Genomic DNA, 57,671 nt, shown 5'->3' on the forward strand with positions numbered 1-57,671 from the left:
TAAACGGACGACGGAAATCTACAATCTGACGCCCGCCATGCTATTTTCACTCGACAAGGCAGACCGTATCTCGGCAGTCAGTGACTACTGGAGCCAGAGAACCGGTTACGACCGTGAAAACATCATCGGCACGCATTTTTCCGATCTTGTTGCCGATGAGGACCGCAAGACCTTCATCCTGCGCAAATTCTCTGGTTCAAGCACTGAGAGCGCCTCCGACATTACCATCCGCTTCAAATGTGCGGATGGAAAAACGATGGACGTGCTCATTCAGGAAAAGGCACTCAGCTCCATTGAGGCTGGCCGTCACACGGCATCGCTCAGCGTTATGACCGATGTGACCGAACTGCGCCAATCAGAAAAGCGCAACAAACATCAGGCTATTTCCGACCACCTTACCGGCCTTCTCAATCGCCAGGGCTTTGAAGCCATGCTCGATGAAAAAATCCGCGAAGCCGATGAAAATCGGACGGAACTCGCCTGCCTGTTCATCGACCTTGATCGCTTCAAGACCATTAATGACAGTCTGGGCCACGCCGCTGGCGACGAGGTGCTGCAGGAGTTTGTGGACCGCATCAAGCCGCTGCTGGAAGGCAGCGACAGTGCTTCGCGTCTTGGCGGCGACGAGTTTGCCATCCTGCTGGCCGGCGACAACACCGAACACCGTGCGACAGTGTTCTGTGAAAAGATCAGTGACATCTTCAATCAGCCATTTGTCACCCACGGCAATATCGTGCGCCTCAGCGCCAGCATCGGCCTTGCGCTATATCCAACCCATGCCTCGAATGCGGCAGAGCTGCTGCAAAACTCGGACATGGCGATGTATACGCGCAAGCGTGGCGGCAAAAACGGCGCACAGATGTTTGACCCTTCCATCACCGACAAGGCACGCGAACGCGCCGAGACGGAAAGTGATATCGAACAGGCAATCGCCAATGACTGGTTCGATGCCTATCTGCAGCCAATCGTTCGGCTGGAAAGCGGCGAGACCATCGGCTTTGAAGCGTTGATGCGCCTCAACCACCCGACAAAGGGCATTCTTCCTCCCGCCAATATCATCAATGTGGCAGAGGAAACCGGCACCATAAATCGGATTGGCAACCTGATCTTGGAGCACTCACTTGCCAATCTGGCAGAGATTTCCGCGCTTCCGCATCTGTCGGATTGTTATGTCGCGGTGAACTTCTCGGCCCAGCAGTTTGAGCCCGGCTTGCCGACGCGGATTGCCGGCCTTCTCTACCGTTACAATATTCAGGCCAGCCGTCTGGTGATTGAAATCACCGAGGCCGTGTTAATGAATGACGACCCGCAGATCAGAACCATTCTCAACACCATCCACGACTTCGGCTGCCGTATTGCGCTCGACGACTTTGGAACCGGTTACTCGTCGCTAAGCTACCTGAACCGCTTCCCGGTAGACATCGTCAAGATCGACCAGTCGTTTACCAAGTCGATCATGGATCCGGTGTCCGACATCAGCCAGAAGAGCCACATGCTGATCGAGGGCATCAGTGCAATCTCACATAAGATGAGCTGTTCTGTCATCGCCGAGGGCATTGAGACACTGGAACAGCAGGAGTTATTGATGGAAATCGGCGTGGATTGCGGACAGGGTTACCTGTTTGCCAAACCGCAGCCAATTGCCCAGTTGATGCCGATGTTCGCAGCGCAGAACGCGTTTATGAAGCCAGCAATTGGTGCTGAGGCCTGAAAATCAGCATGGGGGAAACGGTGTGAAACATATCCTTGTCAGTTTGTTTTTAATCGTCTCTTCCACGTACGCCCACGCACATACCCTCACCTTTTCCACCGAAGACTATCCGCCTTACAGCTTTACCGACGCCAATGGCAACGCCAGAGGCGTATATATGGAACAGCTGGAAATCATGATGGAAAAGGAAAAACTGGATTACAAGGTTACGGTCATGCCATGGGCGCGGGCCTTGGCCCTTGCGGAAACCCAGTCCATGCACTGCGTGTTCGCCACGGCCAGAACCGCAGAACGTGAGCACAAGTTTAAATGGGTCGTGCCTCTACACACCGACCGCAATGTGTTGATTGCCCTAAAAGCCAAAAAAATCCGTATCGGAAAAATCACTGACAGTTTCGGATACACCATCGGTACGCAACGCAACGATTACACCGAAACCGTTCTTCGCCAGATCGGTTTTCCCAATATCGAACTGAGCGCCGATTTCAATCTAACGCTCAACAAGCTGTTTGCCGGACGCATCGACATGATGCCCATGTCGGAAAGCACATTCATCAAAATCGCCAAGGGCACGACAAATTTCGAAAAAGTCTTCACGCTGTCTGACCAGATCCTCGGCGTAGCCTGCAACAAATCAGTACCTGATAGTATCATCGCCCGCATGCAAAAACGGCTGGATGATCTGATCGCCGATGGGACGCAGCGCAAGATATTTGAAAAATATGGCCTGATTATTCATAACGATCTTCATCTTCCTGCGCATACGCCCTAAGACGTTGCGCAGCGCGTTAATTTCTCAGGCCACAAATGTCGCCTGTGATCATCGGAATATGAGACGACAATGATTATCATCGCTGGCCTTGGTAACCCCGGCAGCCAATATGCTGGAAACCGGCACAATATCGGCTTCATGGCTGTCGACGCATTACAGCGCCTGCCCTCCTTTTCGCCCTGGTCCAGAAAATTCAAATCGGAAATTTCCGAAGGTGAAATTGCCGGCGAAAAAGTCCTGCTGATGAAGCCGCTGACCTATATGAACCTGTCGGGCGAAGCAGTTGGCGAAGCCATGCGCTTTTACAAGCTTGGCCCATCCAACATCATCGCCATTCATGATGAACTCGATCTGCCTGCTGGTCGCGTGCGCATCAAAACTGCGGGCGGCCACGGCGGCCACAACGGCCTGAAGTCACTTGATGCCCATTGCGGCAAGGATTACCGACGCCTGCGGCTTGGCATTGGTCATCCCGGCGACAAGGACCGTGTGCATGGTCACGTGCTGGGGGATTTTGCCAAGACTGACAAGGTTTGGCTCGAGCCCCTCATCGACGCCATTGCCGACAATGCCAGCATGCTGATCAAAGGCGAAGATTCGCAGTTGATGAACAAGCTGGCCTTGGCAACCGGAGCCAAGGCAGAACCAGAGAAACAAGTTAAACCGGCAAAGCCTGCCGCCAAATCGCACATTCATCAGGCGCGCAACCACGCCCAACCGATGAAGCTGCCGGAAACCGGCCCCATGGCGGAAATGCTGAAAAAGATGTTCGGCGGCAAGAAAGACTAACTTGCCGACATATGATGCGGCAGTGATGCTCAACCTCTGCTAACGCAACCTAATTCAGCGCCCTTTCACCTGTTTGCGGCAACAAGGCTTGACCTTGCGCTGTCGTTTCAGCAAAAGGCTGACAACGGAATTCTTAAAGAGACAGGTTCAAGCCATGGGCTTTAAATGCGGTATTGTTGGATTGCCAAATGTCGGTAAGTCCACCCTCTTCAATGCTCTGACAAAAACAGCCGCCGCTCAGGCAGCCAACTATCCTTTCTGCACCATCGAGCCGAACACCGGTGAAGTTGCTGTACCGGATGCACGCATGAAGGTACTGGCTGATATTGCCGGCTCCAAGGAAATCATCCCCACCCGTATCTCTTTCGTAGACATTGCCGGTCTGGTACGTGGCGCCTCGAAGGGCGAAGGCCTTGGCAACAAGTTCCTGGCCAACATCCGCGAAGTGGATGCTGTGGTGCATGTTCTGCGTTGTTTCGAAGACGACGACATCACCCACGTTGAAGGCCGTATCAATCCGGTTGGCGATGCCGACACGATTGAAACCGAACTCATGCTGGCTGACCTTGAAAGCCTTGAGCGCCGCGTTGAGCAGACACGCAAACGCGCCACGCTGAAGGACAAGGATTCGCTGGCGCAGCTGCCGGTCATGGAAGCTGTCATCAAGCTTTTGACCGACGGCAAGCCTGCCCGTCTGCTGCTCAAGACACTGGCGGCTGATGAAATCGAAGTGTTGAAGAGCCTCAACCTTCTGACCTCGCATCCGGTTCTCTACGTCTGCAACGTCGCTGAATCCGACGCGGTTGACGGCAACGAGCACACCAAGGCCGTTGCCGAAATGGCAAAGGCACAGGGCGCAGAATGCGTCATCATTTCCGCCGCCATCGAATCCGAAGTCGCGCAGCTTCCAGAAGAAGAAGCCAACGAATTCCTCTCGGCACTTGGTCTTGAAGAAGCCGGCCTCGACCGCCTAATCCGCGCCGGTTACCACCTGCTCGACCTGATCACCTACTTCACCGTTGGTCCGAAGGAATGCCGCGCCTGGACAATCGTTCGTGGCACCAAGGCTCCACAGGCAGCGGGCGTCATTCACACGGATTTCGAACGTGGCTTTATCCGCGCCTTCACCATTGCTTATGACGACTATGTCGCATTCAAGGGCGAAGTCGGCGCCAAGGAAGCTGGCAAGGGCCGTGACGAAGGCAAGGAATATGTCGTCAACGACGGCGACGTGATTCACTTCCGCTTCAACACCTGAGGCAACACAGAATTCGGTCCCATAAATAAAAAAGCCCGGTACCTCACAGGTCCGGGCTTTTTTTTTCGCTGATATTGGATCAGATGACCGGCGGCAATTTTTCCTGCAGGCCCACTGGCAACTGCGCGACGACGACACGTCGCAACGAAGACCAGCCAATACCGATGATCAGGACAAAGACACCAACGGCCAACATTGCGACAAACACAGCATTACCGCCACTGATCTCACCCTGCCGCAACACAGCCACCACAGTGGCAATCAGCGACACAAGACCCGAGGTAACGAAGGCTCTGCGATCAATAATGATGCCGATCAACATCAGCATCACCACAACGCAGATGACCAGAACGGCGTTGCCGTAGAGCCCGGTTTCCTCTGCACTGAATACACTGCCGCCGGCGCCGATGAACACGAATGCCAGCAGCGCATAGAGCAAGGCAGGCGCCGTCGCCAGGTGAAGCCAAAAGGCGATGTCTGAGCGCCGCGTCACGCGGTAGCGATCCGACAGGTCGTAGCGCATTGCAAGAGCAAACAGGCTGAGCGCCGCAATCAGGAAAATCATTAGCGACAGCAGGCGATATTCAATCAACACATCTGCCGAGCCTGTAATCTGCTCCATCACCACAAAGATGCCCGTCAAAGCAAGCAGCGCCGCAGCAACAAACAGACCAGCCAGTGCCAGCGGCACCCTGTATCGCCAGTAGAATATCGCCATGACCGGTGGCAGCAGAAACACCATCAGAAAGACTTGCGCAGCCTCTCCAGGAATATTGGCCACGAAGGCATTGTAGATATACTCATTCACGCCACCCATGGCGATCGCTGTCGCTATGGTCAGAGTCACGGCCGGCAGGGCAAGCCGCTGGCGACGCACGAGAATTTCGGCAAGCACAATGATCGCAGGCAACACCGCAAAGACCGTTGCCACGCCCCACAGACCAGCCAGAACAACCACAACACCGATTGTAATCAGGATATCGTGGAAACCACGCACGAACCGTGGTGTTTCCGTATCCGAATGTGCTGGACTATCAGCCCCGCCACCATCACGGAAGACCGTACTGACATCCGGTTTTGCCACGAGATATGGCAAAAGCTTATCGGCCTGTGCGTCCGAGATAATGCCATCGCTTGCGGCCTGCTTGAGACCTGAGAGAACTTGCTCGTTCACTGTACACCCTGAATGTTTGTATATCGAATGGGATCGAACAATGAGCATCAGCCTTCAAGGCTGCTACCCATTTTACCCTTCCCCAGTGTTGCAAGCTCTATTGCATTCGCTTGTGACAATCCAGAGCATCCCGCCCCATCTCCAAAGGCGACAAATTCACCTTTACGTAAACGGAAAAATATCTTTATGATCGTCGCGAGAATGGGAGGTTTTAAAGGTGATCTACACTTACGAAGATTTTACACCGGAGCGCGTTTTCCCCTTTGCCCCGGTTACGGTGACTGCCGAGGACATTATCGAATTTGCGTCAGAGTTTGATCCACAGCCCATGCATCTATCGGAAGAAGCCGGGCGCGCCAGCATTCTTGGCGGGCTTGCCGCCTCCGGATGGCATACGTGCGCCTTGTCGATGCGAATGATGTGCGACAGCTATATTTCCAACTCCACATCACAGGGTTCACCCGGCATCGAGTTTCTGGACTGGAAGCGTCCGGTTCTGGCGGGAGATACCCTGTCTGGCCATTCCAAGGTGGTTGAAAACCGACCGCTGGCATCTCGCCCGGGTATTGGTCTTGTCAAATTCCGCAATGAACTGACCAACCAGCGTGGCGAAATCGTCTGCCAGGGTGAACATGTCGTGATGTTTGCCACGCGCAATCAAGGGAGCACTGTGGCATGAGGCTGGCTGAACTTTCCCCCATCGGCACGCGTATCACCCTTGAAACGTTACACTTTTCCGCCGACGATATTATTCGCTTTGCATCGAAATTCGATCCGCAGCCGTTTCATCTGGATGCGGAAGCCGCACGCCACTCCGTGCTTGGAGGTCTTTGTGCATCGGGTTGGCACACCGGCTCAAGCTGGATGAAGTCATTCCTGTCATTCTGGATGAAGGAAACCATTCGCCTTAAGTCAGAGGGAATAGAACCCCCAAAACTCGGCCCCTCACCGGGCTTCCGAAAGCTGAAATGGATACGCCCGGTCTATGCTGGCGACGACATAACCTATTATGTCACGCTGCTGGAAACCCGCCCCCTCGCCTCGCGACCCGGACTTTTGCTCAACACCACCTTCAACGAAGGCGTGAACCAGAAGGGCGAAACAGTCATATCGTTTGAGAGCAATGTACTGGAGTTCGAATAGCGGCAGGTTTATTGGACAGAAGAACTACCGCGCCGGGCAACATCAGCGACATGGACAGATGAACGACATTTTGGAAGGTTATGCAAAGTCCGCGACGCCGGAGTTCATCGCACGTTACAATGAGCTGGATTGTGCGGAGGTCTATGCACCCGTGCTTGACCTTCTGCCGCAAACGCCTGTCCGTATTGCAGATATTGGTGCAGGCACAGGACGAGACGCCGCATGGTTTGCGGCGGCAGGACATAGAGTGCTTGCCGTCGAGCCCGTGAAAGAACTGCGCGAGCCCGGTATGCGCGGACACATTTCACCCAACATAGAGTGGCTTGACGATAAAATGCCAACGCTGAAAAAGGCGCAGAACTATGGGCGTTTTGACCTGATAACTCTATGTGGCGTCTGGCAGCATATTGAAGACCGCGATCGTCAGCTTGCCATGCAAAGCCTTGGCAGGATGGCCGCCTCAGGTGGCAAGATGGTCATGTCACTTCGCCATGGACCAGCGCCTCTAGATCGGCCGGTGTTTTCTATCTGCCCGGATGAAACGATTGAGCGAGCCAAGCAGTGCGGGTTCAGCCTGTTGAGGCGTGTTGAGACGGGGTCCATTCAGGTCGGCAACAGGGCGCTCGGTGTAAACTGGACATGGCTCGCCTTCCAAATGACTGACCCATCGATATAATGGGTCAGTCGCAGCAAAAGTATCAGTGCCCGGAAAACTCGACCAGTGTGCGAACATCAACGCCGAGGTCTTCAAGTTTCTTGCGACCACCGAGATCCGGCAGGTCGATCACGAAGCAGGCCGAGACAATTTCAGCACCCATCTGGCGCAGCAGCTTGACCGCGCCTTCAGCGGTACCGCCTGTGGCAATCAGATCATCCACCAGAATGACCTTTTCGCCGGGCTGCACTGCATCCACGTGCATTTCCATTTCATCGACACCGTATTCCAGGCTGTAGGCCACACGGACAGTCGTATGCGGCAGCTTACCCTTTTTACGGATCGGTACGAACCCGGCAGACAGTTGGTGGGCAACGGCACCACCCAGAATAAAACCGCGTGCTTCCATGCCGGCAATCTTGTCGATCTTTGTGCCGGCATAGGGCTGAACCAGCTCGTCTACAGCACGACGGAAAGCCCGCGGATTGCCCAAGAGCGTGGTAATGTCACGGAAAATGATGCCCGGCTTCGGATAGTCGGGAATGGAACGAATGGCAGCGGAAAGCTCCGAAGCGATAGCAGTCATGATATGTCCAATTGAATGGGAGATTGATCGAAAAGCTTTTCGTACATTATCAAGTCAGAACGGCTGAACCAACTAAAAAGGGTTGCAACAGCAGCGGTACCGTGCAGACGGTTCATTCAGCAGCCATGCCCTGCACCTTGGCCCAAGCAGGACAAAGATCTTCAAAGGAATGTGCAGTCGGCTGCAAGACAGGATCGCTCTTGTCATCGAAGACGCCGAACACCAGTGCCACGGTCGGCGCATCATCAATGGCACCAAGAGTGCTGCCACATTGGCCGCAAAATGCACGGGAAGAATAATCCGAAGAACGGTAAAGGACTGGCTCACCCGCCTCACCTGTCCAACGGACATCGCTCTTGGCAAACTCCACCCATGTCAGGCTGGTTGCACCGGATTGACGCTGGCACCACTCGCAGGAGCACGTGTGCGGGTTTTGTGGTTCTCCTTGCGCTTCAAACCGAACCGCACCACAAAGACAACCGCCAAGAAACGTTTTTGCCATGTTGAACCTCCTCAAAAATCTTGCCGCAAAGCCCTGCCCGATTCCTGATGAAAATCCAATGAACTAACGGTGAATAAAAAAGCCCCCACAGTCTGTGTGACCGTGGGGGCTTTGATTTCCAAACCTCAGCTATTGCAGCTTAGTGTTCTTTGCGTGCGTAAACCGACTTCTTCGTCAGGTAAATCAGCGCGGTAAATATCGCCAGGAACACCATGACCATAAAGCCGGTGCGCTTGCGTTCTTCCAGATGCGGCTCTGCAGCCCACATCAGGAATGCCGAAACGTCCTTGGAATACTGATCGAGCGTCTGCGGCGAACCATCATCATAGGTCACCTGATCGTCAGAGATCGGTGGTGCCATGGCAAGGGCAGCAGCATTGGCAAAGTATGGGTTGTAGTGGGTGCCTTCAGCCACTTCCACGCCTTCTGGCGGATCAACATATCCAGTCAGCAGCGAGTAGATATAATCCGGACCACCTTCCTGATACTGCGTGAAAATGTCGAACACGAACAGCGGAAAGCCACGAGTTATACCGCGTGCCTTGGCAAGCAACGACATATCAGGCGGTGCGGCACCATTGTTCGATGCAGCAGCAGCTTCGTGGTTCGGGTATGGCGATGGGAAGTGGTCGGATGGAACAGCCTTGCGGGTGAACATTTCACCGTCCCCGTTAGGTCCGTCCTGCACCTCATACTCGGCAGCAAATGCCTTGATCTGATCATCCGAGTAGCCCAGATCTTCCAGTGTGCGGAAGGAAACGAGGCTCATCGAATGACAGGCCGAACAGACTTCCTTGTAAACCTTGAGGCCACGCTGAAGCTGTCCCTTGTCGTATTTGCCGAATGGACCGGCAAAGCTCCACTCGAGATTCTTCGGCTTATGGATCGGGTAATGCGGTGTACCACCCTCTTCATGGCCTTCTTCTGCAGCGAATGCTGCACCGACGCCAAGTCCGATAGCCAAGGTCAACGACAGAACGCTTGATACAAGCTTTTTCATAATTTCAATTCCTCTCTGTCGCCACCGTTACGCCTGGGCAGACGCTGGAGCGGAAGCGGTTTTACCACTCTTTTCCAACACTGCTTCCGTAATCGAATTCGGAATACGCCGTGGTTTTTCCACGAGGCCCAGAACCGGCATGATCACCAGGAAGAAACCGAAATAATAAAGGGTACCCAGCTGAGAGAAGCCAACATAGTTGCCCTTCAGATCGCCACCGAAGATCAGACCGATCAAGCCGCTGCCTTCAGCAGGCTGCGAACCGAGCCAGCCAAGGAAGATGGCGTTTACGACGAAGACCCAGAACAGCATCTTGTACCATGGACGGTACACAGCCGAACGAACCTTCGATGTATCCAACCAAGGCAGGAAGAACAGAACGATGATCGCACCGAACATCACCAGAACGCCACCGAGCTTGGAATCGATCGGGCCGACATTGAAGGTGATCGCACGCAGCATGGCGTAGAACGGTAGGTAGTACCATTCTGGAACGATGTGTGCCGGTGTCTTCAGGGCATCAGCGGGAATGTAGTTGTCCGGATGGCCGAGATAGTTCGGCATGTAGAAGATGAACCAGGCATAGACGATCAGGAAGACGGAAACGCCGAATGCATCCTTGAGCGTTGCATAAGGTGTAAACGGAACCGTATCGGTCTTGCTCTTGACTTCAACACCGGTCGGGTTGGTCTGGCCGGTGACGTGCAGTGCCCATACGTGCAGGATGACAACGCCTGCAATCATGAATGGCAGCAGGTAGTGCAGCGCAAAGAAGCGGTTCAGCGTTGGCTGGTCAACGGCAAAGCCGCCAAGCAGGAACTGCTGCAACCATTCACCGATCAGCGGGAAGGCTGTGAAGAAGCCGGTGATAACCGTAGCGCCCCAGAAGGACATCTGACCCCAAGGCAGAACGTAACCCATGAAGCCGGTTGCCATCATCAGGAGGTAGATGACACAGCCGAGGATCCAGAGGATTTCGCGTGGCGCCTTGTAGGAGCCGTAATAGAGACCACGGGCAATATGGAGATAAACGGCAATGAAGAAGAACGACGCGCCGTTGGCGTGCATGTAACGCAACAGCCAACCGTGATTGACGTCACGCATGATCTTCTCGACGGAGTTAAAGGCAACCGTTGTTTCGGCGGCATAATGCATGGCCAGCACAACGCCGGTCAGGATCTGCACGATCAGCATAACCGAAAGCATAGCACCGAAAGTGTAGGCATAGTTCAGGTTGCGCGGAACCGGATAGGCGACAAAGCTGTCATAGATCAAGCGCGGCAGCGGCAGCCGGGAATCGATCCATCTTTCTAAGCCGGTGGACGGCTGATAACTGGAATGACCACTCATAATATTCTGTCCCTTTATCCGATCTTGATGACGGTATCGGATGCAAAAGCAAACGTCGGAATATGCAGGTTCTCAGGCGCTGGGCCTTTACGAATACGGCCCGCCGTATCGTAATGAGAACCATGGCAGGGACAGAACCACCCGCCGAAATCGCCGGCCTGACCGAGCGGAACGCAACCAAGATGGGTACAGGAACCGATCATCACGATCCAGTTTTCCTTGCCTTCACCAGCAGAGCGGTCAACATCCGTTGCCTGCGCGTCGGCAGCAACGTTGGCATTGCGCGCAACAGGATCCTTGAGGTCAGCAAGCGCAACGGCCTTTGCCTCTTCGATTTCCTTTTCTGTACGGTTACGGATGAACACAGGCTTGCCACGCCACTTCACAGTGAGCGACATGCCGGGTTCGAGGCTGGAAACATCAACATCAATAGAAGCAAGAGCCAACGTCGATGCATCTGGACGCATCTGGTCGATGAACGGCCATGCAACAGCCGCAGCCCCGACAACACCCGCCATACCAGTTGCTAGATAAAGAAAATCGCGACGAGTGGGTTCACCCGACGCATGATTATTTGTTACGTGTTCGCTCACCGCTACACCATCCTCTGCGCTAAATGTGCCGAAAATCGCATGATTCCTCCCACTGCTATTTGATCCAAGACAACTCCATCCCAAAAAGCCCTGGCCAATATGCGCCAATCGAATTCACGCATAATTGTTTGATCGCAAAATATCCCAACCTTTGGCAAGAGGGAACACCACAATACGGCCGTAATTCCACCCTCACAGAGCATTATTTAGGCCACTGTCGTTCTCATGCCATGACATCGGGTCTTCTGCTGACGAATCAGACGCTTCACTTCCTCCGCCCGTGATTGTGCCCATGCATACCCCATGTTAACAACAGTCGCTTGTCGCTGCGGCTCGGAATGATTGATGAAAACACGGCTAACCTGCATTTTTTCTGTTTTACTGACCCTATTTCTTTTCGCCGGAAGTCTTCGTTACGTCAGGGATCACTGGCTTTTTTCATTCACCTACAGCTTCCAGCTTCACATCGGCATCGTCGGCGCACTCGCAGCCATTGTGCTATTTGTCGCTTTGAGAAGCCGTTACCTGTTGTTTCTTTTTGTCTGGGCCATCGCCATCACCGCGCATGCCGCGGTTCTACGGTATGAATTCGTTGCGCCAGCCGGCGAAAACGTTGCTGGCCAACCCTTCAAGCTGATTTCTTTCAATGTCTTGGGCGAAAATTACCGCAATGGCAAAAGCATCGCGGAATTTCTCTCCAATTCCGGCGCCGATGTCATATACGTCATGGAAGGCAGACCACTTGCACCTTATCTGTCTCGAATTGCGAAAACCTATCCCTATCGAATGGGGTGCAGGGTCGACACGGAAACATGCGATCTTCTGGTGTTTTCAAAATATCCGCTGGAAGGCGCAAAATTCATTACCTTGAGCGATTTACGCCGCGATCGCATGGCGGTCGCAAGGGTTACGGTCCAAGACACAACCATCAATCTGGCCGCCTTGCACGTCACGAAGCCATATTATGACGATTATCACGAGGAAGAACTGTTTGCCGCCTCAAGAATCATAAGGGCTTTAAAAGGTCCTTTGATTGTTGGAGGAGACTTCAACTCATCCAGCATCGCGCCGGATATGCGTCGTTTCCAGCAAGCCAACAATCTGCGCATCTCCAACTTCGAACCGGCAACATGGCCGATCGAGGCCGGTAAATTCGGCATTCCGATCGACCATATCTACGCCCGCGCTCCAGCAACAATGACCAGTCTGAAGCGTCTGGCGGATGCAATGGGATCCAACCATTTTGGCCTCGAGGCAGAATTCATCATTCAAAAACAATAATAGGCGCTAGGTGTCGTCAACCGACATCGGCGGCAAGAAAGCCACCGGACTGCCGCTGCCAGAGTGTCGCGTAAAGCCCGCCTTGGCCGATAAGCTGATTATGTGTGCCCTGCTCCACGATGCGGCCATTGTCCATGACAATCAGCCGGTCGAGCGCCGCAATTGTCGACAGTCGATGGGCGATCGCAAGAACGGTCTTGCCCTGCATCAAATCATCGAGATTGCTCTGGATTGCCGCCTCCACCTCGGAATCCAGGGCAGAGGTTGCTTCATCCAGCACAAGGATCGGTGCATCCTTCAGCATTACCCGCGCAATGGCGATACGCTGACGCTGGCCACCCGACAATTTCACGCCACGTTCACCGACATGCGCATCAAACCCGCGCCGTCCACGCTGATCTTCCAACCGTGCGACAAAATCATCAGATTTTGCGCGCCGCACCGCCTCAACCAATTGCGCCTCGGTCGCGTCGGTGCGGCCAAACATGATGTTTTCCCTGATAGAACGGTGCAGCAGTGACGTGTCCTGCGTCACCATGCCGATATGGGCACGCAGGCTTTCCTGTGTCACCTCGGAAATGTCCTGCCCATCAATAAGAATGCGGCCGCTTTCGATGTCGTAGAAACGTAAGAGAAGATTGACGAGTGTCGATTTACCGGCACCCGAGCGACCCACAATGCCAACCTTCTCACCGGCTGCAACCGAAAGGTTGAGCTTGTCGATCACCGATTTTCCGTTTCCATAATGGAAGGAGACGTTGTCAAAGCGGATGTCAGGACGACGCACCACAAGCTCGGTTGCATTTGGCGCATCGACGAGATCGATCGGTTTGGAAATCAGTTCCGCAGCATTCTGCACGGTGCCGAAGTTGCGCATGATGCCGTTAAACTGCGTCATCAAACGACCAAGCAGAAAGTTGAGGCGCAGCACCAGCGCCAGCGTGAACGCAACCGCACCAGAACTGATCCGCCCATCCAGCCACAGGTCTATACACAGAGCCGCCATGGAGGTGATCATCACACCGGAAAGCAAAGCCATCGACGCTCTGACACCGGTGATGAAGCGTGTGAACATCAGCGTTGTCTGCTGAAAAATATCAAAACCTTGCCGCATGTAACGGTCATTGGCATCGTCGCGGCCAAACAGGCGCAGCGTCTGGATGTTGCTATAGGCGTCAACCATGCGACCACTCAGCATCGAGGCCGCTTCGGCCGTTTCCTTGGAATGGTAGCGGATACGCGGCACGAAATAACGCGCCAGTAGCGAAAACACACCAACCCAGACAAAGATTACCGCCGCCAGACGCCAGTCCAGCCCACCAATAAGGACGAGGGTCGAAACGGAATAAATGCCAACGAACCACACGCTTTCCATCAGCGACGTCACGAGGTCACCCGTCGCCTGCCCGCCCGACCAGACCTTGGTGACGATTCGTCCGGAAAAGTCATTCTGGAAAAAGCTCAGCGATTGCCGTGCGACATGCATGTAGGATTGCCAACGCACCAGATTGTAGAAACCTGGCGTGATAATCTGCTGGTCGGTCAGCGCAGTCAGCAAAGCAACAACAAACCGCACCACGGCGATCAACACCAGCATGCCGACAAGTTCGGGGCCATGCTGGCTTAATAATCCCGCCCAGCCGTCGCCGGGTTTGACACTGGCAAGCACATCCACCAGCCGCCCGACGAACCAGAATAACGCAGCCTCGATGGCCGCAGTCATTCCGCCCAGGATCAGCATGGCAATGAAGGGTGCCTTGGCCTGCGAAATATAAAACCAGATAAAACCGGATGTGGTTTCAGGTGGCCTCAGATCATCCTTTCGGGCGAAAGGTTGGATCCAGTTCTCGAAAAAGTTGAAAAGCTTCGAAATCACCATGTCACGGATATAGGCCTTTTCCACGAAGACGCAAAGCAGCCTGCCACCTTATATTTTGGTAATGATCAAATACAAAAGGGCGGGGAATGCCCCGCCCTTTTGTTCGTTATTCCGCAGCAACGTCGTCATCGTTGTCCTGGATGAAGCCGCCGGACTGGCGTTGCCAAAGGTCGGCATAAATGCCGCCTTTTTCAACCAATTCGCCATGCGATCCAGCCTCAACGATATGGCCGCGATCCAGAATGATCAGCCGGTCCATTTCTGTCAGTGTCGAAAGCCGGTGAGCAATCGCAATAACCGTCTTGCCCTGCATCAAGGCAAACAGGTTTTCCTGAATGGCAGCTTCCACCTCGGAATCGAGTGCCGATGTCGCCTCGTCCAGAATGAGGATCGGAGCATCCTTCAGGAACACACGGGCAATAGCGATACGCTGCCGCTGACCGCCCGAAAGCTTGACACCACGTTCACCCACCTGCGCATCGAGACCGGTGCGACCATGCATGTCCTCCAGCGTTTCGATGAAGTCCCACGCATTGGCGCGTTTTGCCGCCTCGATGATCTGCGCATCCGTTGCCCCCGGATGACCGTAGGCAATGTTGTCACGGATCGAACGGTGAAGAAGCGAGGTATCCTGCGTCACCACACCGATTAACGAACGCAGACTGTCCTGCGAGACGGTGGAGATATCCTGTCCGTCAATGGTGATGCGTCCGTCTTCAAGATCATAGAAGCGCAGAAGCAGGTTCATCAACGTGGTTTTACCGGCGCCGGAACGACCGACAAGACCAACCTTTTCACCAGCACGAATATCCAGCGTCAGGTTGTCGATAACACCCTTTGTCCCTTCAGCCCGTGCCTTGCCGTAATGGAACTGCACATGCTCATAGCTGATGGCACCTCTTGGTGCTGCCAATGCAGGCGCATCTGCCTTGTCGACGATGTCATGCGCCTTGGTCATCATGCCCATGCCGTCATAGACAGTACCTATGTTTTCAAACAGCGATGTCACTTCCCACATGATCCATTGCGACATGCCATTGACGCGCATGGAAAGACCGATCGCCACGGCAACAGCACCTGTCGTCACCGAACCGTTCAGCCAGAAATAAAGGCCGAGGCTGGCAGTCGAAAACAACACAAAGGCATTGTTGAGATCGATGAGAATGTTGAAGCCGGAAATCTTGCGCATCTGGCGATGCACGGTTTCCAGAAACATGTTCATGCCATCACGTGCATAAACCTCTTCACGCCCAGCATGTGAAAACAGCTTGATCGTCGAAATATTGGTGTAGCTGTCGACGATACGCCCGGTCATCAACGAACGCGCATCAGCCTGCTCCTTGGCCAAACGCCCCAGTTTTGGAACGAAATACACCAGAATAAGAATGTAGAAACAAAGCCATGCAAGCAGCGGCAGCACCAGACGAATGTCTGCGGCTGCAACAAGAAACAGCATCGAAACAACGAAGCTGATCGCATACACGAACACATCGATGACCTTGAGTGCCACTTCGCGGATCGCAAGCGCCGTCTGCATGACCTTGGTCGACACACGTCCTGCAAACTCGTTTGCAAAGAAAGTCATGGAATGGCGCAGCAGGAACCGATGCATCTGCCAGCGGGCGATCATGCCAAAGTTACCGGCCAAGGTCTGGTGCATGGTCATGGTGTGCAAGGCACCCATCAGCGGCAGGGCAATCAACACAAGTGCGGCCATGCCGATCAGATGCCAGCCTTCATCCTGCAGGAATGTTTCGCGGTTCGCCGTTGCCAGCCAGTCAACAATGTTACCCAAAAATTGGTAGAGCATGACCTCGGCAATGGCGATGCCCATCGACATCAAGCCAAGCAACAACAGCCACGGTGCGGCGGGTTTTGTGTAATGCCACAGAAAGGGCAGCAACTTCGGAGCCGGAGCAACCGGCGTCGAAGAGGGAAATGGATCAAGACGTTTTTCAAACCAGCCGAACATGGCCAAGCTCCGAAGAAAATGCGCCCGAAATGCGAACACACGGAAAAAACCGGGACCGCGAACGGGAAAATCATGGAATGCGGCCACGACAGCCACATGACGATACTGAAAAGAGTGAGAAACCGCGTAAGTTCCGCGTTAACGCCTAGGCTCGAAGAAAGCCCACGGGAAACGGAAGGTGACGGCGAACAGATATATTCATGGTGAACCTCCCTTTTTGGCGTTGAAGATGCCACCTTTTAGATCAAAAAACGTTGTCTGCCTAGGGGCCACGAGACACGCTCCTTCAATATGACACTGCCCCACTGAATGGTTGTGGCTTTTCAGGCACAATCTGCCGTGGTAACCGCCTCGCAAGTCTTGAAATTGGAAAACACATGCCCGACATCAGGATCGCCCTCTATCAACCCGATATTCCCGGCAACACAGGAACGATCCTGAGACTTTCCGCCTGTCTTGGCATTGCCGTTGACATCATTGAACCAGCCGGTTTTGATATTTCCGACCGCAACCTCAAACGTGCCGGCATGGACTATCTGGCCGTTGCTGCTTTGACGCGCCATATCAGCTGGACACATTTTGAAGAGTGGCGGGCAACCACTGGACGCCGTCTGGTTCTCGCCTCCACCAAGGCTGCCCTTCCCTATACAGACATCCAATACAAGCCAGACGATATTCTGTTGTTTGGCCGCGAAAGTGCGGGGGTGCCTGATCATGTGCATGACAAGGCTGATGAACGCATCATCATTCCCATGATCGAAGGTCAACGTTCCATCAACGTTGCCATGTCGGCCGCCATGATAACTGGCGAAGTGTTGCGTCAGGTCGGGTTTTAAGTCTGATTTTGACGGTCAGTCGGCAGACGGCAGGCGACGCATGGTAAATTCGATGCGATCCCCTTCCAGCTGACGCCAGCTTTCCACCTCTGTCCAGTAGGCGGCCTTGGGAAAGGCGTCGAACCATTCACGCGCCTTGGCGCGAGCATCCTCGCGGGTGAGACAAAATGTCTGGCGCACGAACATGCCGTGTTTTTTTGCGCCCTCCCCGACAAGGGCTTGTTCCCTGCGATGGGCGTTAATACGCCGTTTCAGGCCGTCCAGCGGTGGCGGTCCGGTAAATTTCGTCATGACATTCACCTCTGCCAATAGGATATTCTGGCGAAGGGCGATTGGCGAGTCGAAATTGTGCGCAAGCCTCGCGCCTGATAAAGCGGCGACAATAAAGGCGAATCAACGTCAGGCGTTCGCGCGCAAAACATGCAGGAGAGCGGACATGGACCGGCCGCAAATGCCCAAGGGCTTGCCAGAAGACATTGAGGACAAGAAGGAAGCGGCACGCGCCTGGTTTGAAAGCCTGCGCGACACCATCTGCGCATCCTTTGAAAACCTGGAACGCGAACTTCAGGGACCGCTTTCTGACCAGGAACCGGGTTATTTCGTCGCCAAGGACTGGCAACGCGAAGGCGGGGCTGGCGGCGGTGGCCGCATGTCGATGATGGAAGGCCGCGTGTTTGAAAAGGTCGGCGTCCACACCTCAACGGTGCACGGCGAATTTTCGCCAGATTTCCGTTCGCAGATCCCAGGCGCCGAGGAAGATCCAACCTTCTGGGCCTCCGGCATTTCGCTAATCGCCCACCCGGTCAATCCCAACGTACCGACTGTCCATATGAACACACGCATGGTGGTCACATCCAGTCATTGGTTCGGTGGTGGTGCAGACTTGACGCCTATGCTGGCACGCCGCCGCACGCAGGAAGATGGCGATAGCCAGCTTTTCCACAAAGCCATGGAAATCACCTGTCGCCGCCATCCGGTTGCAGATTACCCACATTATAAGAAGTGGTGCGAAGACTATTTCTTCGTCAAACATCGCAATGAAGCGCGCGGTATCGGCGGCATTTTTTTCGACTGGCTGCACCCCGATGAAGAAAAGGGGGACTGGAATGCCAATTTCGCCTTCGTTCAGGATGTCGGTCGCGCCTTCAATCTGGTTTACCCGAAGATTGTACGCAGCAATTTCAATACGCCATGGACGGAAAATGATCGTGACGAGCAGCTGATCCAGCGTGGCCGTTATGTGGAGTTCAATCTGCTCTACGACCGCGGCACACTTTTTGGACTAAAAACCGGTGGCAATGTGGAATCCATCCTGTCGTCCCTACCACCGGTCGTCCGCTGGCCATAAAATCTTCGCTGAAACGACCGGCGTGTCGGCGAAAAAACCACGATAACAATGACCTGAAACGGGTAGCAAAAACAGGCTCGTCAATCGACCCTTTATGAGTGCTCCAGAGCTGTATGGAGCACCAAAATGGCGCACGCTGGTTTGGTGGCAGTCGTAATATTAATCTTCACGAATATTTCACCGAAACCCCTATAATTAGGGGTTAATGAAATGCATGAGTGGTGTTAGTCTCCAGCCAGACGTACTGGAGGAGCTATCGTCATGATTACTTCAAACAGCATGCAGTTGTCCGCGTCCCCCAAAACCCAACCACATTCAATCGAAACACCTGAATTGATTGATCGTCTTGCGACGGAACTCCGCGCAAGCGGTGATCGTGATCTGCCACATGCGTTCTATGTGGAGCAGGTCAAACGCACCCTTTCCGGCGACATCAATCCGGAAGCACTGGTGGCGGCAAATGATGACGAGGGACTTACTCGCGTATCATCCATGTGCAGCCCATCGGTTTTCCAATGCTGGGCGATGCCTGAGTAAGCCGGAACATAACCGGTAACAGCTCGTTACATAACAGGCAGGGCTAAAAATCTGGCTTTCTTCCCTGCCTTTTGAACAGGGAGTTTCAAAATGCGACTATTTGAATGTGGCACACTGGTGCCCGGTTGCGCATGGCACACACGTGCCGACGACGACGCCGAAGTGGTGCGCCGTACAGTTGAGCACATGCGCACCGCCCATGGTGAAACGATTATTCGTGAAAACATGGTTGAGAACATCAAGGCGCGTATTCGCAGCGAAGCGAACGCGGCCTGACCTTTTAATCCTGCAGCATGGTTTTCAATCGGGCGGTCAGTGCCGCCCGGTCAAGTGAGAAGTTGACCTCAACCCACTGGTCTTCCAGCGCAGAAAGCACCTCGCCCACACGCGGTCCTGCAGCAACGCCTTCTGCCAGCACATCGGCACCGGTCAACGGAAAGGCCGGTTTGACAAACGCGTTCGCTCGATTGTTAAGCGTCGATAGCCGGGCAACTTTACGCATCGCCTCTTCACCCGCCGACACATCAGCACGGGCCGCAGCCAGCGCAAGTTTCAGCCGCATCACTACCCCATCCTTACCCTGCCGATAAAGTAGACGATCAAGTGCCGTTTCTGCCATGGTAGCGTCGGGTGTCTGGGCACCCGCCCACAACAACAGCCGGTTGGTTTCGTTTTTCGACATCCGCAGCCTGCTGGCCATGGCTTCAACTCTTGCCACGTCAGGCGGGATAATCGCCGCAAGGCGTATCAATGGGTCGACCGACCAATTCAAAGACTGCTCGGCAGCAACGAGGCCATGGATAGAATCAATACCCCACTTTTCCGTCTCCGGCAGCACCTGCGCCAGGACGCCAGACTGCCTCATCCACAAAAGCGAACGCGACGGATCCCGTGCTGACAACAGTTTCTTCAACTCGCTCCAAACACGCTCGGCCGACAGGGTCGACAGCTTATCTTTGGCGCGTGCGCTTGCCCGGAGCCCGTCCGCGTCTGGACGACCGGACCCGTACCAGGCAAAAAACCGGAAGAAGCGCAGTACACGCAGATAGTCTTCTGCCACCCGGGTTGCCGCATCGCCAATAAAGCGCACGGTTCGAGTCTCAATGTCTGGCAGACCATTGATCAGGTCGATAATGTTGCCTTCGACATCGGCATACAGGCCGTTGATTGTCAGGTCTCGGCGCTCGGCATCAACCTGCCAGTCGGTGCCGAAGGCAACATCAGCACGTCGGCCGTCAGTCGCCACGTCGCGACGCAGGGTGGTTACCTCGTAACCTTCCCCCTCCAGAACCAGCGTGACGGTGCCATGCTCAATGCCTGTCGGGACGGATTTGATTCCCGCATCTTTCGCCCGTTCCACCACATCCTGCGGCAGCAATGTCGTGGCAATATCGATATCGCCAACCGGCATATCCATAAGAGCATTGCGGATTGCGCCCCCCACAATCCTTGCCTCGCCGCCATCAGCGTTCAGCAGACCAAGAATGCGCTGAAGGGCCGGTTTGGAAAACCAGTCCTGCCCGGCAATGCTGTTCATGCGTATAGCCTTTCATAAATCATGCGGACGATACCCGCCGTAATGCCCCATATGTAACGTTCGCCGTAAGGCATCTCGTAGAAGTGCCTCTCATGGCCCTGAAACATCCGGCTGGCAAGCACGTGATTGTCGGGATTCATCAGAAAAGACAGCGGTACTTCAAATACCTCATCAACCTCTGCCGGGTTGAGGATCAGATCAAAACCGGGTTTTACAACAGACAGAACCGGTTTGATGCGGAAACCCGTGCCGGACACGTAATCCGGTAAAACGGCCAACGGCTCGACAAATGAACGTGGCAGCCCTATTTCTTCTTCAGCCTCCCGCAGCGCAGCAATTTCGGCATTTTCATCTTCTTCATCGATACCGCCACCGGGAAAGGCTATCTGCCCGGAATGTTTGCGCAGCGTCGACGTGCGCTGTGTAAAAATCACCCGCGCCTCATTGCCATCATCGACGACAGGCACCAGCACTGCCGCATCCTTCAGTTTGACGCCATCAATGGAAAAGCGCACGGCAGGGTTCAAACGGTGGTCGCCATTCACACCCGCCGTTTCGAAAGCGTCTTCATTCATTGAGATCACGCGACGGCGAAATTCGCCCGCGGAAAACTGCATCACATCACTCATTTCGACAACATATCCAGTTCATTCATCGGCATGACTGGAAAAACATCGTCACCTGATCGAACGCAGAACATCTCGGTACCGTTGATGTCCATCGACTCTCCTAGTGCTGCCAGATCATACATAACCGCTCTTGAAACCAGGGCTTCAAGCCGGCCTCGCACCAGCAGATAGGGTTTCAATTCGTGATTTTCACCGTGTATGTCAAAACGGAGCGGATTATCTTTTCCAACAGCCACCACATCCCCCACATTGGTCCGAAATGTCAGTTGCTGTTTGCCCCCCTCTTTCGTCACCATCATCTCGACAGCAAGAAATGGTGCATCCACCACCTTGATGCCGACTTTTTCCACAGGCGTCACAAGATATGTTTTACCATCTTCGTCTTTTCGCAAAACAGTGGAAAACAGCCGTACCAGCGGCGCCCGGCCAATGGGCGTGCCCATATAAAACCAGGTGCCATCCGCCCTGATTTCCATGTCGAGATCACCACAAAATGGTGGATTCCAGCGCTCGACTGGGGCCGGCCCACGCGGTTTATCACCGGTTTGCTCAGCTGCGCGAGAAATCAGGGCAGCAAGACCTGCCGCATCTTTCGCCGAATTTATCGTTTCGCTTGCCATATTCGAGTCCCGCTTTACACGTAATGGAACATGAGTAACGAGATAGTCATTTGAAACATGCTTGTCAGCCGTCAGGATGGCAATAAGCTATATGCAGTGCAGAAAACGTCTTAAACTATGCCGCGTAACAGCGTGCGGCGGTTTTGCGGTCACGGTATACGATAAAACAATGACTTACAGCACGTTACTTGGATATGATGAACCGAAACGTGATTTAAAGCCACGATTCGCCGGAACCGCAGGATGAGCCGAACGGTTCGATGAAAATGTTGAGGAGAGCGACATGGGCATGATGAACACCAGCGAAGCCCTCGATGAAAAGGCGATTATTGCGGCAGCCGAAAAGGCGCTGGCAGATATTGCAGCCATCCGGGCAGATGTTTCCAAGGTCATTTTCGGTCAGGAAAAAGTCGTCCAGAACACCCTGCTCGCCATTTTGTCCGGCGGTCACGCGTTGCTGGTCGGTGTTCCCGGCCTTGCCAAGACAAAGCTGGTGACGACGCTCGGCACGACACTTGGCCTTGATGCCAATCGTATCCAGTTTACACCCGACCTCATGCCGTCAGATATTGTCGGTTCGGAAGTGATGGACCAGGATGAGAGCGGGCGCCGCTCTTTCCGTTTCATCAAGGGACCGGTCTTTGCCCAGCTGCTGATGGCCGACGAAATCAACCGCGCCAGCCCGCGTACCCAGTCCGCTTTGCTGCAATCCATGCAGGAATACCACATTACAGTCGCTGGCCAGCGTTATGATCTACCAAAACCATTCCACGTTCTGGCGACCCAGAACCCACTGGAGCAGGAAGGCACCTACCCTCTTCCAGAAGCCCAGCTCGACCGCTTCCTTCTGCAGGTCGATGTTGACTATCCGGACCTTGCCGCCGAGCGCCAGATCCTGCTTGACACCACCGGCACCACATCAGGTGAAGCACGCCGCGTGATTGACGCGGAACGCCTGATCGAAATCCAGACCCTCATTCGCCAGATGCCGGTCAGCGACAAGGTTGTTGATGGCATCCTGTCGCTGGTGCGTTCGGCACGTCCCGGTCACGGCAATGCACTGACCGACAAGAATGTCGCCTGGGGTCCAGGCCCACGTGCTGGCCAGTCGCTCATGCTGACGGCGCGTGCGCGTGCGCTCTACGAAGGCCGTCTAGCGCCCTCGCTGGACGATGTTTATGCACTTGCGGAACCTGTACTGGAACACCGCATGGCATTGACCTTCGCTGCGAGAGCCGAGGGCATGTCGGTTCGTGATGTAATTGCAGGACTTGTGGCGCAGGCCAAAGGCTGACCCTTAAGGGCAGAAAAGGAGCGCAAGTGGCATCCATTGGTCAGATCGTCGAGAAGACCCCGGGCCCAGAGGTTCTGGCGCGCGCGCGCCAGCGCGCAAGTCTGGTGCCGGATTGTATGGTGGAAGCCAAACGCATCGCCAACACCGTGATTGCCGGCTGGCATGGCCGCCGCAAACGCGGCATCGGCGAAAACTTCTGGCAGTTCCGCCCCTATGCCGAGGGTGAAAGCCTGTCTCGCATCGACTGGCGCCGCTCGGCCCGCGATGATCATACCTATGTGCGTGACCGGGAATGGGAAGCAGCCCATACAATCTGGTTGTGGGCCGACCTGTCGCCATCGATGATGTTCAAGTCGACACTGTCACCGGTATCGAAAGAAAGCCGCGTATTGGTGCTAATGCTGGCATTGGCGGAAATTCTGGCTCGCTCCGGTGAAAGGATCGGTTGTCCCGGCATCATGGAACCGGTCTCGGCACGCAACGCCGCCGAACGACTGGCCGCTGCCCTCATGCATGCGCCAATGACTGGCGGCTTGCCGGAAACCAACATGATCAAGGGTGCAAGCGATATCGTGCTGATCGGCGACTTCCTGGATGATGCGGCAAGTGTCATGGAGCGTATTTCGCCTTTAGCACGCCGTGGTTTACGCGGACATGTGGTGGAAATTGCCGACCCCGCAGAAGAGACTTTCCCCTACAGCGGCAGAACCGAATTCTCCGATCCCGAAACCGGTGAGAAGCTGGTGTCAGGCCGCGCCGAAACCATCAAGCAGGATTATACCCGCGCCTATTTCGCCCGCCGTGATGCGCTTGGTTCAGCACTGCGTCGCATGGGCTGGAATTTCGTGTTTCACCGCACCGACCATCTGGCATCCGAAGCGCTGGTGACGATGCACATGTATCTGTCCGGTTCTCCGGCCGGTGCTGTAGGTGGAGGTCGCACATGAGCGCCCTGCCTTTCCTATTCACCAATCCCTATATTCTCATTGGTCTCGCTGCCCTGCCCGCCATCTGGTGGCTGTTGCGGCTGACGCCTCCACGCCCCAAGGCCGAGGTCTTTCCACCGCTCAAGATCCTTGCCACGGTATTGAAACGTGAGGAAACGCCGTCGCAAAGTCCCTGGTGGCTAACCTTGCTGCGCATGGTTCTGGCGGCCTTGGTCATTCTGGCACTGGCCGATCCCGTCCTTAACCCGCGCAACACGTCCGTGGCCAGTGGTGGTCCGCTGGTGTTGGTGGTCGATAATGGCTGGGCAACGTCGATTGACTGGGAACGCCGCGTACAGACCGTATCGGCCATTATTGACGATGCCGAGCGGGCCGATGTGCCGGTGTCGATCAGCTTTACCGCCGAAACGAGCAATGACGCCGTGCCGACAACCGCGGCAGTGGCGCGCGAAAAACTTGCCGCTGCAAAACCGCGACCCCTGGTTCCAGACCGGTTCAAGACCGCAGAATCCGTGATCGAGGCATTGAACGGCACCTCGCCCGGCACATTGGTTTTTGTCGCAGATGGCATTGCCACGCCAACGGATCAGGACGCACTGGCTGATCTTGCCAGCCTCTCACCTTCGGAGCTACGGTTGATCGAAGGTGACGGCAAACAGATCTCCGCCATCACCTCCGCTACCAACGGCGCCGATTCCATGTCGCTTTCCATCGCCCGCCTGAACACAACGGATGCAGAAAATCTGACGGTGAATGCGCAGGATAGTCAGGGCCGCACACTTGGCACTGGAACAGCAGCTTTTGCCGCTGGCGCTGATGAGGCAACCGGCACCATCGAAGCGCCCTTCGAATTGCGTAACGACTTTGCCCGTCTTTCGATTGAAGGACTGACCACAGCAGGTTCCGTGCATTTGCTGGATGATGGTTTTCGCCGTCGCCGTGTCGCACTGCTTGCCGGCGATACCGGCAGCGACTTCCAGCCGCTGCTGCTGCCATTGTTTTACATCAGTCGCGCCCTGCAACCTTACGCCGACCTGATCGAGCAGCGACAGCCTGACCTTTCGGTTGCCATACCTGAAATCCTGCAGGCTAACCCATCCGTCATCGTCATGGCTGACATTGGCCGCCTGCCAGCCGAAACCTATGAACCTTTGCAACGCTGGTTACAGCGTGGCGGTACCTTGATCCGGTTTGCCGGTCCGCGCCTTGCGGCAGCCCCAGCCGATGACCCGCTGGTACCGGTAACCCTTCGCCAGGGCGAGCGCACGCTGGGTGGCGCGCTGTCATGGGCAGAACCACAGCCGCTTGCTGATTTCCCGAATTTCGGCGCTTTTGCAGGCATGCCGAAAGCCGACGGCGTATTGGTCAAACGTCAGGTGCTGGCAGAGCCAACGCCTGATCTCGCCGAACGGACATGGGCAAGCCTTGCCGATGGAACGCCGTTGGTGACCATGCGTGAAAACGGCGCTGGCCGCATCGTGCTGTTCCACATTAGTGCGGAAGCCACATGGTCGGACCTGCCGATTTCAGGACATTTCGTTGAAATGCTGCGTCGCCTTGTACAGCTATCGAAAGCCGCCGGCGCGACCGCCGAAGGCAGCGCCGTTGGCAGCCTTGCCCCTTATCGCCTGCTGATGGCAGATGGCACACTGACCACGGAAACCGGGACGGCACGACCGCTGGAAAACCGGCCCGGCCAGACGCCGATCGCAAATTTCGAAACCCCACCCGGCCTGTACGGCACAGAGGATGGCTTCGTGGCCCTCAACCTTTTACCAGCAGGTGCAAAACTTGCGCCGCTGGATGCCTCGCTTGCTAATCTGCCTGTGCTGCGTGAAGGGTTGATCGGCGAAACAGCCCACTCCCTGCGCCCCGCTCTGTTCATAGCGGCATTCCTGCTGCTGATCGCCGACAGCCTCATCATGCTATTCATGAATGGTGCCTTTGCCCGTCTTCCCCGTACTAGAGGCTCGGCTGCCGCCGTGATGCTTGCCTTCATGGCAACACTATCATTGCTGGCACCAGACACGGCACGTGCAGATGATCCCAAACCCGGCGATGAAGCGATTTTTGAACGGCTCGACACCACGCACCTCGCTTACGTCATCACGGGTGAAAGTGATGTCGACGATATCTCAAAACGTGGTCTGCAGGGCTTGAGCGAGTTCCTAACCTGGCGCACGACGCTGGAACCCGGCGCACCGGTTGGTCTTGATATTTCAAAGGATGAATTGTCCTTCTATCCGATCATCTATTGGCCGATTTCTGCCTCCGCACCGATGCCATCCAGTGCCGCGATCTCCCGCATCGATGCCTATATGCGCGCCGGGGGTACTGTGCTGTTTGATACACGCGACCAATTCACCTCACTCGGCAATGGTGGCGGTACCAGTGCCAATGGCGAACGACTTCAGGCCATTCTCGCCAATATCGACATTCCGCCGTTGGAACCAACACCGGAAGATCACGTACTGACCCGTTCGTTCTATCTGCTGACCAACTTTCCCGGCCGTTACAACGGCAGCCCGCTTTGGGTCGAATCCCGCCAGGATTCTGGAAAGACCACGTCCGGCCTGTCTTCGTCAGGCGATGGCGTGACACCTATTCTGATCACCGGCAATGATTTTGCGGGCGCATGGGCGATCGACGACAATGGTGCGCCTTCGCTGCCAACCGTGCCTCCGGATGAAGTGCAGCGTGAACATGCGTTCCGCTCTGGCGTGAATATCATGATGTATATGCTGACCGGCAACTACAAGGCAGATCAGGTGCATGTGCCTGCCCTGCTGGAAAGACTGGGGCAATGATATGACACTGACTTTTGCTCCCTTCCTCCCGTGGTTTGCCATTATCATACTCGCCGTTGCAGCCCTGTTGCTATTCGTCCTGGGACTGTGGCGTGGTGTGCGCGGCGCATGGCTGCGCGGTATTGCGCTTGCCGCCCTGCTGCTTGCCATTCTCAACCCGCTTCTGACACAGGAGGAGCGTGAGCAGCTTTCCACCATTGTGCCTGTCATCGTTGACCGTTCCCAAAGCCAGGATACGGCTGAGCGTGCAAAGATGACCGATGACGCACTGGCGCAGTTGCAGGATCGTCTGTCGAGATTTCCGCGCATAGAGCCACGCATTGTCGAGGTACGGGATGATGGCACCAGCGACACGCCATCGACACGCCTGTTTTCCTCGCTCAATTCCGCAATTTCAGATGTTTCGCCATCACGGGTTGGCGGTGCCATTTTCCTCAGCGACGGCCAGATCCATGACATTCCAAACCCCGGTCAGGACCTTGGTTTCAAGGCACCGATCCATGGGTTGATCACCGGCAAGGCGGACGAGTTTGACCGGCGTATCGAAGTGGTTCGTGCACCGCGCTTCGGTATTGTCAACGAAAACCAGCAACTGACCTTCCGGGTGTTTGATGATGGTCGCAGCCAAGGCGGCCCGGCAGAAGTTACCATCCGCATGAATGGCGAAGAACTGGCAAAGGTACAGGCAACACCCGGACAACCGACACCGTTCGATTTCAAAGTGCCACGTGGTGGCAACAACGTCATGGAATTCTCGGTCGCCGAACTGCCGGGAGAAGTCACCACAGCCAACAACCGCGCTGTGCATCTGATTGAGGGCATTCGCCAAAACCTGCGTGTACTCCTGGTGTCGGGTGAGCCCCATGCCGGGGAACGTGCATGGCGCAATCTGCTGAAATCCGACGCTTCGGTTGACCTCGTTCATTTTACCATTCTGCGCCCTCCGGAAAAGCAGGATGGTACCCCGATCAACGAGTTGTCGCTGATTGCCTTCCCGACCCGTGAGCTTTTTGTTGAAAAGATCGAGGATTTCGACCTGATCATTTTCGACCGTTACCAGCATCGCGGCGTGCTGCCGATCCTGTATTATGATTACATTGCCCAATATGTCGAAAAGGGTGGCGCCCTTCTGATTGCGGCGGGGCCAGAACATGCCGGACAGGATTCCATTGCTCTGACGCCGCTTGCCAGCGTTCTGCCAGCCAATCCGACCGGCCAGATGCACAATTCCGCCTTCTACCCTCGCCTGTCTGAAGCGGGTAAAAAACATCCGGTCACGCGCGGCCTTGAAGGCTCTGGTGATGAACCGCCGGCCTGGGGTCGCTGGTTCCGCACCGTCAGTGTTGATCCTCCGGCCGGCCAGACAGTGATGCTGGGCGATGGACAAGACCCGCTGCTTGTGCTGAACCGCCAAGGCGAAGGCCGTGTGGCTATGCTGTTGTCCGATCAGGGCTGGCTGTGGGCGCGTGGTTTTGAAGGTGGCGGCCCGCACGTGTCGCTTTACCGGCGCATTGCCCACTGGCTGATGAAAGAGCCGGAACTGGAAGAAGAGGCTCTCACCGGCCGGGCCAATGGCCGCACACTTGAGGTCACCCGCCAGACGATTGGCGATGATCCCGGTCAGGCAACGGTGAAGTTTCCATCCGGCAAAACAGAAACCATGGCGTTTACCGAAGCTGGTCCCGGCCTTTACAAGCTGGAACAACGCATGGACGAAACCGGCCTGTTTGAAATCACCAATGGCGAATTCACAACACTGGTGCATGTCGGTGCCGTTGATGCGCCGGAATTCAAGGCGATGATTTCAACAACCGAAACACTCGCGCCGCTGGCTGGGGAAACAAAAGGCAGCGTGCACCGCGTTGCCGACAATGACGGCCGTCTTACCCTTCCGGACATTTTGCCTGTGCGCGGTGAAGTGCGTGTCCCCGACAACAACCGCATGCTGATCAGTATGACCAATGAAACTGTGCTGACCGGCGTCAACACACTGCCGCTGTTTGCCGGCTTTGCGGGATTGGGCGTGCTGCTGTTTGCCTTTGCCGCCGTGTGGTGGCGTGAAGGTCGTTGATACCTGTTTCAGCAATATCGACCAAAGAAAAAGACCTGACAGATTGCTCTGCCAGGTCTTTTTGTTAGATCATTCAAGCTAAGAACGTAAGTTCAGGCAAAAGCCCTTTGAGGTTCCTCATAGGTATCCTCTTCGGCTTCCGGCATTGCCATAACGGCTTCACATTGCCGCCAGCCAATCACGCCCTTCAGCCGCGCATGGATGTCGTGCCCCAGCGGAACAACCAGCACCCGGTTCGGATCAACAGGCCCCGGAAAATCCAGCGCCTTATAGCTCACCTTCTCAAAACCGAGCGGCATGTAATAAGGCGGGTCACCAATCAGGATAACAGCTTCCGAACCCTTGCGTTTTGCCGCCTCGATAGCAATCCGCACCAGTTCCCGGCCAATGCCCATGCTCTTGTGCGAAGGCCGCACAGCAAGTGGTCCCAACATGTGTCCTTTGACACCACCAGCCAGCACCGGCGTCATCCGCACGGAGGCAATGGTTTCACCGTCGTCAGCACAAATGAATGACAAAGTCCGGTCATGAGGCCCCTGCTCGCGAATGCGCGCTGCTGCACGGGTGTGACGGCCCGGACCAAATGCTTCTTCGTTGATGATTTCGATGGCAGCATCGTGCGATGCGTGCTCGGTAAGGTAGACCAGATCGTGCTTGGACATTAAAAGACCCGAACCAAAAAGCGGACATGACAATAGCGACAGCTACGCCTCAAGAGGCGTTTAAGAGCGTCAGCGTCGTCGGAGCATCCGTGGTTCAGTCATTGAAATCGATCAATCCCTAAAAGTTGGTTTTGCCTGATATCAGGATTCATGGGGAGCGTCCAGCCTTAATTGAACACGTGCTTCCATCATAATTGTGAACGGCACAGAACGCAGTGTTCACGATTAGGGTATCGAATACATCAGAAAATAGCCTATTCTTTACTCAGTCAAAAATTGAAACAGGAGGTTGCACCATGGGTATGCTGGTGGAAGGTGTCTGGAAAGACGTATGGTATGACACAAAGGAAACCCGTGGCCATTTCAAGCGCAGCGCATCACAGTTTCGCAACTGGATTACCGCAGACGGCGAGCCCGGCCCATCTGGTAAGGGTGGCTTCAAGGCGGAAAAAGACCGCTATCATCTCTACGTATCGCTGGCCTGTCCTTGGGCACATCGCACACTGATCTTCCGCAAGCTCAAAAAGCTGGAGGATCTGATTTCCGTTTCAGTCGTCGATCCGCTGATGCTGGAAAACGGTTGGGAGTTCAAACCCGAGGCTGACCGCACACCGGGCGCCACACAGGACCATCTGTTCGGCTCGTCCACACTCTGGCAGGTCTATGTCAAAGCCGATCCAAACTATTCCGGTCGCGTCACCGTGCCAGTGCTCTGGGACAAAAAGAATAACACCATCGTTTCAAATGAATCGGCGGAAATCATCCGCATGTTCAACAGCGCCTTCAACGGCCTGACAAGTTCGGAAGAAGACTTTTATCCCCAAGCGTTGCAGCAGCAGATCGATGAGCTCAATACCCTCATCTACGACACCGTGAACAACGGTGTTTACAAGGCCGGTTTTGCAACGACGCAGGAAGCCTATCAGGAAAACGCCATCAAGGTGTTTGAAACGCTGGATATTCTGGAAGCACGGTTGAAACAGCAACGCTTCCTGTTTGGCGCAAACCAGACCGAGGCTGACTGGCGGCTGTTTACCACACTGGTGCGGTTTGATGCGGTGTATGTCGGGCACTTCAAGTGCAACATTCGCCGCATTGCCGACTATCCCAATGTGAGCGGTTATCTGCGCGATCTCTATCAGACACCGGGTGTCGCCGAGACGGTCGATATGCGTCATATCAAGGAGCATTATTATCGTAGCCACACGATGATTAACCCAACAGGCATTGTACCAGTAGGGCCAGCCATCAATCTTGAAATGGCACATAACCGGCAGGCATTGGTTTAATCCCCGCGCCTACCAGTAATCCGAGACAGTGATTTCACCCTTCAATTCCTGCAAACGGCGGCGCGTTGCCGCCGTTGCATCCTCGGGCAAATTGTCCGGATCAAAAAAACCGCTTTCCTTGATTTCCCAATCCGCCAGCCGTGGTGCCGTCTGCTCGACATTCAACCTGTAGAGCACAACATGGTCGCGCCTGCTGGCCTTGTTGTTGAAATAGACATGGAAAATCTCCGGCGTGCTGGTCGCCGTCAGATTGCCCTCCTCGCGAATTTCCTTGTGCAGCGCTTCGATCACTGTTTCGCCGCGCTCAACGCCGCCACCGGGCAGATACCAACCCGGCAAATAGGAATGGCGTACGAGAAAAACCCGACCTTGTGCGTCAAAACAGGCCGCTCGCACCCCCATTGTCATGCCGCGCGTGACCAGGAACACCGCATGCAGGATGCGTGTCACAATCCACGTCAACAAACTCTGTTTTTCGGGGGAACCTTTTCCGCTCATTCTACCTTTCCGATCATGGCCAAAAACAATTCCGTTTCATGATCTTATGCGTTATGTCTGCCACCATGTTCAAACTCGCGCATATCTCAGATGTCCATCTTGGACCCCTGCCCAAGCTTACATTCCGTGAACTGGCGTCTAAACGCATTACAGGATTTGTGAACTGGCATCGCAATCGTCGCAAGCACCTTTTCACAGATACGCTGGAAAAACTGCTCGATGATCTGGAGGCCAAGCAGCCTGACCATCTGGCGATAACCGGTGACCTCGTCAACCTTGCGACCGGTATTGAAATTCGCGCAGCCGCCGATTGGCTGGAAGAAGTGGGCGAACCATCGTCTGTTTCCGTCGTCCCTGGCAACCATGATGCCTATGTCCCCGGTGCGCACGACAAGGCCATGAACGCATGGTACCCCTATGTGCGCGGGGATGGCGACCCCGAAGACTGGGATGAAGACCGCAAGATTTTCCCCTATATGCGCGTTCGCGGCCCGGTCGCCCTGATTGGCTGCTCGACATCGATTGCCACCCCGCCCTTTTCAGCGACCGGTTATTTCGGCCGCAGGCAAGCGCGTGCGACAGCGGAACTGCTGAAAAAGGCGGGCTCGATGGGCCTGTTTCGTGTGTTGATGATCCATCATCCGCCAATCCGTGGCGCAGCGGCCACCCACAAGCGCATGATCGGCATTCGCCGTTTCGCCGGCGCCGTTTCAACGGGTGGCGCAGAGCTGGTGCTGCATGGCCACACACATCTGAACACGGTCTATTGGCTCAATACCCACCATGGGCAGGACCATATTCCGGTGGTTGGCATCGCCTCGGCTTCACAAGGTCCCGGCGGGAAAAAACCACGCGCCAGTTATAACCTGTTCAACATATCAGGCGAACAGGGCGCATGGAACGTAACCTGCGAACGCCATTCGCTCAACGAGGCAGCAACGGCCATCGAATTTGAGGATGTCAGGGTGTTCTATGAAAATGGCCGGGTGATAGGTTTCCCCCCGCCGGACGCGTAAGTTCTAAACAGCGAAACGTTTATTTTTAGATCAGCGACCGTAGCGCTGTAACTTTACGTCTGACTTTAAGCTGCCGATTCAATGCCTTGAATCAAAGTCCAATTTGCCATACCCGGGACAAGACCGGGCATGGCAATGTGAGGCGTAAAAGCCTTATGCGTTTTTGGCGCGCTCTTCCAGAACGCGGTTGGCAGCCGAAACGATCGCTTCCAGCGAGGCCGCCACGATGTTGGTGTTGACGCCAGCACCGTAAAGCTTGCCACCATCATACTCAGCTTCGACATAGGCGATGGCCGATGCGTTGGAACCATGCTGCAGCGAGTGTTCGGAATAGTCGTTTACCGACAGGTCAACGCCCAGATAGACAGACAAAGCGTTGATGAAGCCATCGATCGGGCCGGTACCCTTGCCTTCAATCCGCTTGACCTCACCGCGGTCCATGATTTCGGCAGCGACCACGCGCACGCCTTTGAAATCACCGGCCGGATAGGTGTGATGGTCAACGAATTTCAGACGTGCGTCAGGCTGGGTCACGTAACGCTCGATGAAACGCTCATAGATCCGCTTGGCTGGCAGCTCCACGCCTTCTTCGTCGGTAATGCGCTGAATATCCTCGCGGAACTCCACCTGCAAATTGCGCGGCAGGTTGATGCCGTAATCCTGCTGCAGAATGTAGGCAATACCACCCTTGCCCGACTGTGAGTTGATGCGAATGATCGCCTCGTAGGAACGGCCAACGTCCTTCGGATCGATTGGCAGGTAAGGTACTTCCCAAACGCCGGTATTGGACTGCTTGATTGCCTTCATGCCCTTATTGATAGCATCCTGGTGCGAGCCGGAGAACGCAGTATAGACCAATTCACCAACATAGGGGTGACGCTCAGGGATCGCCATTTCGTTGGAATATTCATAAACCGACTTGATGCGTTCGATGTCGCGGCAATCCAGTTCCGGGTCAACACCCTGAGTGTACATGTTCAATGCCAGCGTCACCACGTCGACATTGCCGGTGCGCTCGCCATTGCCGAACAACGTGCCTTCCACGCGGTCAGCGCCAGCCATCAGGCCCAGTTCAGTTGCCGCAATGCCCGTGCCACGGTCATTGTGCGGGTGCAGGGAAATGATGACGTTTTCGCGGTTATCAATGTTGCGGCACATCCATTCGATCTGGTCGGCATAAATATTTGGCGTTGCCATTTCGACCGTCGAAGGCAGGTTCAGAATCAGCTTGTTGTCAGCGGTGGGTTTCACCACCTCGATCACCGCGTTGCAAATTTCCAGCGCCACTTCCAGCTCGGTGCCGGTAAAGCTTTCCGGAGAATATTCAAAACGGTAACCGCCACCGGCTTTCTCGGCCATGTCGGTAATCATCTTGGCGGCATCAACCGCAATCTGCTTGATGCCATGTACATCCTTGCCGAACACCACGCGGCGCTGCAATTCAGATGTCGAGTTGTAGAAGTGAATGATCGGTTTCTTGGCGCCAACCAAAGATTCAAACGTGCGGGTGATCAGTTCCGGGCGGCACTGCACCAAGACCTGCAAGGATACGTCGTCAGGCACACCGGCCTCTTCCACGCACCAGCGGGCGAAATCGAAGTCGGTCTGCGACGCCGAAGGAAAACCGATTTCGATTTCCTTGAAACCCATTTCCAGCAACAGCTTGAACATGCGCGCCTTGCGATCATGTCCCATCGGGTTGATCAGCGACTGGTTGCCATCGCGCAAGTCAACCGAACACCAGATCGGTGCCTTGGTAATGGTCTTGGATGGCCATGTGCGGTCAGGAATATTGATGGTTGGATAGGGCCGATACTTCGCAGCTGCGTCAGACATGCCGTTTGCGCTGGTGATGATCTTCGAGTCCATGTTACTTCCTCCTTGCGCATCCGTGGCTTGGGAACCAACGTTAGATGCGCGCCCTCAAGCGGGCAAAAAATCCAGTATGTACAGAAATTTCGTATGAGGAGCGTTTGCGCCAGCGGGCTTTCGGCCGCCGGGCGCTCCTCACTGGACCCGGCAACCGCGTGTAAGGTCGAGGCTAAGAAGCGAGAGTGCACCGCATGGGCAAGCATTCGCAGAAATCTGCGCATTCATGCCGGAAAAGGTTGCGGAGCAAGTAATCATGCGTTCGCTTATAATTGCCGAAAGATTCTGATGCAAGCGCATCTTTAATTTTTCATTCGTTTCACGAAACGCGTCAAAACCATCATCAGGCCACCAGCCATCAGTCCCCAGAAAGCACCGGAAATGCCGCCGAACGACAGGCCTGAGGCCGTGATCAGGAAGGTGATCGCTGCCGCTTCCCGCGTGTCAGGTTCCTTAAAGGCCGCAACGGCAGAACCGGAGAATGCACCGACCAGCGCCAGGCCAGCCACCGCCTGAATGAGAATCGGTGGAGCGAGCGCCACAAAGGCCGTTACCACACCGGCCAGCAGACCGAGAATGATATAACCAACCCCGCCAATGATCGCCGCCCAGTAACGGCGCTTCGGATCGGCATGGGCATCTTCACCCGCACACATCGCAGCAGTAATCGCCGCAAGATTAACGGCGTGGCCGCCAAATGGTGCGGACAGCAGCGAGAAGAAGCCAGTCGTGGCAAACAACGGGCCGGGCTGCGGGTCATAATGATTGACCTTCAACACCGCGATCCCCGGAATGTTCTGCGATGCCATGGTCACGATGAACAACGGCAGCGCAATCGATATCAGCGCCTGCAGATTAAACGATGGCGTTACAAATTCCATTGGCGGTTTCAGCGACTGTGAAATGCTATCCAGCGCACCTGCGGGAATATCGACACCAAAAACCATCACCAGTACAAAGGCCAGAAGGGCAGCAGGCACGGCAAACAGGCGCTTGAACGCACCAACCACGATCCATGCCAATATGATCGGCAGACCCAGCGCCGGGTTAAAACCGATGGCCTTAATTGGCGCAAAACACAGGCCGATGATGACGCCGGATAACATGGCATTGGCCAAAGGCGCTGGAATGGACGCAACAGCGCGGCCGAGCGGCTTGAAAAGACCCGCAATGATGATCAGCACGGCACAGATGATGAAGGCACCAACAGCAGCAGAAAAACCGCCCTCAACCACGCCTGTCGTCGCCAGCAGTGCGGCACCGGGCGTCGACCATGCAATACTGACCGGTAGTCGGGTGGCGACCGACAAGGCGATCGCGCAAAACCCCATCGACACGGAAAGCGCCATCAATCCGGAGGCTGCCTCAAAATCCGTGGCGCCAACGCCTTTTAGCCCCTGCAACACAACGGCAAAGGAACTGGCAAAGCCAACAAATGCCGTAAGGCAGCCCATGAACAGGCTTTGAACGGAAAAATCTTTCAACATGGCAGGGACTCAGGACAGCGTGTGATTGTACCTATCACAGATCAAAAAAACGCATGAGACGCAAGGGAGCCCTGCCCGACAGCTGAAACGGAAACAAAAGCTAAGCTACGGGTCGCAGAAAAACAAAAGCCCGCACAGGTTTTCACCAGTACGGGCTTTAAAAACGCAAACAGTCCAACAGATTACAGTTCGGACTGGTTTTCCACGATGCGGCTTGTCAGACCGTAGTCCTTGGCTTCTTCAGCCGACAGCCAGTAATCGCGGTCGATGTCCTTAGCGATCTTTTCTTCCGTCTGGCCGGTGGCCTTGGAGAAGATCTTGATCAGGCGCTGGTTCATCTTGATGATTTCGCGTGCCTGGATTTCGATGTCCGATGCCATGCCGCGTGTGCCACCAGATGGTTGGTGAAGCAGGAAACGGGTGTTTGGCAGGCAAAGGCGGCGTTCTTTTGGCACAGAAACATAGATCAGTGCGCCAGCCGATGCGACCCAGCCCGTACCGATGATCCAGACCTTCGGCTTGATGAACTTGATCATGTCGTGGATGCTGTCGCCAGACTCCACGTGACCGCCAGGAGAATTGACGTAAACACGAATGTCTTCGTCGCTGGCTGCGGCAAGTGCCACGAGCTGCGTGCAGACCTTCTGCGCCAATTCCTGAGTAATGCCACCATAAATGAAGATAGAACGCGACTTGAAAAGATTCGCTTCCGTTTCCTTACCGATCGGCAGTTCCTTGCTCTTGTCGTCGTCTTCTTCGTTCATACACGGATCTCCAACGTAATTCGTCTGTCCTTCGGACATAGTGTGATTTGTGTCGTAAAACAATGAGCGAAAAAGACAAGGCGCAGAACTGTATAATAAACAGCACACCGGCAAATGGCGCATGGACAGCAAGTTCACGCTTACGATATCGTTAAAATCATACCGCTGCGCCGATTTGGGAGGAGCGTCCGCAGCGGCTTGATGCCATAAAATACTGAGAGGGAACAATGTTCAAACGTATTTCAATTGCCGCCGCAGCACTCGCCGCAACCACCCTGCCAGCCTTCGCCCACCTGAACCCCGAAGAACACGGCTCGTTCATGGCCGGTTTTTCCCATCCGCTTTTTGGTGCCGACCACATTCTTGCGATGGTTGCCGTCGGAATCTGGGCCGCACAGATTGGTGGACGCGCGCTTTGGGTCGTTCCATCCGCCTTCGTTGGCACCATGGCAATCGGCTTCATGATGGCACTTGGTGGCATTGATCTGCCATTTGTGGAGCCGGCCATTCTCGCCTCCGTGATTGCACTTGGCCTTCTGGTTGCCATGGCAGCCCGCCTCCCCGTCTCGGCCGCAGCCGCCGTGGTTGGCATTTTTGCGCTGTTCCATGGCCACGCCCATGGCGGCGAACTGGGCAGTGCCGGCGCACTTCAATTCGGCGTCGGCTTTGTTATCGCCACAGCGCTGCTGCATGTGGCTGGTATTGCTGCCGGTCTCGGTGTCAGCCGCCTTGGCGCAGTCGCCAGCCGTATCATCGGCGCGCTCACGGCACTTGCTGGCTTGACACTGGCCTTCGGCGGCTGAAGCATTACAAAAATTTAAACCTCCGGCAGCTTTGAAAAGTCGGATTTAGCGCCTACCTCCTTATCGATACGTTTCTTTGTTCGGTAAGGAGGCATACATGTCGCCGGAAGAAACCAGACTGCTCACCGCCCTGTTCGACAGGGTCAGAACCGCATCATCCACACCGCGAGACAGCGATGCGGAGATCTTGATTGAACGCGCCGTGCGGGATCAGCCAACCGCTCCCTATTATCTGGCGCAAGCGGTCATCGTGCAGGAAAAGGGGCTTGAAGCCGCTGCTGCTCATATTGCTCGGCTTGAAGAGCGTATTCATCAACTGGAATCGGGCAATGTCGATCCGCACCACACCCAGCAAGGTGGCTTCCTCAGTTCAATATTCGGTTCCAGTCAACCACAGGCAACAGCCCCTGCCCCAGCCGCCGCACCACCGACGACGAACTATCGCAATGACACAGCCGACCCAACTGCCGGTCCGTGGGGTCGCGCGCAAAGCCTGCAACCACAAGCACAACAACCAACTGGCCCATGGAGCCCGCAACCCGCAGCCCGTTCTGCGGGCGGCAGTTTCCTACAGGGTGCGTTGGGCACCGCAGCAGGTGTGGCGGGCGGCATGCTGCTCGCCAATTCATTGAGTGGAATTTTCGGCAATCACATGTCGTCTCTGGGCCTAGGATCGCCCGTGTCCGGCAACGCACCGGTCGAAGAAACCGTCGTCAACAATTACTACGGCAACGACACGCCAGATCAGACCGCAGGCGCTGACAACAGTGGTAATGACATCCAGCAAGCCGATGACGACAGCGACAATGATGACGACAGTGCAGACATGGATTTTGATTCAGGCGACGACGGTTCATTCGCCTGAAACCATTTTGCTCGATTGTCAGCCACGACCACGGTAGGTCGGCACGCCCTGATCCGGAAGCCAGACACCTTCCGGTACAGCACCCGTCTGCCAGAACACATCGATAGGAATGCCACCACGCGGATACCAATAGGCACCGATGCGCAGCCATTTCGGTTGCAATAGATCGACAAGCCGCTTGGCAATATAGACCGAGCAATCCTCATGAAATGCACCATGATTGCGGAAAGAATGCAGGAACAGCTTCAGTGATTTCGATTCCACCAGAAAATCGCCGGGTATGTAATCAATAACGATATGCGCAAAATCCGGCTGGCCGGTCATTGGGCAGAGCGATGTGAACTCAGGCGCGGTAAAGCGCACCACATAATCGGTGCCGGCATTGCCGTTTGGCACCTTTTCCAGCACGGCCTTTTCTGGGTTTTCCGGAGTGTCGACCTTGGTGCCGAGCTGAGACAGACCTGAAACATCGGTCATATTTTTTCTCCTTTGCGAACTTTTACCATGACGCCGTGTGCCTTCTCGCCCTCCGGTTCTACGTGGATGGCAAGGCTGGCACCCGGTATCACCTCGCGTATGGCATCTTCAAGGCGGTCGCAAATTTCATGTGCTTTTCCCACGCTCATCTCGGTAGGCACCACCAGATGGAAATCGATGAAGGCGGCAGCGCCTGCCCGGCGAGTCCGCAAATCATGTACGCCAACCGACCCGTTGGCATTGGCACTAATCGCCTCCTTGATCTGCTCTTCCTCTTCCGGTGTCACAGCGCGGTCCATCAAACCACCAATGGAATTTGAAATGACCTTCCAGCCCTGAAACAGGATGTTGATGGCCACCACGATAGCGAGGATAGGATCGAGGATCGCGTAACCGGTGAGGATAGCCAGCACCAGACCAATGAGAACGCCGATCGATGTCACCACATCCGACATGATGTGATGAGCGTCTGCTTCCAGTGCCGGTGACCGATACTGTTTGCCGACACGCATAAGGATGGTTGCCCAGACGGCATTGATGACACCGGCAGCAGCGTTGATAGCAAGACCAAGCACCGGCGCTTCCGGAAGGCGTGGTTCAAACAGCCCGGCCCAGGCTTCTTTGACGATCAGCAGCGCAGCTAATACGATCAGCACGCCCTCCACCACGGCCGAAAGATACTCCGCCTTGTGATGGCCGAACTGGTGGTCTTCATCGGCCGGCTTTTGCGCATAACGAATGACGAAATAGGCAATGAAGGCGGCGACCACATTGACGGTCGATTCCAGACCGTCAGACAACAGCGCAACCGAGCCGGTTACCCACCATGCAAGAAGCTTTAGCCCAAGCACCCCGATTGAAAGCGGAATGCCCCAAAACGCCAATGTTCGAACCAGCCCCTTGCCGTCACTCATGATCATAACCTCGTGCAGATGCGAGCGAATTGCAGAAAATTCGCCCCTGAAACGCCAAACCGCGCGCACGGGGTAGCGTGCACGCGGTCTGATTTTCATGTTCTATCGTTCAATCGTCTGAAAACGTCAAGTCTCGCTAGACAGACGCCTCGCCACCATCATTCTGCTCACAGAACCGTATTCGGTTGCTGAAGGGATCAGTGACCTCCATCTGCAATCCCCAAGGCAAGGTCTCAACGCCCGGTTTCATATAGGTGTAATCTTTCGCGATCAGCTCTTTCTGGTAGGCCTGAACACCTTTCATCACCACGAAAGTATTGGAGCCGGGTGAGGCATCACCATGATGGCCACTCAAGTGCAGGACGAGGCCTGCACGGGATACCTGCATGTAGAGCGGGAAATTGTCGCCAAAGCGGTGTTCCCAATCAAGCTGAAAACCAAGGAAGTCCACGTAGAATTCTCGTGCCTTGTCTTCATCAAAAATACGGATGATCGGGCAAGTGCGCTGAAAGGAGATGAAAGGCTGGTTGGCATCACGACTGTCACTCATCGGTCTTCCTCTTTCCAATCACGGTGCCGGCACGGCTGCGACATCATTATGCAAATGCAATGATGTTATCAGCAAGGGCGGCAATGGCGTCCACCATCCGGTCTTGATACCCGCAGCGCGCAAGGCAGCTGCCGTCCAGGTGTTACAGCCCAGCAAGGCGTTGAAATAACCATTGGCTTCGAAAAACGCATCGTCAGAGCCGTAGGATTTTCCCAAGAGCGGAACGGGATTGCCTTGTGGCCTGGAAAAACTGGCCTCGATAAAGCCCAGCAGCGATCGATATCCGTCATCGGAAATATTGAGCGCCGTAACACTCGCATCCGTAAGGGGAATTTGGCCGGCAAGCGCGACATGCATGACCGATTGATCGAGTGTGAAACTTTTCAACACCGGCACAGGCTTCAAATCCGCCCAGGTTGGCGTTTCCGTGTAAAACGAACGCCCTCCCCAACCTATGATCAAATAAGCAAGACCGGGGTTATCGATATCGAGACCATTGTCGCGCAGGAAGGAAAAACGCGCCAGCAACTCAGCATCTACGGGAAGCGCGATATCCGTATGGATGGGATTTTTCAGCACCAGAATGGGACGTGAATTTGCCGCGATATCTTCAGCGTGACCTCGCGGCAGCACTGTTCCGGCCGCAACCGCAAATGCAATCAAAACCAGACCAACACAGAGATATCTGAGAAATTTCACGGCTGCGCATCACCCGGCTGGTTTGCAAATGAAAACGGCGGCGTTTTGTCAACGCCGCCGTCTGTAACTGGCTTAAGCAGCCTTGGTTTTCGACCGGCGCGCCAAGTGCGCAACCACGTTCTCGATCATCCGCATGCCAGCATCCTGCCCCAGCGTCATGATGGATTCCGGGTGGAACTGGACGGCCGCAACCGGCTCTTTGGCATGTTCGATACCCATGATCGTGCCATCTTCGCTTTCCGCGGTGATGATGAAATCACGGTGCAGCGTCGCGGGGTCGGCAAAGATCGAATGGTAGCGGCCAACGGTGACTTCCTTGCCAAGACCTGAGAACACCAGACCTGGCTCAAGGACGCGAATGCGCGACGGTTTGCCGTGCATCGGTACAGCCAGTTGCCGCAACTCGCCGCCATAGGCTTCCGCCAATGCCTGCAAGCCAAGGCACACACCGAAAATTGGCAGATCACGAGCTCGCGCCGCCTTGATGGTTGCCTTGCAATCGAAGTCGGTCGGATTGCCCGGGCCGGGCGACAGCACAACCAGATCAGGATCGAAGCGATCAAAAACTTCTGCTGGTACTGGCGTGCGCACAGTGGAAACCGTGGCTCCTGTCTGGCGGAAATAGTTGGCCAGCGTATGCACGAAGCTGTCTTCGTGGTCGACCAGCAAGATTTTGACACCGGCGCCGACCTTGGCAGCATCGCGCTTTGAAGCAGAAGAATTGGCAGCCTTGGCATCACGGATCGCCGCGATCATTGCCGACGCCTTCAGTTCGGTTTCAGCTTCTTCTTCCTGCGGGTTGGAATCGTTGAGCAGTGTTGCCCCTGCCCGCACCTCAGCAATGCCATCCTTCACACGAATGGTGCGCAGGGTAAGACCGGTATTCATGTCGCCATTAAAGCCAACCATGCCGATGGCACCGCCATACCAGGCGCGCGGGCTCTTTTCATGGCTTTCGATAAAGCGCATGGCCCACAACTTCGGCGCACCGGTAACCGTGACAGCCCATGCGTGGCTGAGGAAGCCGTCAAACGCATCCATGCCGTCACGCAGGCGACCTTCGATATGGTCAACCGTATGAATAAGCCGCGAATACATCTCAATCTGACGGCGACCGATAACCTTGACTGAGCCGGGTTCACAAACGCGGCTCTTGTCGTTGCGGTCAACGTCCGAGCACATGGTCAACTCGGATTCGTCTTTCTTGGAGTTGAGCAGTTTGAGGATCTGCTCCGAGTCAGCAATCGGATCATCACCACGCTTGATGGTTCCGGAAATCGGGCAGGTTTCAATGCGACGACCGGATACGCGAACGAACATTTCCGGCGACGCGCCGATCAGATATTCCTGATGGCCGAGATTGATGAAGAAGGAATAAGGCGACGGGTTGATGGCTTTCAGACGACGCGACAGGTCGGACGGCTTGCTGTCGCAACGTTCCATGAACTTCTGGCCCGGCACCACTTCAAACAGGTCACCACGACGGAAGCTTTCCTTGGCCTTGACCACCAGTTCGGAATATTCACCCGGGCGATGATCGCCCTTTGGCGGAATAACGTCGGTTGGCTTGAAAGGCTCAGGGGCGATGTCTTCAGCCTTGCCAGTCGTTGTGACGCCAGCTTTTTCAAAGTCATACCGGTCAATCCATGCCTTGGCGGAATAGTGGTCAACGACCAGAATTTCATCCGGCAGGAACAAGACCATGTCGCGCTGGTCCTCAGGTCGCAGCAGCGACAATTTGATGGCATCAAACTGGAATGCGAGGTCGTAACCGAAGGCGCCAAACAGGCCGATGGCTGAATCGGCACTGGAATAGAAGAGGTCAACGACCGCCCGCAGTGCCGTAAATACCGTCGGGATTTTTGAGCGCTCTTCTTCAGTGAAGACACGGTCTGGCTCATTGACCACCAGATCGAGACGACGCTCCGACGATACACCGAGTGTCAGATCCGGTGTCCCCGCCAGTTTTTCACGAATAAAGGACAGCAGAACTTCACCGCGCCCATTATAGGCTTCGATCCACATTGTGCGCCCGAGGCAGGAAATACCAAGTGGCGGATCGATGATTGCAGTGTCCCAACGGGTGTAACGACCGGGATATTCATAGTTGGAGGAAAATACCGCGCCGCGACGTTCGTCCAGCCGTTCGATATAAGAGTCGATTGCACCAGCATAGTCAGTGGCACGACGCTGGCGTGTCACTTTCACGCCGCCCTTCGTCTCGTAGATTTCACTGCCATCATCCTGAATGATCGTTACCATTTCTTACTTCCCCGTTTGTTCAGACCCGATGGCAGGCGGCAAGATAACAAAAAAGCCGCCTGAGAATTCGGGCGGCTTGGTCGTCGTCTGAAGACATGACTGGTCAAGGCCGCGTTAGCTGCCCCACCACCAGTTACCGATGTTCTTAGACGTTGTGTTCATGGCGGCAATTGTTAGCGTGCAGAAAATCATATGGCAAGTGCTTTCCAAGCACGCAGTGAACCGAATGCAGGCAAAGGCGTTGACCCTTCACCGATACGAAGGAGTGCCCGGCAAAATGCCTCATCGTTTTGTTATACTGGCAGCGAGCCTGCTGCTGATCTCAGCCTCTAAGCCACCTGAAACTGTTCCCGTTCCACAACAGAAACCTGCACAGGAACAGAGCGAAGATACCAAACCCGTGGACACCCCAACTGAGGCAGAAACGCCAAAGCCCCAACCTAAGCCAGAGGACAAGGAAGCGCCCTCACCTGCCACCGAACCCGAAAGCAAAGCTGAAGACAAAAAGACTGAACCTGAGGAAAAACCGGAAGCCGTTATTCCCGTAGAGCAGGAAAACCCTGAGGAATTGCAGGCTTGTTTTGCGGAACTCAAAACGCTGGGTGCCGAGTTCAAGACGCTGGATGCCATCAAGGGTGAAGAAAATGGCTGTGGCATAGCATCTCCTATTGAGTTGTCCTCTATAGGACAGGGCATCAAGCTTGATCCGCCAGGACCCATGCGCTGCGAAACCGCGCTTGCTCTCAGCCGCTGGGCAAAGGATATGCTGGTGCCAGCCGCAAAACTGTCGATGCCGGAGCGCAAGATCACCGCTATCGCCAATGCATCCACCTATGTCTGCAGAAACCGCAACAGCGCTGAAAATGGCAAGATATCCGAACATGCCAAAGGCAACGCCGTCGATGTCTCATCAATTGCTTTTGATAAGGGTGAGCCGCTGATTATGAAACCACGCGGTGAAGACGGCACCGTTGAAGGTGCATTTCAGCGCACCATCACCACGGCCGCCTGCCTGTTTTTCAAGACCGTGCTATCGCCCGGCAGCGACGCGACCCATCAGGATCACCTCCATCTCGATGTACTGGAGCGCAAAGGCGATTATCTCTACTGCCGGTAAGGCAAGAGACTGCCACAACCAATCAAACCAAAGGGCGGCGCTTTCGCACCGCCCTTTCTTTCCCCGGCCCCCCGCCAGTTTTTGCGATCAGAATTTCTGGGTGAGAGAAATTTTGAATGAACGACCTGGTTCTGAATAGAACGCAACAGGCTGATTGGACGTCGACGCAGCTCCGCTAGTGCTGACATCACGGACACCGACAGCATTGTAGTAGGTCTTATCAAAGATGTTGTAGACACCAGCCTGAATGCGCAGGCCCTTGGTCTGCTCGGGTTCCCACCAACCCGTCAGATTAACGATGCCATATCCGGGAGCATCGAACGTGTCATACGCAAATGCTGGACCAGTAATCGGTATCACCCGTCCATCTTCTCTCATGCCACCTGACAAGATGGTCGAGAGATCCGCGCCCCAGGTTTCCTGTTCATAACCGATACCGAGAACCGATTTGACCGGTGCAACAGTGCGGATGAATTCGCCTGTATCCTTGTCCTTGCCGTAAGAATAGGCAAGCGAACCATGCAGGAAGATGCCGTTTGCGAAGTCTTTGCGAGCACTGACTTCAACACCTGAAATCTCAACTTTGTTTCGGTTGCGCCACGTATAGAGGGTCGTTGGCTGCCCAATGCCACCTGGCGTCCCAAACACATCGATGAAATTCGAATAGATGTTGTGATACAGGGTGAGCTTACCCGTCAGATCATCACTCTGATAGCTCGCACCCATTTCAAAACCTTGAGAGGTTTCAGGCTTCAGGTCCGGATTACCAACGTTCGCGTAGAAGCTTCCATTCCGGAAATCAATGTACAGTTCATTGACCGTCGGAGGACGGAACGCCATAGACCACTGACCAAACAGTTCGACTTCAGGCGTCAGCTGATACGTAGCGAGCAGCTTAGGCGAGATACGAATGCCATCCTGTCCATCCGGCAAACCGAAGACAGGAAATCCAGTATTGTTGCTAAAGCCTGCGGATGCTTTTGGATCGTAGTCATACCAATCCAGGCGAGCACCGGGTGTTAGCGCAAAACCTGAATCTCCAAAGGAAATACGGTCATCAAGATACAGACCGAGACGACGACCATCGACGTCTGGGATGTCGGACTGCGAAACAACTGTCGTTACCGGCACAACACGAATAAACTGGTCCGTTTGGAAGAACTGGAGGTTTCCACCAAACCGAACTTCGTGGTGCAGATTACCGGTGCTGAATTCGGACAATGCGCCGCCGGTCAAACCGATGGAGCTTTCTTCCATCTGGTTGTAACGACCATAATTCGTGCCGTTGTTGCGGCGGCCATAGGAGCCAGCGTCTTTGGCAAGCTGCTGCCAATAGAGCGTCAGATTTGCACTGTCGATCAGCGCATCGGCGGATGGCGCTTCATATTCATAATCCAGCGAGACGCGATCACGACGCGTATCGTCATAGCCCCAATAGTCGCCGACCCTGTTGGTTGACCCGGCAGTGCCAGCGGTAAACGTAGAGGTCTGCAAGGTTTTAAGATCGGTTTTTGTGTCGAGATTGAACCGTTCCGCCGTCAGACCTATGCGATGGCCACCTTCCAAGTCCTGACGAACCTTGAAAAGCAAGTTGTACTGATCGTAGTCGGCAGGATTTGCCTCGGTTCGGTTCACGCCGATAATGTCGGCCGTACCCTGATTTTTGCGCTCATGGCCCTTCTTGTAGCCACCTTGGAAAAGGACAGACGTATTCTGTACTTTTTTGGCGACCGCGACATTACCACCGAAGCTTCTGTCTTCGCTGTCATAGGTAAGCTTGGCAACGCCGCCCCAATCGCGACCCTCTTCAATCAGGTCTTCAGGCTCAAGCGTCCGCAACACCAAAGCACCACCAAGAGCACCAGGGCCAATGCGACTGGAATCCGAACCACGCAGAACATCGACGCGGGACAGCGACGAGAAGTCATAACTGTTATTGGTGTCACTCATGCCAGTCGTCGCAACGGTGCTGCGTGCATAGTTCTCAAAGAATGGAACTGGGATGCCATCGATCAATGTTGTAACGCGTGCGCCGCCGAGACCGCGAATAAACAGGCCACCTGTTTTACCAGGCTTCGACTCCACGAAATCAACACCTGGTTCCGTCGTATTACCGAGATCGCGGACGTTGCTGATTTCCTTCTTGCGGATCTGATCAGCCGTTGTCTGGCTGGCAAGTGGCGTGTCGTATGCAGCATTGGCCGCAGTTGCGCGCTTGCCCTTGACCACGATCCTGTTGAGAAGAGTGCTATCGGCGGATTGTGCCTGAGCAGCGTCCTGCGCGTAGGATGCGCCGGAGGCGGAGAGCAGGACCATTGCTGTGCAGACAAGTAGTGCTGATCTGGAATGCCCAATTATCATTTACGTCCCCCTTTATGCAGGCGCACGGAAACAGTCGCTGCGACGATGGCGCAACGCTCTCCCACCCCTGTCGGAATATGCAAAAATTGGCGGTGAAACCGCTGTTACGGACGATTAAAAAACATGACTATTATAGTCAATATAGAAAACATGATTGAAAGTTTCATAATTAAATCTGGAATGAAATGTTGCCAAAACACAACAATGACAGTGCACCGGAACGAAAAATAACGGAAAAGCAATCGTCAATTACAGGTAGAATTACGTAGAAGCTGCAAGCGGCAAGCCGAAAATCAACCGACACGATAGTTAGAATATTAAAACAATCAAAAATATAACTCCTTGGATACTCTTGCCGTTCTCATATTTTTATCCGCTCATACTTGCGGATTTGCCGGGAGGCCCCTAAATGCCCGCTAATATTGAAAACCCCTATACTTGATCACCAAGCCATTATCGGAAGCCCGTCAATGAAATCGCTGGAACTCCTCGTAGAACGCATAATCCTCTCGAGCCGTTGGATTCTGGTCGTCTTTTATCTGGGGCTAGTCGCAGCTTTGGGTGTTTACGCGTTTTCTTTCGTGCTGAAATTCCTGAAGGTCGCCAAAAACGTCTTCACCTATGATGAAGCCGATATGATCCTTGCCATGTTGGGTTTGATTGACGCAGCGCTTGTTGCAAGTCTGATCGTCATGGTGATGATTTCCGGTTACGAAAACTTCGTCAGCCGTTTTGATGAGGCAGATGCGGAAGTGTCCTTCCTTGGCAAGCTGGATTCCGGCAGCCTGAAGATCAAGGTCGCCTCCTCCATTGTGGCAATCTCGTCCATTCACCTGCTACAAATCTTCCTGAATGCCAACCAGTACACCGACAACAAGCTGATGTGGTTCACCATCATTCATCTGGCTTTTGTGGTCTCGGCCGTCATGCTCGGCTTCCTCGAGAAGCTGATGGCAAAACCAAAGGATCAAACTCCAAAACCATAATGGAGTTTGATTTCTTCAAAACTGGTTCCCCGGAAATGATTCTTCATTTTTTGGCACCGGCAGGGACATTTTCGGTCGGGTCACATTTGACCGCCGGCAGTGGAAAATCTGTCAGACCAATTGACGTCCGATAACGCTCTGATATACCACAATAAATAAATCCCGTTTAAATCAGCGTTTCAAACTACCAATTTATCAGTAGCGTTTCAGCGTATTTCATATATTTGTTACCGTTAACATACAGGCAAATTGGCCCACAAAAGAAACCCTTTTAATGGCAGTTATCGAACGGCAATCGCAATTGAGCGAAGAGATATCAGCAGCCGACAGTCGTCCGGCTTGGCTGCTTGCCGTTCATAAGGTTGCCAAACAATTCGGGTTTGCCCACGTCTCGCTGATCATATCGCCGACCGTCAATGATCTGCTTTTGGCGCCGCTGGTTGTCGAAAGCACAATTTCGGCGCGGTTCGTCCGCGAGATCGACGCCCATCATTTTCTGCCGCTTTGCCCGGTTATTCCGCGTCTCAACCGTTCCCTGCTGCCGCAATTCTGGTCGGTTCATGACTCCGTTCCACCATTTCCGGACGAGATGCGGCGCATCATGACAGACTACGGCATTGCCTGCGGTGTGATGATCCCGATAAACGCGCCATCCGGCGAACGCTACATCATACGGTTCGATGGTGACACAACGCAGCCCTGCCAAAGCGTGATGAATGCGCTGGGCATGATCGGGCTGCACGCTTATGATGTCTATGACAGCATGAAGCGCAATGAAATGGCACCGGTCCGCACCCTGACCAAGCGGGAGCTTGAGGTGATCCGCTGGACAGCACAAGGAAAAACATCAGCCGAGATCGGCCAGATCCTCTCGCTGTCAGACCATACCGTCAATGCCTATATGAATAATGCGATCAAGAAGCTGGACTGCGTCAATCGTACGCAATTGGTGGCAAAGGCCATCCGTTCCAAGCTGATCAGCTAAGTCGCCGATCAAAAAAGTCTACCGGAAATAATGATCCTGCCACGGGCTTCCCCATGGCAGGATTATGGTTTTTAACGATCCAAAACGGAGCGCAGTTCGACAAGGTTGGAGCGAACACGCAACACGTAAAAGCCCATTGTCGCCAGGTGCGATGGCATAAGCCAGCCGCTTTCCTCGCCGTTGGAAATGATCGCCGGCTGAATGCGCAGTGCCGCACGGGTCTGCACCAGCGTGTCATTCCACAGGGTTGTCAGGTTGCGTTCACGGATAACCTGCGAGAAATCGGCACCAGCAGCAGACAGAACGCCGTAATAACCGTAAAGCTGGCCATAAGCGAACCAGAAGCGGTCATCCGCACGAGTGTCAAACCAGCCGCCATTATAGTTTTCCGATCTTTCACGCAAAATGGCAGAGGTCGAGCCAATGTCACCGGCGATACGATCGATAAACTGAATCAGGTTGTCGGCACGTCCATCAAATACGGCATTGCACGCCACCAGTTCGGTGTTGAATGACTGGAAGCTGCGGATAGCAGAACGGTAATAGCTTGGTGTTGGCGTTTTGGGACCGAATGGATCAAGACCGAAATACCAGGAATATTCGCTGAATTGCATGTTGCCACGCGCTTCCTGGAGATTGGCATTGATGCCCGAAGTGCCGCGAACGCGGCCCAGCGTATCAACGAGCTCAACCGACGTACGGCGAACGGCTTGGTTTACACCGCGCTGGAAGGATGCCTTATTGTCGAGAAATGGCGTATTGTCCCAATCCATGCCGAACAGGCCAAAACGGTACAGCAGCATGGAAGAAATCCATGCATTCTGATTGACGTTAAAGTCTGTCAGATCAGCAGCAACATCGACGATTGCCGAACGCTGGCACGTGCGGGCCGCACCATCAGTGGCTGGCAACTCCTGCCCTGCCGGAACAGTTCTTTCAGCGAACTTATAGGCCGCGATGTAGTCCGGATCAAAATTAGTCCAGCGCTGTGTCTGAATGATGAAATAGCCGTAGGACACAACCAGCACAGCCAGACCCGCAAGGACGATGCCCTTCACTGTCCATGTGCGTTGATTATACCAGCCATGCGCGGCCATGAAAGGCCACAGCACCCAGGCAACTGCGATGCCGACCCCTCGACCTATGGCACTGAAAAGCCGTTGGAAGAATGTGATGATCGGATCAAGCATGGTCATCTTCTCCTATGCCATAAAGTCGCTGGCGAAACTCTCTTTTGTCTTTCAAATATGTTCCGGTCAGTGTCGATACAACATACTCACGAAACTTTTCAGAATATCGCTCATAAGAAGCATAAAAACCCTGCTTGTCGAAGATAAACCGCGAAACAAAGTCCGCTGGCACCATCTGGGCGATCAACCGGTTAACCAGCCATTGGTCGGCATGCTCGACGCGAGCGCGCACCAGCATGAACCGCCATTCCGGTTTCACATCCTCCATGCGGATGCTGCCGGTGCTGGAAATCTTGCGCATCGCATCCTGCAAAAACGGATAGGCACCGTTACGGGTCACAGTCGCACCATTCATGTGCAACCAGGTCTGCATCCAGATCGGGTCCGCCATCAGCGTGCCAGCATCAGGTGCTGCATTATTGACAAGCTGCTTCAGGATCATGTCCGAGCGGTGCCTGAGCAGTCCAGAGGTTTCAACCCAACTGGCCCGCGGCAGTTCTATCCGCCCGGTTTTTGCCAGGAAGTCATAAACTCGTTGGTGGTCATCAATGGCAATATAACTAACCTGCCACGGGCGCGAACGACGGAAACCCGGCGCCTTTGCGTCACAAATAACCGTGGTGTTGCGACCATCGAGGAAGATGAACACGCCGCCAAAATGATTGGCCCAGAACGCATCGTGGCGGAAAACCAACTGGTCCGGCACCAACCTGTTTTGGCGAATATCGCCCGTCAGCTTGGCGAGCTCCACCATGCGGTTAAGCATGTCGTCATCACGCCAGGCATTTTCGTCGCTTTGCAGCCGGTCCACCAGTTGCCGCAGTTCAGCCGCCTTGGCCAGCACGTTTTCAGTCGAAAACATGCGGAAACTGACTTCGTTTATCGACAGGAGATCCTCAAGGCTTTCAACAATAGAGACGCTGTCTTCAATCTCGCCAAACAATGCATCCTTGATGGTTATGGCATTGATTGAGCGGGTGTTTGCCGCAAAAAACTCATGCATCAAACCGGCGGTATTGGAAAAGCTGGTATGTACAACCGGCAGGTTTTCCTGCTCCGGCGTCATGATGATGAAACGGCGATTGACCCGGTTGGGGTCCAGATAGTCCTTGTCGCCAAGCTCATCGGCAATTTGCGGAGAAAAGCCGGTCATGTCGATTTCAAAGCTGTCGAGCGTGGTTTTACGCAGACCAAACCCTTCCAGCGCCTTGTTGTAGCGCTCGACCAGATGTGGCTCGGCAATTTCCAGCAACCGCCCGTAAATCAGTTCTGTTTCCAGCAGACGGTTCATTGCGACCACCGTCCGTCACGTTTCATCGCCTCGATTTCAGCAATCGCCTTCTCACGCTGACGTTCACGGCGGATGATATCCGTCACCGCCGCATCGTCGGACTTATCGGTGTAGCGGAATTCACTGTCAGCGTACCGATTGATCTCCTGAAGGATCATATCCATCGTCACCGGGCCACGCAGTTCGGCAATCATCGCTTTCTTGTCATCATAGGACTTGTGCATGAAAGCATCAGGCGTTTCAAACCAGGCATCCGGCAGTTCCACGTCCATCGCACGCATCTTGATGGCGTCGGTAATGTTCTTGATGGCACGACCGGTAAAGCGCGGCTCGGCCAGCTTGATCATATGCAGATAGGCACCGATATCGGCCAGCGTCTGAATGCGGCCATGTGCGCGCTCATAACGTTCCCAGACGGCAACCAGACCGTCTTCTTGCGGCTGGCTGTGTTTTTCATAAGAGCCGGACACGGCCTTCTTGATTTCCTGATCGGCAAACAACGCGTGCTCGCCCAGCGGAATGGAGTGGTTCTTACCAACCAACAGAGAGAAGATATCAATGTAATCGTGCTCGGTCTGTGGGCCATCCACCAACCAGCGCGCCCCTGCCCGCTGGCGCAGCGCGTCATCGACATTTTCCGGATAGTTGGAGAACATGCCGAAAGAGCAATTGCCGCGAACGACCGTCGAGGCACCGGCAAAACTCTCCATCAGTACTGCTGTCACTTCATGCTGACCGGCAGAGGCGCGGTCATCAGAACGTTTTGCTGCAACCTGGTCGACATCATCAATGGTACCGAAACCGATAGCACGTGGGTTCATCACATTGTTGATGAACGCCTTGGCGTTTTGCCCCGACTTGCCCTGATAGGACGAAATCTGGTCCACGCCGAAGTTTTCGTAGTGAAAGGCGTAACCGGCAACTTCACAATAATCGTTCAACATGCCGGCCAGCATCTGGATCAGAATGGTCTTGCCCGTCCCCGGCATGCCATCACCGATGAAGGTGAACAGAAACCCACCCAACTCGACAAACGGGTTCATCTGCCGGTCGAAATCATAGGCCATCATCATCTTGGCCAGTTTCAGCGCCTGATATTTGGCAATGTGGTTGCCAATGATTTCTTCCGGTTTTTTGAAGCTCATCGACAGCGGCTTGCGCTTTTCACCTGGCGTCACATCAAAACCATCCAGTGTGAAATCATCCTGATCCACACGGATATGGTTGTTTTCAAACACCGAAAGCGCCGCAAAACGTGCCTTGCGCGTCAAAAGCCCCTGAATGGCGTCCCGGGCAAAGGCCCGGCTGCGCGCCACAAGGGCGGCCTCGTCTGTGGCCCCTGCCAAACCTGCATCCAGCCCGGCCAGCATGCTCTTCATCGCATCCTGCGGTGTATCGAACAGGAAGTCCGGTTCTCTTGTATCATCGACCGGCTCACCGTCACCCGGCAAGGTCGAAAGCAGATAAGCACCCAGCGTAAACGCCGCAACGTAGGACGAAGCGGACAGCAGCGCCTTGAAATGCTCGGCATCGGCGCCGGACAATGGCGCAGCACGATTGCGGGCCTGCAACTGTTCCAGCGCCGTCTGTCGCGCAAATATATCCGCCACGGCCAAGGCAATCTGCACACCACGCCGCACACGGTAAAGCACCGTGTGCTGCAGCGGAGAAAGCATTGGATCAGATGACTTTACCGCCTGAATTGTCCGCGCCAGTTCCACTTCACGGGTACTGCGCACCGAAGTCGTCGACACGGTTGAAACAAACCGCCTGCCGGTACCGGCCAAAGCAGTACCACTGCCCTGTCCGTTGCCACTGTCCAGCACGATGAATTTTGTCACCAGACTTTGTGCAAGGGTCAGATGGCTGGCAATCTCATTTTCATGGATAGTCGTCAGTCCGGCATTCAAACTGTTCATCGGATCAAACCTCGCTTACCACCTGACGACCGGAAATTACGTGAACCTTGTAATTGCCGAAGATTGCGGTTGCCTCACCTGCGGCATAGAGCGCCTGATACGCTTCATGCGGCACCAGCGCGTGTTTTTCGTAAGCGCTTACACCCATGCGCGCCGCTTCCAGATCATTGGTTTCGATATGGAATTCCTGAACGGCAGGCGTGGAAGAGAAAAAGCCACGCGATGCCGGACGTTCGTTTTTCGAGAATATCTCCTGCATCGTCCAGCTCATCAGCCAAGCATTTTCATCCCTGCGAACCTTGGAGAGAATGTCGTTGATCCTGGCATTATTTTCAGTGATGCCGGATGAGTAGAATGGGCCAAGCACGATACGGCGCAAAAGCTTGGGATGCAGCGTCTCGAAATCCTTGTCGAGATTGGACGCAATGGTTGCGGGCGTTAAGCCATAGGCTCCGTTGCGGACAATAAAATCATCAAACCGCGTTGCCAGTTCCGGGTTCAGCAAACCACCGATTGGCAAAGGAATATCGACATCATTTCGCAACTTGCCATCCGGTCCCACCAGCAACCGGTCAACATTTTCAGACGAATCCTCAATGGTGGCGATATAGATCATCGGCAGTGTCTGCGGCCCGTCGAACACGCCCCACGTCACCACATAAACCGGACGAGAATTTTGAGGATTGACCGACACATGAATGGTTTCGGGCAACACGAAGGGTGAGAAAATTTCACCTTTACGGATTTGCTGCAGGTAAAGCCGTTCAGCCATCTGCGTTTGCAGCGTTGCCGGAAATTCCCTGTGGCGCAAAATGAAATCGGCCATTTCGCTACGCAGAACATCGGGTTCCGGAATGGAAGCCAGCCGCTTTTCAGCACCATTGCGATCGTTTTCCAGTTCCAGAACACTCTGGAAAACCGGGAAGCCGCTTTCAGCTCGCGAAATGCGAAACTGCTCCATGAACCCGACCCGGTTCTGCCAGCAGGTGAAGGAGTTTCTCAGCCGTTCGATGTAAGGCAGCAACAAACGCCCCGCCAACCCGCTGCCCGGAAGCATCAGGTTGGGTTGCGAAAAATAAACATCCATGCCGTTCAGCGCCGCGGCCATGGTATTGAAATACTGCGTCACTGCGGCATTGTTGGCGGAAGGTAGCAACGGAATACCCCAGCTTATCTTACTGCTTCACGTAGTTAGCCGAATTGTGCTTGTCGAGTACCGCCTGGAAACGGCGCGAGAACGCCTCGTCTGCCAGCTTCTTGCGGCGCTGGATATCCTGGGTCGAAAGCATGTTCTTCTCATGCATTTCCAAGAGATCGCCAATATGACGCTGTGCGGCAGAGCCGATACCCGCCATTGTTTCCGCAGCGGCCGCATCCACCTGCGTCCCGAGTGTGTTGATCTTGTGCGCAACGTCCTGCTGGGCGGCGGTCTTCAAGCTGTCCTCAAGCGCCTTGTAGAGAACGATACGCTGTTCGGTATCGATGGTCAGCTTGTTGATCAGCGTATTTTGCGCGGCAATCTGGTTGTTGAGCGAATCCACGAAGGTCTGGAACATCGAGGTGTAACGCTCCAGCGTCTGGCTCTCGGCCAGAAGTTCCTGCTCTTTTGCCTGCGCAAGATTATATTCCGTGGCAAGCTTGGAGCGCTGACCCTCAAGTTCGGTGCGCTGCGACTGCTCGGTGGAGGCTGCAATCTTGTTTTCAATATCAAGCAGCGCCGGGTTCAGCTGTTCAATTTGCTTCTGGGTCGCTTCCAGCAATGCGATCGTGCCCTTGCGACGCTCTATCACCTGCACAAGGCTTGCCTCAGAAGAAGAATAACGCTGGTCGAGAACGCTCTTTTGCTCTTTCAAAATGCCGACAATGCTATCGGACTTGGACAAGAGTTCCTGAAGATTACCGGCCAGCGACATGTTGCGAACACGCTCGGTGCGCATGCGCTGGGCTTTCTGCTTTGAGAAAACACCGATAAATTTTTCATAACCGGTGTAGTTCTTCATGCTTTCGAATTCGCTGCCAAACACGTTGGTCGCATCCTCAAGCCCGATGATGAGGTCGGCAATGTTTGCTTCCATCACCTTCTGCTGGGTCAGAACGTCCTGAATACGCGCATTTTCAATATCGAAATTCACATCGCCAAGTTTGGTGTCCGCCTTGGAGAACTGATCGAGCACCACGCCCGACTGCTCAAGTTTCGTACGCATGTCGTTGACCGCAACTTTGGTCTTTTCGATTTCGGTATCGAAGGATTGCAACGTAGCCATATGAGTTTCTCTCCCCAAACGATGAACAGCAAAAAGGCCGCCTTTCAGATTAAGGCGACCTTATAGAAATTATCAGCTTTGGAAACTGCAAATTCAAGAGATTGCAGTTAAATCACAAACTTAGAGGCCGAGATTTGCAATCTCTGCATCAAGGCGTTCACGTGCCTTCTTTGGCAGTTTGCCGGTCTTGATGGCGTCGAGGTTTGCTGGCGCATCACCGGCAACGATGAGTGCAACCATGCCCATGCCAAGGTGCGGCGTGCATTTCACGACGAAAGCGCCTTCCTTGTCGATGGTCACTTTCAGCGTTTCGTTCATCTTGCCTTTGAACTCGGTTACACCTTCAGGGATCATGCCCTTGACCGCAGCGGCGTCATGTCCTTTGTCGACCGGCACGAACACGATGACGTCGCCGACATTGGCCTTAACGGCCTGCGGCTCGAACACCATGGCGTCGCCATTAGCGCCCTTGTTCAGCATCTTGACTTCAATTTCGGCGGCAAGAGCCGGAAAGGCGAACAAGCCGGCAACGGCAACGGCGCTGACAAGACGAAGGAATTTATTTTGCATCTTTTGCACTCCTGAGCGAAGCCGCACCCTGCGGCGTTGAGTGCGTGATACCGCGAAGATGCTGTGCACTCTTTGACCAAAATCAAACACAGAAAACTATATGCGGCGCTCAGCTTTCCTTGACAGCCTCCACCCAGTGGCGACGGCAGAAGGAAACATATTTCTCATTGCCACCGACATCGATCTGCGCACCTTCCTTGATGACCTGGCCGGATGCATCATAACGGGCAACCATTGTCGCCTTGCGGCCGCAATGGCAGATGGTGCGGATTTCACGCAACTCATCGGCAATGGCCAGCAATTCCTTCGAAGATGGAAAGAGCTTGCCCTGAAAATCGGTGCGCAGGCCGTAGGCCATCACAGGGATATTCAGCTTGTCGGCAATATCGGCCAACTGCCAGACGTGATGTTCGGACAGAAAGTTGGCTTCATCGACAAAGACACATGCCACAGCCTCTTCAGCATGGAGTGTCTTCACTTCTTCGAAAATGTTGGTTTCAGGGTAAAACAGTAGCGCATCAGAGCAAAGTCCGATTCGCGATGCGACCCGGCCGACGCCTGCGCGGTCATCGAAAGAGGCGGTAAAAATCAATGTGCGCATGCCGCGCTCATGATAATTGTATGAGGCCTGTAGCAGCATGGTCGATTTGCCGGCATTCATCGCGGCATAATTGAAATAAAGCTTGGCCATGTCGTCTCCGGCTGAAATGTAAGGCGCCAACACGCCAGATATTCGTCTGCGTAAGGCTTTTGGCGTCCCACAACCGGAATGGGAAGCGCAAAGCATCAAAAACCACAGGATTTATCGGCCAGTTTTGCTAGCAAAATGTTATGCACGGCAAATCATGTCGCAAATAAAGTGAGCCCGCACGCAAATGCGCATGAGTTGATTGTGTCGGGCATATATTGATAATGGCACGGGAACAAAAAACAGGGAGTACACAATGCTTGTCAACAAAAGGCGCTGTCTTGCCCTCGCCGCGGCAGTTTCAATCTTGGCTTTTGGCGGTGCAGGAGCCCAGGCGGCAGAGCCTGAAAGCTGTGCAACAGTTCGCTTCTCCGATGTCGGCTGGACTGACATCACCGCAACAACCGCAACAGCTTCCGTTCTTCTGAAAGGCCTTGGCTACCAGACCGACGTGAAGATCCTCTCTGTTCCAGTCACCTATACGTCTTTGAAAAACAAGGACATCGACGTTTTCCTCGGCAACTGGATGCCGACAATGGAAGCCGATATCGCGCCTTTCCGTGACGACAAGTCCGTGGAAACGGTGCGCGAAAACCTGGCAGGCGCGAAATACACGCTCGCCACCAATGCCAAGGGCGCCGAACTCGGCATCAAGGACTTCAAAGACATCGTCACCCACAAGGACGCGCTGGAAGGCAAGATTTACGGCATCGAGCCAGGCAATGACGGCAACCGCCTGATCCTCGGCATGGTCGAGAAGGACACATTCGGCCTGAAAAGCTTCGAAGTGACGGAATCTTCCGAGCAGGGCATGCTGTCCCAGGTGGCACGCGCCGACAAATCCGGCCAGCCCA

The 57,671-nt window shown here is 54.6% G+C and carries 54 protein-coding genes (2 of these 54 only partly in view); 24 read left to right on the forward strand and 30 right to left on the reverse strand.

Annotated features, from left to right (window positions below):
• From ACZ5FM_RS11085 to ychF, 4 genes are all read left to right on the forward strand, one after another.
• On the forward strand, positions 1–1,711 hold the 3' portion of the coding sequence (locus ACZ5FM_RS11085) for an EAL domain-containing protein (protein WP_464038683.1). The gene continues 677 nt to the left of window position 1, outside the view; 1,711 of the gene's 2,388 nt are visible here — the last part of the coding sequence; the start codon falls outside the window, past its left edge; the stop codon is at positions 1,709–1,711.
• Positions 1,712–1,733: 22 nt separating this feature from the next.
• Positions 1,734–2,483: a substrate-binding periplasmic protein gene (locus ACZ5FM_RS11090; protein ID WP_259143883.1), complete on the forward strand. Its 750-nt coding sequence runs from the start codon at positions 1,734–1,736 to the stop codon at positions 2,481–2,483.
• A 69-nt stretch (positions 2,484–2,552) separates the two neighbouring features.
• A complete protein-coding gene (pth, locus tag ACZ5FM_RS11095; RefSeq protein ID WP_464038684.1) occupies positions 2,553–3,272 on the forward strand; it encodes an aminoacyl-tRNA hydrolase in 720 nt (239 codons plus the stop codon).
• 154 nt (positions 3,273–3,426) lie between these two features.
• On the forward strand, positions 3,427–4,530 hold the full coding sequence (gene ychF, locus ACZ5FM_RS11100) for a redox-regulated ATPase YchF (protein ID WP_192488417.1): 1,104 nt from the start codon (positions 3,427–3,429) through the stop codon (positions 4,528–4,530).
• A gap of 79 nt (positions 4,531–4,609) precedes the next feature.
• On the opposite strand, the gene ACZ5FM_RS11105 is transcribed toward ychF, so the two are convergent.
• Positions 4,610–5,704 carry a hypothetical protein gene (locus tag ACZ5FM_RS11105; protein ID WP_464038685.1) on the reverse strand — a complete coding sequence of 365 codons (1,095 nt, stop codon included), beginning with the start codon at positions 5,702–5,704 and terminating at the stop codon, positions 4,610–4,612.
• 217 nt (positions 5,705–5,921) lie between these two features.
• Here ACZ5FM_RS11105 and ACZ5FM_RS11110 point away from each other — a divergent pair, with 217 nt between their 5' ends.
• From ACZ5FM_RS11110 to ACZ5FM_RS11120, 3 genes are read left to right on the forward strand one after another with little or no spacing between them, the layout of a single operon-like run.
• Positions 5,922–6,383, forward strand: a complete 462-nt coding sequence (locus ACZ5FM_RS11110; protein ID WP_464038686.1) for a MaoC family dehydratase — start codon at positions 5,922–5,924, stop codon at positions 6,381–6,383.
• Complete coding sequence (locus tag ACZ5FM_RS11115) at positions 6,380–6,847, forward strand: MaoC family dehydratase (RefSeq protein WP_259143874.1); 468 nt, start codon at positions 6,380–6,382, stop codon at positions 6,845–6,847. The genes ACZ5FM_RS11110 and ACZ5FM_RS11115 overlap by 4 nt, the downstream gene beginning before the upstream one ends.
• Before the next feature lie 58 nt (positions 6,848–6,905).
• Positions 6,906–7,523: a class I SAM-dependent methyltransferase gene (locus ACZ5FM_RS11120; RefSeq protein ID WP_464038688.1), complete on the forward strand. Its 618-nt coding sequence runs from the start codon at positions 6,906–6,908 to the stop codon at positions 7,521–7,523.
• Between the two features lie 22 nt (positions 7,524–7,545).
• On the opposite strand, the gene ACZ5FM_RS11125 is transcribed toward ACZ5FM_RS11120, so the two are convergent.
• The 5 genes from ACZ5FM_RS11125 to petA form a co-directional block, all read right to left on the reverse strand.
• The gene (locus ACZ5FM_RS11125; RefSeq protein WP_192488412.1) at positions 7,546–8,088 is read right to left on the reverse strand and encodes an adenine phosphoribosyltransferase; all 543 of its coding nucleotides are present in this window, start codon (positions 8,086–8,088) and stop codon (positions 7,546–7,548) included.
• Between the two features lie 112 nt (positions 8,089–8,200).
• Positions 8,201–8,590: a GFA family protein gene (locus ACZ5FM_RS11130; protein WP_464038689.1), complete on the reverse strand. Its 390-nt coding sequence runs from the start codon at positions 8,588–8,590 to the stop codon at positions 8,201–8,203.
• Positions 8,591–8,729: 139 nt separating this feature from the next.
• The gene (locus ACZ5FM_RS11135) at positions 8,730–9,590 is read right to left on the reverse strand and encodes a cytochrome c1 (RefSeq protein WP_192488410.1); all 861 of its coding nucleotides are present in this window, start codon (positions 9,588–9,590) and stop codon (positions 8,730–8,732) included.
• A 27-nt stretch (positions 9,591–9,617) separates the two neighbouring features.
• Positions 9,618–10,940 (reverse strand): cytochrome b, encoded by a 1,323-nt coding sequence (locus ACZ5FM_RS11140; RefSeq protein ID WP_250981958.1) that lies wholly within the window; start codon positions 10,938–10,940, stop codon positions 9,618–9,620.
• A gap of 14 nt (positions 10,941–10,954) precedes the next feature.
• A complete protein-coding gene (gene petA / locus ACZ5FM_RS11145) occupies positions 10,955–11,533 on the reverse strand; it encodes a ubiquinol-cytochrome c reductase iron-sulfur subunit (RefSeq protein WP_192488408.1) in 579 nt (192 codons plus the stop codon).
• A 345-nt stretch (positions 11,534–11,878) separates the two neighbouring features.
• Here petA and ACZ5FM_RS11150 point away from each other — a divergent pair, with 345 nt between their 5' ends.
• Complete coding sequence (locus ACZ5FM_RS11150; RefSeq protein ID WP_464038690.1) at positions 11,879–12,814, forward strand: endonuclease/exonuclease/phosphatase family protein; 936 nt, start codon at positions 11,879–11,881, stop codon at positions 12,812–12,814.
• Between the two features lie 16 nt (positions 12,815–12,830).
• Here ACZ5FM_RS11150 and ACZ5FM_RS11155 read toward each other — a convergent pair whose 3' ends face one another.
• A complete protein-coding gene (locus tag ACZ5FM_RS11155; RefSeq protein ID WP_464040455.1) occupies positions 12,831–14,693 on the reverse strand; it encodes an ABC transporter ATP-binding protein in 1,863 nt (620 codons plus the stop codon).
• 106 nt (positions 14,694–14,799) lie between these two features.
• Positions 14,800–16,665, reverse strand: coding sequence for an ABC transporter ATP-binding protein (locus tag ACZ5FM_RS11160; RefSeq protein ID WP_464038691.1), 1,866 nt, complete (start codon positions 16,663–16,665; stop codon positions 14,800–14,802).
• Between the two features lie 377 nt (positions 16,666–17,042).
• Between ACZ5FM_RS11160 and ACZ5FM_RS11165 the strand changes: the two genes are divergently transcribed.
• Complete coding sequence (locus ACZ5FM_RS11165; protein ID WP_250981961.1) at positions 17,043–17,501, forward strand: tRNA (cytidine(34)-2'-O)-methyltransferase; 459 nt, start codon at positions 17,043–17,045, stop codon at positions 17,499–17,501.
• A gap of 15 nt (positions 17,502–17,516) precedes the next feature.
• Here the strand turns inward: ACZ5FM_RS11165 and ACZ5FM_RS11170 are convergent, their stop codons facing one another.
• Positions 17,517–17,792, reverse strand: a complete 276-nt coding sequence (locus tag ACZ5FM_RS11170) for a hypothetical protein (RefSeq protein ID WP_192488404.1) — start codon at positions 17,790–17,792, stop codon at positions 17,517–17,519.
• 145 nt (positions 17,793–17,937) lie between these two features.
• Between ACZ5FM_RS11170 and hemF the strand changes: the two genes are divergently transcribed.
• The 3 genes from hemF to ACZ5FM_RS11185 all read left to right on the forward strand — a co-directional run bounded on the left by hemF (position 17,938) and on the right by ACZ5FM_RS11185 (position 19,662).
• The gene (hemF, locus tag ACZ5FM_RS11175) at positions 17,938–18,849 is read left to right on the forward strand and encodes an oxygen-dependent coproporphyrinogen oxidase (protein ID WP_250981962.1); all 912 of its coding nucleotides are present in this window, start codon (positions 17,938–17,940) and stop codon (positions 18,847–18,849) included.
• 261 nt (positions 18,850–19,110) lie between these two features.
• Positions 19,111–19,386 (forward strand): hypothetical protein, encoded by a 276-nt coding sequence (locus tag ACZ5FM_RS11180; protein ID WP_464038692.1) that lies wholly within the window; start codon positions 19,111–19,113, stop codon positions 19,384–19,386.
• A 90-nt stretch (positions 19,387–19,476) separates the two neighbouring features.
• Positions 19,477–19,662 (forward strand): DUF1059 domain-containing protein, encoded by a 186-nt coding sequence (locus tag ACZ5FM_RS11185; protein ID WP_192488401.1) that lies wholly within the window; start codon positions 19,477–19,479, stop codon positions 19,660–19,662.
• 4 nt (positions 19,663–19,666) lie between these two features.
• Here the strand turns inward: ACZ5FM_RS11185 and ACZ5FM_RS11190 are convergent, their stop codons facing one another.
• From ACZ5FM_RS11190 to ACZ5FM_RS11200, 3 genes are read right to left on the reverse strand one after another with little or no spacing between them, the layout of a single operon-like run.
• A complete protein-coding gene (locus tag ACZ5FM_RS11190; RefSeq protein ID WP_464038693.1) occupies positions 19,667–20,923 on the reverse strand; it encodes a CCA tRNA nucleotidyltransferase in 1,257 nt (418 codons plus the stop codon).
• Positions 20,920–21,552, reverse strand: a complete 633-nt coding sequence (locus ACZ5FM_RS11195) for a CoA pyrophosphatase (RefSeq protein WP_275641694.1) — start codon at positions 21,550–21,552, stop codon at positions 20,920–20,922. Before ACZ5FM_RS11195 ends, ACZ5FM_RS11190 begins: the two co-directional genes overlap by 4 nt.
• Complete coding sequence (locus ACZ5FM_RS11200) at positions 21,549–22,172, reverse strand: DUF1285 domain-containing protein (protein WP_275641695.1); 624 nt, start codon at positions 22,170–22,172, stop codon at positions 21,549–21,551. The genes ACZ5FM_RS11195 and ACZ5FM_RS11200 overlap by 4 nt, the downstream gene beginning before the upstream one ends.
• Before the next feature lie 283 nt (positions 22,173–22,455).
• Between ACZ5FM_RS11200 and ACZ5FM_RS11205 the strand changes: the two genes are divergently transcribed.
• From ACZ5FM_RS11205 to ACZ5FM_RS11220, 4 genes are read left to right on the forward strand one after another with little or no spacing between them, the layout of a single operon-like run.
• Positions 22,456–23,466 carry an AAA family ATPase gene (locus ACZ5FM_RS11205; RefSeq protein ID WP_192488397.1) on the forward strand — a complete coding sequence of 337 codons (1,011 nt, stop codon included), beginning with the start codon at positions 22,456–22,458 and terminating at the stop codon, positions 23,464–23,466.
• Between the two features lie 26 nt (positions 23,467–23,492).
• Positions 23,493–24,413, forward strand: coding sequence for a DUF58 domain-containing protein (locus ACZ5FM_RS11210; protein WP_464038694.1), 921 nt, complete (start codon positions 23,493–23,495; stop codon positions 24,411–24,413).
• Positions 24,410–27,220: a DUF4159 domain-containing protein gene (locus ACZ5FM_RS11215; RefSeq protein WP_464038695.1), complete on the forward strand. Its 2,811-nt coding sequence runs from the start codon at positions 24,410–24,412 to the stop codon at positions 27,218–27,220. Before ACZ5FM_RS11210 ends, ACZ5FM_RS11215 begins: the two co-directional genes overlap by 4 nt.
• A 1-nt stretch (position 27,221) precedes the next feature.
• Positions 27,222–29,291 (forward strand): hypothetical protein, encoded by a 2,070-nt coding sequence (locus ACZ5FM_RS11220; protein WP_464038696.1) that lies wholly within the window; start codon positions 27,222–27,224, stop codon positions 29,289–29,291.
• A gap of 92 nt (positions 29,292–29,383) precedes the next feature.
• Here the strand turns inward: ACZ5FM_RS11220 and ACZ5FM_RS11225 are convergent, their stop codons facing one another.
• Positions 29,384–29,953 carry a GNAT family N-acetyltransferase gene (locus tag ACZ5FM_RS11225; protein WP_464038697.1) on the reverse strand — a complete coding sequence of 190 codons (570 nt, stop codon included), beginning with the start codon at positions 29,951–29,953 and terminating at the stop codon, positions 29,384–29,386.
• A gap of 296 nt (positions 29,954–30,249) precedes the next feature.
• Here ACZ5FM_RS11225 and ACZ5FM_RS11230 point away from each other — a divergent pair, with 296 nt between their 5' ends.
• Positions 30,250–31,242, forward strand: coding sequence for a glutathione S-transferase family protein (locus ACZ5FM_RS11230; RefSeq protein ID WP_464038698.1), 993 nt, complete (start codon positions 30,250–30,252; stop codon positions 31,240–31,242).
• Between the two features lie 9 nt (positions 31,243–31,251).
• On the opposite strand, the gene ACZ5FM_RS11235 is transcribed toward ACZ5FM_RS11230, so the two are convergent.
• Entirely contained in the window at positions 31,252–31,740 is a 489-nt protein-coding gene (locus ACZ5FM_RS11235) for an NUDIX domain-containing protein (RefSeq protein WP_275641701.1), read from the reverse strand.
• Between the two features lie 65 nt (positions 31,741–31,805).
• Between ACZ5FM_RS11235 and ACZ5FM_RS11240 the strand changes: the two genes are divergently transcribed.
• On the forward strand, positions 31,806–32,756 hold the full coding sequence (locus ACZ5FM_RS11240) for a metallophosphoesterase family protein (RefSeq protein ID WP_275642038.1): 951 nt from the start codon (positions 31,806–31,808) through the stop codon (positions 32,754–32,756).
• A 153-nt stretch (positions 32,757–32,909) separates the two neighbouring features.
• On the opposite strand, the gene leuA is transcribed toward ACZ5FM_RS11240, so the two are convergent.
• From leuA to ACZ5FM_RS11255, 3 genes are all read right to left on the reverse strand, one after another.
• The gene (gene leuA, locus ACZ5FM_RS11245) at positions 32,910–34,625 is read right to left on the reverse strand and encodes a 2-isopropylmalate synthase (protein ID WP_192488390.1); all 1,716 of its coding nucleotides are present in this window, start codon (positions 34,623–34,625) and stop codon (positions 32,910–32,912) included.
• Between the two features lie 302 nt (positions 34,626–34,927).
• Positions 34,928–36,112: a benzoate/H(+) symporter BenE family transporter gene (locus ACZ5FM_RS11250; protein WP_464038700.1), complete on the reverse strand. Its 1,185-nt coding sequence runs from the start codon at positions 36,110–36,112 to the stop codon at positions 34,928–34,930.
• Between the two features lie 182 nt (positions 36,113–36,294).
• On the reverse strand, positions 36,295–36,876 hold the full coding sequence (locus ACZ5FM_RS11255) for an ATP-dependent Clp protease proteolytic subunit (RefSeq protein ID WP_192488388.1): 582 nt from the start codon (positions 36,874–36,876) through the stop codon (positions 36,295–36,297).
• A 227-nt stretch (positions 36,877–37,103) separates the two neighbouring features.
• Here ACZ5FM_RS11255 and ACZ5FM_RS11260 point away from each other — a divergent pair, with 227 nt between their 5' ends.
• Positions 37,104–37,679 carry a HupE/UreJ family protein gene (locus ACZ5FM_RS11260; RefSeq protein ID WP_464038701.1) on the forward strand — a complete coding sequence of 192 codons (576 nt, stop codon included), beginning with the start codon at positions 37,104–37,106 and terminating at the stop codon, positions 37,677–37,679.
• A 97-nt stretch (positions 37,680–37,776) separates the two neighbouring features.
• Complete coding sequence (locus ACZ5FM_RS11265) at positions 37,777–38,544, forward strand: DUF2076 domain-containing protein (protein WP_259143743.1); 768 nt, start codon at positions 37,777–37,779, stop codon at positions 38,542–38,544.
• An 18-nt stretch (positions 38,545–38,562) separates the two neighbouring features.
• On the opposite strand, the gene queF is transcribed toward ACZ5FM_RS11265, so the two are convergent.
• The 5 genes from queF to ACZ5FM_RS11290 form a co-directional block, all read right to left on the reverse strand.
• Positions 38,563–39,021 carry a preQ(1) synthase gene (queF, locus tag ACZ5FM_RS11270; RefSeq protein ID WP_259143742.1) on the reverse strand — a complete coding sequence of 153 codons (459 nt, stop codon included), beginning with the start codon at positions 39,019–39,021 and terminating at the stop codon, positions 38,563–38,565.
• Entirely contained in the window at positions 39,018–39,935 is a 918-nt protein-coding gene (locus ACZ5FM_RS11275) for a cation diffusion facilitator family transporter (RefSeq protein ID WP_259143740.1), read from the reverse strand. Before ACZ5FM_RS11275 ends, queF begins: the two co-directional genes overlap by 4 nt.
• 136 nt (positions 39,936–40,071) lie before the next feature.
• Complete coding sequence (locus ACZ5FM_RS11280) at positions 40,072–40,485, reverse strand: VOC family protein (RefSeq protein ID WP_259143738.1); 414 nt, start codon at positions 40,483–40,485, stop codon at positions 40,072–40,074.
• A gap of 18 nt (positions 40,486–40,503) precedes the next feature.
• Positions 40,504–41,184: a TIGR02117 family protein gene (locus tag ACZ5FM_RS11285; RefSeq protein ID WP_464038702.1), complete on the reverse strand. Its 681-nt coding sequence runs from the start codon at positions 41,182–41,184 to the stop codon at positions 40,504–40,506.
• A 72-nt stretch (positions 41,185–41,256) separates the two neighbouring features.
• Entirely contained in the window at positions 41,257–43,446 is a 2,190-nt protein-coding gene (locus ACZ5FM_RS11290) for an anthranilate synthase (protein ID WP_464038703.1), read from the reverse strand.
• A gap of 277 nt (positions 43,447–43,723) precedes the next feature.
• Here ACZ5FM_RS11290 and ACZ5FM_RS11295 point away from each other — a divergent pair, with 277 nt between their 5' ends.
• Positions 43,724–44,563, forward strand: coding sequence for an extensin-like domain-containing protein (locus tag ACZ5FM_RS11295; RefSeq protein WP_464038705.1), 840 nt, complete (start codon positions 43,724–43,726; stop codon positions 44,561–44,563).
• 87 nt (positions 44,564–44,650) lie between these two features.
• On the opposite strand, the gene ACZ5FM_RS11300 is transcribed toward ACZ5FM_RS11295, so the two are convergent.
• Positions 44,651–46,924: a TonB-dependent hemoglobin/transferrin/lactoferrin family receptor gene (locus tag ACZ5FM_RS11300; protein WP_464038706.1), complete on the reverse strand. Its 2,274-nt coding sequence runs from the start codon at positions 46,922–46,924 to the stop codon at positions 44,651–44,653.
• Positions 46,925–47,394: 470 nt separating this feature from the next.
• Between ACZ5FM_RS11300 and ACZ5FM_RS11305 the strand changes: the two genes are divergently transcribed.
• Together ACZ5FM_RS11305 and ACZ5FM_RS11310 are read left to right on the forward strand one after the other, a co-directional pair.
• Positions 47,395–47,910: a TIGR00645 family protein gene (locus ACZ5FM_RS11305; protein ID WP_192488379.1), complete on the forward strand. Its 516-nt coding sequence runs from the start codon at positions 47,395–47,397 to the stop codon at positions 47,908–47,910.
• A gap of 274 nt (positions 47,911–48,184) precedes the next feature.
• Positions 48,185–48,895, forward strand: a complete 711-nt coding sequence (locus ACZ5FM_RS11310) for a helix-turn-helix transcriptional regulator (RefSeq protein ID WP_250981981.1) — start codon at positions 48,185–48,187, stop codon at positions 48,893–48,895.
• Between the two features lie 71 nt (positions 48,896–48,966).
• Here ACZ5FM_RS11310 and ACZ5FM_RS11315 read toward each other — a convergent pair whose 3' ends face one another.
• From ACZ5FM_RS11315 to ACZ5FM_RS11345, 7 genes are all read right to left on the reverse strand, one after another.
• On the reverse strand, positions 48,967–50,085 hold the full coding sequence (locus ACZ5FM_RS11315) for a DUF2333 family protein (protein WP_464038707.1): 1,119 nt from the start codon (positions 50,083–50,085) through the stop codon (positions 48,967–48,969).
• Entirely contained in the window at positions 50,078–51,376 is a 1,299-nt protein-coding gene (locus ACZ5FM_RS11320) for a DUF6638 family protein (protein ID WP_464038708.1), read from the reverse strand. Before ACZ5FM_RS11320 ends, ACZ5FM_RS11315 begins: the two co-directional genes overlap by 8 nt.
• Positions 51,373–53,295 carry an AAA family ATPase gene (locus ACZ5FM_RS11325; protein WP_464038709.1) on the reverse strand — a complete coding sequence of 641 codons (1,923 nt, stop codon included), beginning with the start codon at positions 53,293–53,295 and terminating at the stop codon, positions 51,373–51,375. The genes ACZ5FM_RS11320 and ACZ5FM_RS11325 overlap by 4 nt, the downstream gene beginning before the upstream one ends.
• A gap of 4 nt (positions 53,296–53,299) precedes the next feature.
• Positions 53,300–54,403, reverse strand: a complete 1,104-nt coding sequence (locus tag ACZ5FM_RS11330) for a hypothetical protein (RefSeq protein WP_464040456.1) — start codon at positions 54,401–54,403, stop codon at positions 53,300–53,302.
• A gap of 67 nt (positions 54,404–54,470) precedes the next feature.
• Complete coding sequence (locus ACZ5FM_RS11335; RefSeq protein ID WP_192488375.1) at positions 54,471–55,559, reverse strand: coiled-coil domain-containing protein; 1,089 nt, start codon at positions 55,557–55,559, stop codon at positions 54,471–54,473.
• Between the two features lie 120 nt (positions 55,560–55,679).
• Positions 55,680–56,129, reverse strand: a complete 450-nt coding sequence (locus ACZ5FM_RS11340; RefSeq protein ID WP_259143704.1) for a pseudoazurin — start codon at positions 56,127–56,129, stop codon at positions 55,680–55,682.
• 109 nt (positions 56,130–56,238) lie between these two features.
• A complete protein-coding gene (locus tag ACZ5FM_RS11345) occupies positions 56,239–56,820 on the reverse strand; it encodes a thymidine kinase (protein WP_250981987.1) in 582 nt (193 codons plus the stop codon).
• Between the two features lie 253 nt (positions 56,821–57,073).
• Here ACZ5FM_RS11345 and ACZ5FM_RS11350 point away from each other — a divergent pair, with 253 nt between their 5' ends.
• On the forward strand, positions 57,074–57,671 hold the 5' portion of the coding sequence (locus tag ACZ5FM_RS11350) for a choline ABC transporter substrate-binding protein (RefSeq protein ID WP_464038710.1). Its footprint extends 359 nt past the window's final position; only the first 598 of its 957 coding nucleotides appear in the window; it begins with the start codon at positions 57,074–57,076; the stop codon falls past the right edge of the window.

This window comes from Agrobacterium sp. 5Ca50 (genome assembly GCF_055381905.1).

Excerpts from the sequence above, each read along its gene's own strand:
- ACZ5FM_RS11235 (WP_275641701.1), bottom strand. The coding sequence starts at position 31,740 with ATGAGCGGAAAAGGTTCCCCCGAAAAACAGAGTTTGTTGACGTGGATT.
- ACZ5FM_RS11130 (WP_464038689.1), bottom strand. The coding sequence starts at position 8,590 with ATGGCAAAAACGTTTCTTGGCGGTTGTCTTTGTGGTGCGGTTCGGTTT.
- ACZ5FM_RS11215 (WP_464038695.1), top strand. The coding sequence starts at position 24,410 with ATGAGCGCCCTGCCTTTCCTATTCACCAATCCCTATATTCTCATTGGT.
- ACZ5FM_RS11290 (WP_464038703.1), bottom strand. The coding sequence starts at position 43,446 with ATGGTAACGATCATTCAGGATGATGGCAGTGAAATCTACGAGACGAAG.
- ACZ5FM_RS11305 (WP_192488379.1), top strand. The coding sequence starts at position 47,395 with ATGAAATCGCTGGAACTCCTCGTAGAACGCATAATCCTCTCGAGCCGT.
- leuA (WP_192488390.1), bottom strand. The coding sequence starts at position 34,625 with ATGGACTCGAAGATCATCACCAGCGCAAACGGCATGTCTGACGCAGCT.
- ACZ5FM_RS11135 (WP_192488410.1), bottom strand. The coding sequence starts at position 9,590 with ATGAAAAAGCTTGTATCAAGCGTTCTGTCGTTGACCTTGGCTATCGGA.
- ACZ5FM_RS11165 (WP_250981961.1), top strand. The coding sequence starts at position 17,043 with ATGCCCGACATCAGGATCGCCCTCTATCAACCCGATATTCCCGGCAAC.
- ACZ5FM_RS11120 (WP_464038688.1), top strand. The coding sequence starts at position 6,906 with ATGAACGACATTTTGGAAGGTTATGCAAAGTCCGCGACGCCGGAGTTC.
- ACZ5FM_RS11275 (WP_259143740.1), bottom strand. The coding sequence starts at position 39,935 with ATGAGTGACGGCAAGGGGCTGGTTCGAACATTGGCGTTTTGGGGCATT.
- ACZ5FM_RS11340 (WP_259143704.1), bottom strand. The coding sequence starts at position 56,129 with ATGCAAAATAAATTCCTTCGTCTTGTCAGCGCCGTTGCCGTTGCCGGC.
- ACZ5FM_RS11335 (WP_192488375.1), bottom strand. The coding sequence starts at position 55,559 with ATGGCTACGTTGCAATCCTTCGATACCGAAATCGAAAAGACCAAAGTT.
- ACZ5FM_RS11220 (WP_464038696.1), top strand. The coding sequence starts at position 27,222 with ATGACACTGACTTTTGCTCCCTTCCTCCCGTGGTTTGCCATTATCATA.
- ACZ5FM_RS11250 (WP_464038700.1), bottom strand. The coding sequence starts at position 36,112 with ATGTTGAAAGATTTTTCCGTTCAAAGCCTGTTCATGGGCTGCCTTACG.
- ACZ5FM_RS11260 (WP_464038701.1), top strand. The coding sequence starts at position 37,104 with ATGTTCAAACGTATTTCAATTGCCGCCGCAGCACTCGCCGCAACCACC.
- ACZ5FM_RS11160 (WP_464038691.1), bottom strand. The coding sequence starts at position 16,665 with ATGTTCGGCTGGTTTGAAAAACGTCTTGATCCATTTCCCTCTTCGACG.
- ACZ5FM_RS11190 (WP_464038693.1), bottom strand. The coding sequence starts at position 20,923 with ATGAACAGCATTGCCGGGCAGGACTGGTTTTCCAAACCGGCCCTTCAG.
- ACZ5FM_RS11315 (WP_464038707.1), bottom strand. The coding sequence starts at position 50,085 with ATGCTTGATCCGATCATCACATTCTTCCAACGGCTTTTCAGTGCCATA.
- ACZ5FM_RS11325 (WP_464038709.1), bottom strand. The coding sequence starts at position 53,295 with ATGAACAGTTTGAATGCCGGACTGACGACTATCCATGAAAATGAGATT.
- ACZ5FM_RS11230 (WP_464038698.1), top strand. The coding sequence starts at position 30,250 with ATGGGTATGCTGGTGGAAGGTGTCTGGAAAGACGTATGGTATGACACA.
- ACZ5FM_RS11225 (WP_464038697.1), bottom strand. The coding sequence starts at position 29,953 with ATGTCCAAGCACGATCTGGTCTACCTTACCGAGCACGCATCGCACGAT.
- ACZ5FM_RS11170 (WP_192488404.1), bottom strand. The coding sequence starts at position 17,792 with ATGACGAAATTTACCGGACCGCCACCGCTGGACGGCCTGAAACGGCGT.
- ACZ5FM_RS11330 (WP_464040456.1), bottom strand. The coding sequence starts at position 54,403 with ATGGCCGCGGCGCTGAACGGCATGGATGTTTATTTTTCGCAACCCAAC.
- ACZ5FM_RS11300 (WP_464038706.1), bottom strand. The coding sequence starts at position 46,924 with ATGATAATTGGGCATTCCAGATCAGCACTACTTGTCTGCACAGCAATG.
- pth (WP_464038684.1), top strand. The coding sequence starts at position 2,553 with ATGATTATCATCGCTGGCCTTGGTAACCCCGGCAGCCAATATGCTGGA.
- ACZ5FM_RS11155 (WP_464040455.1), bottom strand. The coding sequence starts at position 14,693 with ATGGTGATTTCGAAGCTTTTCAACTTTTTCGAGAACTGGATCCAACCT.
- ACZ5FM_RS11150 (WP_464038690.1), top strand. The coding sequence starts at position 11,879 with ATGAAAACACGGCTAACCTGCATTTTTTCTGTTTTACTGACCCTATTT.
- ACZ5FM_RS11265 (WP_259143743.1), top strand. The coding sequence starts at position 37,777 with ATGTCGCCGGAAGAAACCAGACTGCTCACCGCCCTGTTCGACAGGGTC.
- ACZ5FM_RS11115 (WP_259143874.1), top strand. The coding sequence starts at position 6,380 with ATGAGGCTGGCTGAACTTTCCCCCATCGGCACGCGTATCACCCTTGAA.
- queF (WP_259143742.1), bottom strand. The coding sequence starts at position 39,021 with ATGACCGATGTTTCAGGTCTGTCTCAGCTCGGCACCAAGGTCGACACT.
- ACZ5FM_RS11185 (WP_192488401.1), top strand. The coding sequence starts at position 19,477 with ATGCGACTATTTGAATGTGGCACACTGGTGCCCGGTTGCGCATGGCAC.
- ACZ5FM_RS11345 (WP_250981987.1), bottom strand. The coding sequence starts at position 56,820 with ATGGCCAAGCTTTATTTCAATTATGCCGCGATGAATGCCGGCAAATCG.
- ACZ5FM_RS11310 (WP_250981981.1), top strand. The coding sequence starts at position 48,185 with ATGGCAGTTATCGAACGGCAATCGCAATTGAGCGAAGAGATATCAGCA.
- ACZ5FM_RS11205 (WP_192488397.1), top strand. The coding sequence starts at position 22,456 with ATGGGCATGATGAACACCAGCGAAGCCCTCGATGAAAAGGCGATTATT.
- ACZ5FM_RS11195 (WP_275641694.1), bottom strand. The coding sequence starts at position 21,552 with ATGAGTGATGTGATGCAGTTTTCCGCGGGCGAATTTCGCCGTCGCGTG.
- ychF (WP_192488417.1), top strand. The coding sequence starts at position 3,427 with ATGGGCTTTAAATGCGGTATTGTTGGATTGCCAAATGTCGGTAAGTCC.
- ACZ5FM_RS11240 (WP_275642038.1), top strand. The coding sequence starts at position 31,806 with ATGTTCAAACTCGCGCATATCTCAGATGTCCATCTTGGACCCCTGCCC.
- hemF (WP_250981962.1), top strand. The coding sequence starts at position 17,938 with ATGGACCGGCCGCAAATGCCCAAGGGCTTGCCAGAAGACATTGAGGAC.
- ACZ5FM_RS11200 (WP_275641695.1), bottom strand. The coding sequence starts at position 22,172 with ATGGCAAGCGAAACGATAAATTCGGCGAAAGATGCGGCAGGTCTTGCT.
- ACZ5FM_RS11280 (WP_259143738.1), bottom strand. The coding sequence starts at position 40,485 with ATGAGTGACAGTCGTGATGCCAACCAGCCTTTCATCTCCTTTCAGCGC.
- ACZ5FM_RS11255 (WP_192488388.1), bottom strand. The coding sequence starts at position 36,876 with ATGAACGAAGAAGACGACGACAAGAGCAAGGAACTGCCGATCGGTAAG.
- ACZ5FM_RS11295 (WP_464038705.1), top strand. The coding sequence starts at position 43,724 with ATGCCTCATCGTTTTGTTATACTGGCAGCGAGCCTGCTGCTGATCTCA.
- ACZ5FM_RS11125 (WP_192488412.1), bottom strand. The coding sequence starts at position 8,088 with ATGACTGCTATCGCTTCGGAGCTTTCCGCTGCCATTCGTTCCATTCCC.
- ACZ5FM_RS11140 (WP_250981958.1), bottom strand. The coding sequence starts at position 10,940 with ATGAGTGGTCATTCCAGTTATCAGCCGTCCACCGGCTTAGAAAGATGG.
- ACZ5FM_RS11320 (WP_464038708.1), bottom strand. The coding sequence starts at position 51,376 with ATGAACCGTCTGCTGGAAACAGAACTGATTTACGGGCGGTTGCTGGAA.
- ACZ5FM_RS11180 (WP_464038692.1), top strand. The coding sequence starts at position 19,111 with ATGATTACTTCAAACAGCATGCAGTTGTCCGCGTCCCCCAAAACCCAA.